54 protein-coding genes (2 of these 54 running past the window's edge) are annotated in these 56,526 nt (G+C 68.0%); 38 read left to right on the forward strand and 16 right to left on the reverse strand.

The window, feature by feature from the left end; genetic code table 11:
- Positions 1–2,801: the 5' portion of a glycoside hydrolase family 9 protein gene (locus N1031_RS06440; protein ID WP_259478782.1), read on the reverse strand. Its footprint begins 55 nt before the window's first position; the window shows 2,801 of its 2,856 coding nt (coding positions 1–2,801); it begins with the start codon at positions 2,799–2,801; the stop codon falls past the left edge of the window.
- A gap of 194 nt (positions 2,802–2,995) precedes the next feature.
- Between N1031_RS06440 and N1031_RS06445 the strand changes: the two genes are divergently transcribed.
- Both N1031_RS06445 and N1031_RS06450 read left to right on the forward strand, forming a co-directional pair.
- Positions 2,996–4,060: a substrate-binding domain-containing protein gene (locus N1031_RS06445; RefSeq protein ID WP_259478783.1), complete on the forward strand. Its 1,065-nt coding sequence runs from the start codon at positions 2,996–2,998 to the stop codon at positions 4,058–4,060.
- Positions 4,057–4,704, forward strand: a complete 648-nt coding sequence (locus tag N1031_RS06450; protein WP_259478784.1) for a ThuA domain-containing protein — start codon at positions 4,057–4,059, stop codon at positions 4,702–4,704. The genes N1031_RS06445 and N1031_RS06450 overlap by 4 nt, the downstream gene beginning before the upstream one ends.
- A 31-nt stretch (positions 4,705–4,735) precedes the next feature.
- Here the strand turns inward: N1031_RS06450 and N1031_RS06455 are convergent, their stop codons facing one another.
- From N1031_RS06455 to N1031_RS06465, 3 genes are read right to left on the reverse strand one after another with little or no spacing between them, the layout of a single operon-like run.
- Positions 4,736–5,179: a nucleoside deaminase gene (locus tag N1031_RS06455; protein ID WP_259478785.1), complete on the reverse strand. Its 444-nt coding sequence runs from the start codon at positions 5,177–5,179 to the stop codon at positions 4,736–4,738.
- Positions 5,176–6,105, reverse strand: coding sequence for an isopenicillin N synthase family dioxygenase (locus tag N1031_RS06460; RefSeq protein WP_259478786.1), 930 nt, complete (start codon positions 6,103–6,105; stop codon positions 5,176–5,178). Before N1031_RS06460 ends, N1031_RS06455 begins: the two co-directional genes overlap by 4 nt.
- 44 nt (positions 6,106–6,149) lie before the next feature.
- Positions 6,150–7,325, reverse strand: a complete 1,176-nt coding sequence (locus N1031_RS06465; protein WP_259478787.1) for an ABC transporter substrate-binding protein — start codon at positions 7,323–7,325, stop codon at positions 6,150–6,152.
- 165 nt (positions 7,326–7,490) lie between these two features.
- Between N1031_RS06465 and N1031_RS06470 the strand changes: the two genes are divergently transcribed.
- Positions 7,491–8,078: a helix-turn-helix transcriptional regulator gene (locus tag N1031_RS06470; protein WP_259478788.1), complete on the forward strand. Its 588-nt coding sequence runs from the start codon at positions 7,491–7,493 to the stop codon at positions 8,076–8,078.
- A gap of 228 nt (positions 8,079–8,306) precedes the next feature.
- Here N1031_RS06470 and N1031_RS06475 read toward each other — a convergent pair whose 3' ends face one another.
- The 6 genes from N1031_RS06475 to mobF all read right to left on the reverse strand — a co-directional run bounded on the left by N1031_RS06475 (position 8,307) and on the right by mobF (position 18,489).
- On the reverse strand, positions 8,307–11,612 hold the full coding sequence (locus tag N1031_RS06475) for a DEAD/DEAH box helicase (RefSeq protein ID WP_259478789.1): 3,306 nt from the start codon (positions 11,610–11,612) through the stop codon (positions 8,307–8,309).
- A complete protein-coding gene (locus tag N1031_RS06480) occupies positions 11,609–12,388 on the reverse strand; it encodes a hypothetical protein (RefSeq protein WP_259478790.1) in 780 nt (259 codons plus the stop codon). The genes N1031_RS06475 and N1031_RS06480 overlap by 4 nt, the downstream gene beginning before the upstream one ends.
- A gap of 360 nt (positions 12,389–12,748) precedes the next feature.
- Complete coding sequence (locus N1031_RS06485; protein ID WP_259478791.1) at positions 12,749–13,594, reverse strand: DUF4062 domain-containing protein; 846 nt, start codon at positions 13,592–13,594, stop codon at positions 12,749–12,751.
- A 130-nt stretch (positions 13,595–13,724) separates the two neighbouring features.
- Positions 13,725–14,099: a sulfate permease gene (locus N1031_RS06490; protein ID WP_259478792.1), complete on the reverse strand. Its 375-nt coding sequence runs from the start codon at positions 14,097–14,099 to the stop codon at positions 13,725–13,727.
- Positions 14,100–14,289: 190 nt separating this feature from the next.
- Positions 14,290–14,901 carry a hypothetical protein gene (locus N1031_RS06495; RefSeq protein WP_259478793.1) on the reverse strand — a complete coding sequence of 204 codons (612 nt, stop codon included), beginning with the start codon at positions 14,899–14,901 and terminating at the stop codon, positions 14,290–14,292.
- Positions 14,902–14,931: 30 nt separating this feature from the next.
- Positions 14,932–18,489 (reverse strand): MobF family relaxase, encoded by a 3,558-nt coding sequence (gene mobF, locus N1031_RS06500; protein WP_259478794.1) that lies wholly within the window; start codon positions 18,487–18,489, stop codon positions 14,932–14,934.
- A gap of 89 nt (positions 18,490–18,578) precedes the next feature.
- Between mobF and N1031_RS06505 the strand changes: the two genes are divergently transcribed.
- Positions 18,579–19,445, forward strand: a complete 867-nt coding sequence (locus N1031_RS06505; protein WP_259478795.1) for a DUF8453 domain-containing protein — start codon at positions 18,579–18,581, stop codon at positions 19,443–19,445.
- A 195-nt stretch (positions 19,446–19,640) separates the two neighbouring features.
- On the opposite strand, the gene N1031_RS06510 is transcribed toward N1031_RS06505, so the two are convergent.
- Positions 19,641–20,489: a hypothetical protein gene (locus N1031_RS06510; protein ID WP_259478796.1), complete on the reverse strand. Its 849-nt coding sequence runs from the start codon at positions 20,487–20,489 to the stop codon at positions 19,641–19,643.
- Between the two features lie 226 nt (positions 20,490–20,715).
- On the opposite strand from N1031_RS06510, the gene N1031_RS06515 reads away from it, so the two are divergent.
- The 8 genes from N1031_RS06515 to N1031_RS06550 all read left to right on the forward strand — a co-directional run bounded on the left by N1031_RS06515 (position 20,716) and on the right by N1031_RS06550 (position 29,742).
- On the forward strand, positions 20,716–21,807 hold the full coding sequence (locus N1031_RS06515; protein WP_259478797.1) for a DNA cytosine methyltransferase: 1,092 nt from the start codon (positions 20,716–20,718) through the stop codon (positions 21,805–21,807).
- Positions 21,808–22,181: 374 nt separating this feature from the next.
- Positions 22,182–22,940, forward strand: coding sequence for an alpha/beta hydrolase (locus tag N1031_RS06520; RefSeq protein ID WP_259478798.1), 759 nt, complete (start codon positions 22,182–22,184; stop codon positions 22,938–22,940).
- Between the two features lie 126 nt (positions 22,941–23,066).
- Positions 23,067–23,453, forward strand: coding sequence for a YciI family protein (locus N1031_RS06525; protein ID WP_259478799.1), 387 nt, complete (start codon positions 23,067–23,069; stop codon positions 23,451–23,453).
- Positions 23,454–23,473: 20 nt separating this feature from the next.
- Positions 23,474–24,724 carry an RNA polymerase sigma factor gene (locus N1031_RS06530; protein ID WP_344444129.1) on the forward strand — a complete coding sequence of 417 codons (1,251 nt, stop codon included), beginning with the start codon at positions 23,474–23,476 and terminating at the stop codon, positions 24,722–24,724.
- Between the two features lie 9 nt (positions 24,725–24,733).
- Complete coding sequence (locus tag N1031_RS06535; RefSeq protein WP_259478801.1) at positions 24,734–25,498, forward strand: response regulator transcription factor; 765 nt, start codon at positions 24,734–24,736, stop codon at positions 25,496–25,498.
- Between the two features lie 23 nt (positions 25,499–25,521).
- Positions 25,522–26,874 carry a sensor histidine kinase gene (locus tag N1031_RS06540; protein WP_259478802.1) on the forward strand — a complete coding sequence of 451 codons (1,353 nt, stop codon included), beginning with the start codon at positions 25,522–25,524 and terminating at the stop codon, positions 26,872–26,874.
- Positions 26,875–26,943: 69 nt separating this feature from the next.
- A complete protein-coding gene (locus N1031_RS06545) occupies positions 26,944–27,603 on the forward strand; it encodes a hypothetical protein (RefSeq protein ID WP_259478803.1) in 660 nt (219 codons plus the stop codon).
- A gap of 3 nt (positions 27,604–27,606) precedes the next feature.
- A complete protein-coding gene (locus tag N1031_RS06550) occupies positions 27,607–29,742 on the forward strand; it encodes an MMPL family transporter (RefSeq protein WP_259478804.1) in 2,136 nt (711 codons plus the stop codon).
- A 1-nt stretch (position 29,743) separates the two neighbouring features.
- On the opposite strand, the gene N1031_RS06555 is transcribed toward N1031_RS06550, so the two are convergent.
- Positions 29,744–30,346 (reverse strand): winged helix-turn-helix transcriptional regulator, encoded by a 603-nt coding sequence (locus N1031_RS06555; RefSeq protein ID WP_259478805.1) that lies wholly within the window; start codon positions 30,344–30,346, stop codon positions 29,744–29,746.
- Between the two features lie 62 nt (positions 30,347–30,408).
- On the opposite strand from N1031_RS06555, the gene N1031_RS06560 reads away from it, so the two are divergent.
- The 20 genes from N1031_RS06560 (at position 30,409) to N1031_RS06655 (ending at position 48,949) form a co-directional block, all read left to right on the forward strand.
- Positions 30,409–31,326, forward strand: a complete 918-nt coding sequence (locus N1031_RS06560) for an alpha/beta fold hydrolase (protein WP_259478806.1) — start codon at positions 30,409–30,411, stop codon at positions 31,324–31,326.
- Complete coding sequence (locus N1031_RS06565; RefSeq protein ID WP_259478808.1) at positions 31,310–32,305, forward strand: helix-turn-helix transcriptional regulator; 996 nt, start codon at positions 31,310–31,312, stop codon at positions 32,303–32,305. Before N1031_RS06560 ends, N1031_RS06565 begins: the two co-directional genes overlap by 17 nt.
- Before the next feature lie 313 nt (positions 32,306–32,618).
- Positions 32,619–33,368, forward strand: a complete 750-nt coding sequence (locus N1031_RS06570; RefSeq protein WP_259478809.1) for a CPBP family intramembrane glutamic endopeptidase — start codon at positions 32,619–32,621, stop codon at positions 33,366–33,368.
- A gap of 199 nt (positions 33,369–33,567) precedes the next feature.
- Positions 33,568–33,897 carry a hypothetical protein gene (locus N1031_RS06575; RefSeq protein WP_259478941.1) on the forward strand — a complete coding sequence of 110 codons (330 nt, stop codon included), beginning with the start codon at positions 33,568–33,570 and terminating at the stop codon, positions 33,895–33,897.
- Positions 33,779–34,624, forward strand: coding sequence for a TMEM175 family protein (locus N1031_RS06580; RefSeq protein WP_259478810.1), 846 nt, complete (start codon positions 33,779–33,781; stop codon positions 34,622–34,624). The genes N1031_RS06575 and N1031_RS06580 overlap by 119 nt, the downstream gene beginning before the upstream one ends.
- Positions 34,625–34,858: 234 nt before the next feature.
- Entirely contained in the window at positions 34,859–35,833 is a 975-nt protein-coding gene (locus N1031_RS06585) for an AraC family transcriptional regulator (RefSeq protein ID WP_259478811.1), read from the forward strand.
- Between the two features lie 208 nt (positions 35,834–36,041).
- Positions 36,042–37,106, forward strand: coding sequence for an ArdC-like ssDNA-binding domain-containing protein (locus N1031_RS06590; protein WP_259478812.1), 1,065 nt, complete (start codon positions 36,042–36,044; stop codon positions 37,104–37,106).
- Complete coding sequence (locus tag N1031_RS06595; RefSeq protein WP_259478813.1) at positions 37,106–38,011, forward strand: bifunctional DNA primase/polymerase; 906 nt, start codon at positions 37,106–37,108, stop codon at positions 38,009–38,011. Before N1031_RS06590 ends, N1031_RS06595 begins: the two co-directional genes overlap by 1 nt.
- Positions 38,011–38,685, forward strand: coding sequence for a DUF2637 domain-containing protein (locus N1031_RS06600; protein WP_259478933.1), 675 nt, complete (start codon positions 38,011–38,013; stop codon positions 38,683–38,685). Before N1031_RS06595 ends, N1031_RS06600 begins: the two co-directional genes overlap by 1 nt.
- Complete coding sequence (locus tag N1031_RS06605) at positions 38,682–39,107, forward strand: hypothetical protein (protein ID WP_259478814.1); 426 nt, start codon at positions 38,682–38,684, stop codon at positions 39,105–39,107. Before N1031_RS06600 ends, N1031_RS06605 begins: the two co-directional genes overlap by 4 nt.
- A gap of 82 nt (positions 39,108–39,189) precedes the next feature.
- Complete coding sequence (locus tag N1031_RS06610; RefSeq protein ID WP_259478815.1) at positions 39,190–40,053, forward strand: hypothetical protein; 864 nt, start codon at positions 39,190–39,192, stop codon at positions 40,051–40,053.
- On the forward strand, positions 40,050–41,123 hold the full coding sequence (locus N1031_RS06615) for a ParB/RepB/Spo0J family partition protein (RefSeq protein WP_259478816.1): 1,074 nt from the start codon (positions 40,050–40,052) through the stop codon (positions 41,121–41,123). The genes N1031_RS06610 and N1031_RS06615 overlap by 4 nt, the downstream gene beginning before the upstream one ends.
- Positions 41,124–41,194: 71 nt before the next feature.
- Entirely contained in the window at positions 41,195–41,881 is a 687-nt protein-coding gene (locus tag N1031_RS06620) for a hypothetical protein (protein ID WP_259478817.1), read from the forward strand.
- Positions 41,882–41,898: 17 nt separating this feature from the next.
- A complete protein-coding gene (locus N1031_RS06625) occupies positions 41,899–43,071 on the forward strand; it encodes a M23 family metallopeptidase (RefSeq protein ID WP_259478934.1) in 1,173 nt (390 codons plus the stop codon).
- Positions 43,071–43,337 carry a DUF6112 family protein gene (locus tag N1031_RS06630; RefSeq protein ID WP_259478818.1) on the forward strand — a complete coding sequence of 89 codons (267 nt, stop codon included), beginning with the start codon at positions 43,071–43,073 and terminating at the stop codon, positions 43,335–43,337. Before N1031_RS06625 ends, N1031_RS06630 begins: the two co-directional genes overlap by 1 nt.
- Before the next feature lie 79 nt (positions 43,338–43,416).
- The gene (locus N1031_RS06635; RefSeq protein WP_022883069.1) at positions 43,417–43,686 is read left to right on the forward strand and encodes a DUF6112 family protein; all 270 of its coding nucleotides are present in this window, start codon (positions 43,417–43,419) and stop codon (positions 43,684–43,686) included.
- A 40-nt stretch (positions 43,687–43,726) separates the two neighbouring features.
- Positions 43,727–45,154, forward strand: coding sequence for a TrbL/VirB6 family protein (locus N1031_RS06640; RefSeq protein ID WP_259478819.1), 1,428 nt, complete (start codon positions 43,727–43,729; stop codon positions 45,152–45,154).
- 3 nt (positions 45,155–45,157) lie between these two features.
- A complete protein-coding gene (locus N1031_RS06645; protein ID WP_259478820.1) occupies positions 45,158–46,618 on the forward strand; it encodes an SCO6880 family protein in 1,461 nt (486 codons plus the stop codon).
- Positions 46,619–46,670: 52 nt separating this feature from the next.
- Positions 46,671–47,459 carry a hypothetical protein gene (locus N1031_RS06650; protein ID WP_259478821.1) on the forward strand — a complete coding sequence of 263 codons (789 nt, stop codon included), beginning with the start codon at positions 46,671–46,673 and terminating at the stop codon, positions 47,457–47,459.
- Positions 47,456–48,949 carry a putative type IV secretion/conjugal transfer ATPase gene (locus N1031_RS06655; RefSeq protein ID WP_259478822.1) on the forward strand — a complete coding sequence of 498 codons (1,494 nt, stop codon included), beginning with the start codon at positions 47,456–47,458 and terminating at the stop codon, positions 48,947–48,949. Before N1031_RS06650 ends, N1031_RS06655 begins: the two co-directional genes overlap by 4 nt.
- Positions 48,950–49,003: 54 nt before the next feature.
- Here the strand turns inward: N1031_RS06655 and N1031_RS06660 are convergent, their stop codons facing one another.
- On the reverse strand, positions 49,004–50,005 hold the full coding sequence (locus N1031_RS06660) for an arsenic resistance protein (RefSeq protein WP_259478935.1): 1,002 nt from the start codon (positions 50,003–50,005) through the stop codon (positions 49,004–49,006).
- Positions 50,006–50,059: 54 nt separating this feature from the next.
- Between N1031_RS06660 and cmtR the strand changes: the two genes are divergently transcribed.
- The 3 genes from cmtR to N1031_RS06675 are packed head-to-tail and all read left to right on the forward strand — an operon-like array spanning position 50,060 to position 51,395.
- Complete coding sequence (cmtR, locus tag N1031_RS06665; RefSeq protein ID WP_259478823.1) at positions 50,060–50,422, forward strand: Cd(II)/Pb(II)-sensing metalloregulatory transcriptional regulator CmtR; 363 nt, start codon at positions 50,060–50,062, stop codon at positions 50,420–50,422.
- Positions 50,419–51,087 (forward strand): cation diffusion facilitator family transporter, encoded by a 669-nt coding sequence (locus tag N1031_RS06670; protein WP_259478824.1) that lies wholly within the window; start codon positions 50,419–50,421, stop codon positions 51,085–51,087. The genes cmtR and N1031_RS06670 overlap by 4 nt, the downstream gene beginning before the upstream one ends.
- Complete coding sequence (locus tag N1031_RS06675) at positions 51,084–51,395, forward strand: hypothetical protein (RefSeq protein WP_259478825.1); 312 nt, start codon at positions 51,084–51,086, stop codon at positions 51,393–51,395. The genes N1031_RS06670 and N1031_RS06675 overlap by 4 nt, the downstream gene beginning before the upstream one ends.
- Here N1031_RS06675 and N1031_RS06680 read toward each other — a convergent pair.
- Positions 51,392–52,774, reverse strand: coding sequence for an FAD-dependent oxidoreductase (locus N1031_RS06680; protein ID WP_259478826.1), 1,383 nt, complete (start codon positions 52,772–52,774; stop codon positions 51,392–51,394). The two genes, N1031_RS06675 and N1031_RS06680, sit on opposite strands and share 4 nt — an antisense overlap.
- Positions 52,771–53,463 carry an aquaporin gene (locus tag N1031_RS06685; protein ID WP_259478827.1) on the reverse strand — a complete coding sequence of 231 codons (693 nt, stop codon included), beginning with the start codon at positions 53,461–53,463 and terminating at the stop codon, positions 52,771–52,773. The genes N1031_RS06680 and N1031_RS06685 overlap by 4 nt, the downstream gene beginning before the upstream one ends.
- Positions 53,464–53,511: 48 nt before the next feature.
- Here N1031_RS06685 and N1031_RS06690 point away from each other — a divergent pair, with 48 nt between their 5' ends.
- Positions 53,512–54,189, forward strand: coding sequence for an arsenate reductase/protein-tyrosine-phosphatase family protein (locus N1031_RS06690; protein WP_259478936.1), 678 nt, complete (start codon positions 53,512–53,514; stop codon positions 54,187–54,189).
- Between the two features lie 5 nt (positions 54,190–54,194).
- Positions 54,195–54,851 carry an arsenate reductase ArsC gene (locus tag N1031_RS06695; protein ID WP_259478828.1) on the forward strand — a complete coding sequence of 219 codons (657 nt, stop codon included), beginning with the start codon at positions 54,195–54,197 and terminating at the stop codon, positions 54,849–54,851.
- On the opposite strand, the gene N1031_RS06700 is transcribed toward N1031_RS06695, so the two are convergent.
- A complete protein-coding gene (locus tag N1031_RS06700; RefSeq protein ID WP_259478829.1) occupies positions 54,848–56,176 on the reverse strand; it encodes an NAD(P)-binding domain-containing protein in 1,329 nt (442 codons plus the stop codon). The genes N1031_RS06695 and N1031_RS06700 overlap by 4 nt on opposite strands.
- Before the next feature lie 75 nt (positions 56,177–56,251).
- On the opposite strand from N1031_RS06700, the gene N1031_RS06705 reads away from it, so the two are divergent.
- A protein-coding gene (locus N1031_RS06705) for an ArsR/SmtB family transcription factor (RefSeq protein WP_259478830.1) crosses the window boundary here: on the forward strand, positions 56,252–56,526 show its 5' portion. The gene runs 85 nt beyond the window's last position; 275 of the gene's 360 nt are visible here — the first part of the coding sequence; it begins with the start codon at positions 56,252–56,254; its stop codon lies beyond the right edge, outside the window.

Genomic DNA, 56,526 nt, shown 5'->3' on the forward strand with positions numbered 1-56,526 from the left:
TCGGTGGTGCGCACGTAGTAGCTGTGCACCCCCTTCACGAGGGAGACCGTGCCGGCGTACCGGGCCCCGTCGGTGTAGTCGGTGTCACCGGGGTCGACCGGCGACATGGCGTGGATAACGCCGTCGATCACGAGTTCGACGGCGTGCGGAGCCGTTCCGTCGGCGTCGGTGTACTCGGCCTCGACCGTCACCGGCGTCGACGGCGTGAGGGTTCCCGCCGTGTGGCTCACGTCGGAGAGTACGGGAGCGGTGCCGCCGGCATCGTTGGTGAACTGGACCGAGTCGACGAACAGCTCGCCGTCGGTGTCGGCGGTCTGCTGCAGCCAGAACACGAGCTTGGCCTGCGAGCGATCGAGCCCCGGGAACGCCGCGAGATCGAAGTCGTACGTCGTCCAGGTGTTGGCGATCGCGATGGGCGCGGTCCCCGTCACGCGATGGTTCGAATCGGCGTCCGACACCTCGATGCGCAGGCGGAGGTTGGGTGAGGGGCTCCGCATCGTGACCGAGAGGTAGCGGTAGCCGTCGGCGTCCACCGAGTGGTGCCAGGGCTGGAACTTCGCCTGCGACATGGCGGTGGCGGGATTCTGGAAGAACCGCCCCACGGTTCGGTCGTCGACGGTCGTGTTGGTGACCTGCCCCACGCCGGCGTGGTTGTTGTACCAGTTCACCCAGGTGTACCCCTGCACCCCGAACAGGCCGTCGCGACCGAATCCGTCGTAGAGCAGCGGCGTCTCGGGCGTGGGCAGCGGAGGCGCGACCGTGTAGTGGGCGGAGCTGTAGCTGTAGGCCCCGCTCGCCTGGGTGCCCCGCACGTCGATGCGCGCGTTGGTGTAGGGCGCCTGGCCACTCACGTCGACGTGCCCGGTCGACACGCCGCCGGATGCGGTCATCGGCGTCCAGTCCGGGCCGAGCGCGTGTCCCGTGAGCGACGTGCCGCTCTGGGCGAAGACCGTCACGTCGCCGGTCACGTAGTCGCCGATGCGCGGGGATCCGACGGTGAGCGCGGTCGGTGGCGTCCCCGTCGACCAGGGAGCGTCGCCGGCGGCGGTGAGGCCGAAGAGGGCCGAGAAGAGACCGGCTTGGATGCTCACGCTGTACTCGTTGTAGCGCCACTGCTGACCGACGTCCTGCGCGCCCGGGCGGTCTTGGTACCAAGGGCTCGCGCTGGTCATGTCGAGCGGGTCTTTCACGTTCGGACCCGACACGAGCGCCCCGGGCAGGACGATGCCCGTGCCACCGGCGGTCTGGCCCTGCTCGTCGAGCCTCGTGTGCAGGAAGGTCGTGAACGTCTCCCCCACGCCCGAGACCCAGCTCGTGCCCCACGGGTTGTTGCCGAACACCCAGTACAGCCCCTTCTGCACCGCGCGGAGGGCGCGCTGGTCGCCGAACAGCTCCCAGTAGCGCAGCGCATCCGCCATGTACGACACGTGCGGCTCGTTCACCCCGAAGTTCTTGAACTGGTCGATCACGCCGTACGGGGTGTCGTCGGTGGAGGAGAGCACGTAGTCCAGCTGCTTCTTGAGGTAGCGCTGGATGTCGAGCTTGCCCGCCGCGGTGGCCACGGGGTAGAGCTCGGCCATCGACAGCGGCCCCATGTCCCAGTAGTTCGTGCTCGACAGGATCGTGAACGGCGTCGCCGCGATCGTCGCCTCGGCCGAGGTGCGATACGCCGCGTCCCCCGTCAGCAGGTGCAGCTGCACCTCGGCGAACAGCAGCGAGTTCGCGATGCCGCCCCGCGTGGTCGAGTAGCCGCCGAGGGGATCGCCGCGGTGCGAGTCGGCGTAGTCGTAGAACTCGACCGCTCCCTCCTCGGCCTCGACGGCCAGGGCCTCCCACGCGGCGGCGTCGGCCACGGCGATGTCGCCGCTGTCGATGGCGGCGCGGATCGCCCGGGCGGTGGCGGCGAGCGACCCCGACGCCTTCGCGGAGCCGCCCACGCCCATCCCCGAGATGCGGCGGTCGTCGGCCGTGCCGACCACGCCGTCGGTGTGGAACTCCGGGTGCTGGAACCCGCCGCTGCCCTTCACGTCCCAGAACGGACCGCCGAAGGCGTCGAGCATCCGGAGCAGGTACTCGCTGCCGAACCAGGCCTCGTCGACGAGGTCGGGCACGCCGTTCGCGTCGTTGTCGAAGGCGACCTCCGGGGTGTCGCCGTAGCGCAGGTACGAGATGGCGATGTTGCCCGCGACCCACTGGTTGCCGCCGTAGATGCCGTAGTCGCCGGCGTCGTACCAGCCGCCCGTGAGGTCGTAGTGCACGGTGCCGTCCTCCGAGGCGGCGTCGTCGAGGTGCCCGGCGGCGTGGTAGACCTTCTCCGACGGGGCGATGCTGCTGTAGCCGTCGGGGTAGGCGTCCTCGGTCGCGACGCCGGAGCGCTGCAGCCGGTAGAACGCGGTCATCTCGTCCAGGTAGCCCGCCCACATGTTCTCGTCGATGGCGAAGCGCGGTGACCGTACGCCTCCGATCTCGAGCGCGTAGTCGTCGCCGACGGTCGTGAAGGCGCTGAAGTCGACCTGGTAGACGCGGTCGCCCCAGGTCGTGCCGCGGTCCAGCAGTGTGCACGAGGGCAGCACGACGGTCTCGCCCTGGAGCACGCGGCAGCTCGTGGCGCCCGGCAGCGCTCCGTCGGCCACGGCGAAGCCCACCTTGTAGCCGGCGGCGCTGTAGCCGCCCTGGCTCACGGTGACCCGGTCGATGGTGGCGGCGGATGCGGGTGGGGCCGTGATCATCGACCCTCCCAGCGCGACGGCCGTCGCGAGCGCCGCGCCTCCCCACATCGCATGAATTCGTCGTCGTGACATGGACCTCTCCTTCGAAGTACGTGTCGGCGGCCTCGCCGGCGCCTCAGTATCGACACATTTCGAAACTTAAAGCAAGGTTTGTAAACTTAATGAGCGATTCCGGCGAGTGACCCTCCAGTCATGTTCGAAACCGTTCATTGCGTTATGATGGGCGCACGTCAGCCTCACGAGTCAGCCTCACGAAGGGGGGAGACATGCTCGCAGCCGAGCGGCGCGCCCTGATCCTCGACCGCGCCCAGCACGACGGTGCCGTGCGGATCGCCTCTCTCGTCGACGACATCGGCGTCTCGCACGTCACGATCCGGCGCGACCTCGACGCCCTGGTGGCGGAGCGCATCCTCGACAAGGTGCGCGGCGGAGCGGTGCTGCGCGGCGATCACACGCCGCACCAGTCCCCGGAGACGTTCACCGGCACGATCGGCGTCGTCGTCCCCACCTCCTACTACTACCGCTACGTCGTCGAGGGCATCGACGACGCGCTGGCCCCCGGCGGCGAGATGAAGCTCGTCATCTCGGAGTACGACCTCGAGGAGGAGTACCGCCTCATCGACGAACTCGTGCGCGAGGGCGTCGACGGTCTGCTCTGGGTGCCGACGGTCTCCGAGCACGCCGCTCCCGCCGGGTTCCGCGAGGCGGTCGAGCGCCTTCAGGTTCCGGTGGTGTTCGTCGAGCGCGAGATGCCGGGGGGCGGCCTGGGTTCGGTCTCGTCGGTGCGTTCGGCGCACGAGCGGGGCGCCCACAGCGCCCTGAAGCACCTCTCCGATCTCGGCCATCGCCGGCTCGTCATGGTGAGCCGGGGCAGCTCGCAGAGCTCGGAGTTCGTGCGCATCGGGTCGAGGGATGCGATCGGCCGGCTCGGGATGGACGAGCAGAGCGTCATCCTCGGCCCGGGAGAACTCGGTTCCGGCCCCCGCTGGGAGCGTGGCAGTGCCGACGTCGTGCTCGACACCGTCGAGCGCATCGGGGCCACCGCCGTGTTCTGCCACGGTGACGAGAACTCGCTCTTCGGCCTCCTGCAGAACGCCCGGGCGCGCGGACTCTCCGTTCCCGACCGGCTCTCGATCGTGGCCTACGACGACGATGTCTCGGCGCGCGCCGATCCGCCCATCTCCGCCGTGGCCCCCGATCGTCGCCGTGTGGGCGCTCTGGCGACGCGACTGCTCATCGACCTCATCCGGGAGCCGAGCGCCGAGCCGCCGCTCCAGATCCAGGTCGAGCCCCGCCTCGTGCTGCGCGCCTCCACCGCTCCCGCGCCGTGAGCCGCATCCTGCTGTTCTCGGGGGGCGGCGACTACGCCGATCCCTGGCACCCGTTCGCCGAGACCAGCGCCCTCGTGGCCGGGACCCTCCGGGCCTCCCACCACGACGTGACAGTCGTCGACACCCTCGACGCGCTGCAGGAATCGCTCGACGACGGCGACCTGCTCGTCGTCAACGCCGGCGGCGGCCCCACCGCGCATCCGCTCGACGATCGACTCGCGACGATCGTATCCGGTCACCGAGGGCCTCTCCTCGCCCTGCACGTCGCGGCGACCCTGCTGCCCGGTCACGACGAGTGGGAGGAGTCGCTCGGCGGCCGGTGGGTGCGCGGGGTCTCGATGCACCCCGAGCGGGGTGCTCTCCGACTGCGGGCGGTCTCCGACTCCGCGGTGGTGAGCGGGCTGGAGCCCCTCGACACGATCGACGAGGCCTACTCCTGGCTGCGGGTCTCCCCCGCCGCCGAGGTGCTGCTCGTGCACGACTACGACGACACCGAGCATCCCGCGGCCTGGACCCTCGACCGCGACGGCCGCCGAGCGGCCTACACGTCCCTGGGTCACGACCCCGCCGCCTACGAGTCTCCCCTCGCCGGCGCCCTCCTGCGCCGCCTGACGGCATGGCTCACGGCCGACGTCCCGGCCTGACCGCGCAGGGCGGCCGCTCGCGCGATGGTCGTCAGCGAACCAGCGAAAGCGCCCCCGGCACCGGCACGAGGGTGCGGGCGAGGGGCAGTCGCTCCCAGTCGAGGCTTCCGGCCGGGAAGAGGTCCGCGATCGGAAACAGCGTGACCGCCTCGATGGGTGCGGCGTAGACGACCGAGTCGATGCCGGCCCAGACGGCCGCGGCCGCACACATCAGGCAGGGCTCGCACGAACTGTAGAGCACCGCACCGGCGAGCGAGGTGCGGCCCAGCGACCGGCAGGCCTCGCGGATGGCGCACACCTCCGCATGCGCCGTGGGGTCGCCGGAGCTCACGACCGCATTGGACTCGAGGCTCACCACCACCCCGTCGAGCACCACCACCGCACCGAACGGGGCGTCACCACGCGCCCGCGCCCCCTCCGCTGCGCTCACGGCGCTCTGCAGTGCGGCGACTCCCGCCGGCGTGATCGGGGTCACGCCGTGACCTTCATGGCCTCGATCTTCGCGACGAAGTGCTGGCCGGAGGTGATGGTCTCGTACTTCGGGGCCGAGCTTTCGTCGAGCGAGGCGATGACGGCGTCCTTGTTGGGCTGGTGGAAGAACGCGAACGAAAGTCGGTCACTGTCCCAGGCGCCGTCGGCGGGATTCGTCACCCGGTGAAGGGTGGAGTTCCACACGTCGTTGGTCCAGCGCTGCATGAGGTCGCCGAGGTTGATCACGAATGTTCCGGCGATCACCGGCACGGGCTGCCACTCCTCCCCGTCCCACACCTCGAGGCCCTCCACGGAGGGAGCGGCGTAGAGCACGGTCACGCCACCGAAGTCGGTGTGCGCGCCGCCGCGCAGCTGCCCGGGCAGCGGCTGCTCCTGCATCGGCGGGTAGTGGAACACACCGAGGTTGCTGTCGTGGCGGAAGGTGAACTGCTCGAAGTAGTCGCGCTCCCGTCCGAGGGCGACCGCGAAGATCTCCATCAGCGTGTCGGCGACAGCGTTCATGGCGAAGTAGTAGTCGGTGAGCGCCAATCGGAGCCCCCGGGTGGACTCCTCATCTCCCCACACCGGGGAGGACGGGTCGAGGATGTCGTGCCGCTTCGCCGCGAAGCCCTCACGAAGGTCGGCCGGGGCCTCGGCGCCCAGCGACTGCCCGAGCGACATGTTCGCGAACTCGCTGTAGCCGCCGTGGTAGCCGTCGCGGTAGTGCTGAAGCTTCGTGTCGACCGGCGCGGCGAAGAAGCGGCTCATGGCCTCGACCCCGCGGTCGAGGATGGGCTGCGGCACGCCGTGTCCGGTGATCACGAGGAAGCCGAGATCGCGGCAGGCCCGATCGATCTCGGCGACCACGGCCTCCGGTGCGGTGCCGTCGGTGAAGGGGCTGATGTCGATGACGGGGACGGTGAGGGTCATGGGTCCTGGCCTTTCTCGAGAGGGATGACGGAACGGATGCCGGCTCAGTCGGCCGGCAGACCGATCGACGGGTCGATGTAGTCGTTCGTGTAGAGCTGCTCGGCGGTGAGGCCTTCGGCAGGTGCGGAACCGGCTGCGAGGGCGATGGGGCCGACGATGTCGAGCATCCGCTGCACCCGTTCCGGGTCGAAGTCGCCGATGGCGCCGTCGTCGCCGTTGGAGACGAGTCCGTCGGCCAGGGCGCTCGAGACACCGAACTCCGCCGCGCCGCGGGTGTAGACGATTCCGGTGTCGTAGGCCTCCACCGCCTCGAGGATGAGGTCGATCACGGGCTCCGGATCGGCATAGAAGTCCACCTCGGCCTGCTGCATCACCGGCACGAGCTTCGCGAGACATCCGTCGAGTTCGTCGAGGGCGTCGGCGCGCACGGACATGGTGGCGGTGTAGTTCGGGTAGCCCGCGTCGGCCACGAGCTGGTAGGCCACCGGCTTGTCCCACGCCTCGATCTCGTTCTCGTAGAGGTAGGGCTCGCTGCTCGCGAAGCCCTGCTGCGCATCCTTGCCGCCGCTCGCGATGAACGCGGCCGGGGTGCCGTCGTAGCCTCCGTCGGCGTTCTCTGCAGCGATGAGGCCCGACTGGATGAGGTACTCCATGTACGGCGCGCCGCCGTAGTAGCGCACCACCGCATCCGTCTTGCCGATGTCGGCGATGGTGGTGGCGTCGGGGTAGGTTGCCGGGTCCCACATGATGATCTGCGGGCTGACCTCCAAGGGGGCCATCACCGACACCGTGGGCTGCTCAGCCGACGCGATGATCTGACCGTCCGTCTGCACGTAGCCGAGAGTGATCGAGGGGTCGGCGTACATCTGGCTCGACACCGTCTGGAACCCGATCGCCGGGCCCCCTGCCCGAATCTCGAGCTGGACGCCGGTGTATTCGCCTCCCGAGTAGAGCGGCCCCGAGACCGATTTGCCGGAGGAGTCGATGACGGGGTCGGGTCCGAGCAGCTCGTAGAGGTGGCCGTGCTCGGAGCTGGGGTTCCAGTCGGTCTGCACCACGACCGTGGCGGGGCAGTCGGCCGAGAGATCGACGGCGCCGATGGCGGCGGAGGAGGACGAGGCGCCCGGTGACGCCGGAGCGGCGGACGAGCAGCCGGAGGCCGCCAGGGCGAGGCCGGCCGCGGCGGCGGTACCGAGAAGGAGACGAGGTGCTGTTCGCATGGTGATCCTTATCCGCAAGGGTGCGCGAGAATAGTCGAGAAGAATATGATGAAGAACGAAAGCAGCCTTCCGGCAGCTCTAGTGGAGCGAAATATAACCTGTGGGAATATCTAACGCCCTCGCGATTTCCGCTCCGTTTCCGCCGTATTACCGGGACGTGTCGAAATGAACGACCCGGCGGGCAGCGAGACCGCGCCCGAGTCGGCTCTCAGCCGTCAGGTGGGCGAGCGCATCCGCGGCGCCCGCAAGAAGGCATCGCTCTCCATGGTGGAGCTCGCCGCCGAGGCGGACATCAGCCAGCCCTTCCTGAGCAAGGTGGAGCGCGGCGAGGCCACCCCCTCGCTGCACACGCTCTACAAACTGGGCAACGCGCTCGGTCTGCATCCCTCCGACCTCATGCCCGCCCCCGACCCCGCCAACGTCACGGTCATCCGCGCGTCCGAGGGCTCTCTGGTGTCCGCTGCCAATGACGACCAGTCACCGCTCGGGCGTCTCCTCCGGGCCGGAGAGGGAAGCCGCATCGAGATCTTCGACTACTCCGTCGACGAGGCACGCAACGTCGGCGACTGGTTCGAACACGACGGCGAGTCCGCCCTGGTGCTCCTCAGCGGGCTACTGCGGGTGGATGTGCGTGGCCAGGGCGAATGGGAGCTCGCCGGCCACGACGTCATGTTCTTCCGGGGGCCCGTCAGCACCCGCTGGACCGCCCGCGGGCCGGAACCGGCGGCACTCTTGCTGTTCACCGTGAAGTGACCTGCGGGTGATACGAAAAGCGGGAGCCTCAGCCACGTGGCCGAGACTCCCGTTCATCCTCTTCTGTCGGGCTGACAGGATTTGAACCTGCGACCCCTTGACCCCCAGGCGTCCAGACACATCTATCGCGGCCGAAATCCGCGTGCTTCCGGGCCTCAGATCATGCAGAGCACGTCACGAGATGCATGGTTTGCATGATTCTGGTCCCCTTCTGGTCCCCCTCATCAATCACGACGCCCCTGAACGAGGTTGCTCCGCGGCACCAACCGCAGACCGAGCGCCGGGATCGCCAGTGTTGCCTGAAAGCACCTGCCACAAGTCCCTCAAGTCAGAACCCGCGAGGTCTGACCCCCGCGGTACGTGACGAGCCCAATCAACGTCAGACAGCTGTGAAAGGAACTCACGCGCCTCTGACGGACGGAGAGACCCTGGTTCGTGACCCTGCGCGAACTCCGCACCGAGCGACTTGGCTGCCGTTCTCGGAACTGAACTCATTCGCATCACCACGCCTGCCTCGGTGTCGACCCCGTGATAGAGCATCGCACCGAGCAAGTTGACGCTTCGCAGGTCGCTCTCGCTGACGTTCTCAAAATCGATACCGCTTGTGGGCAACTTGGAGAGGGCTGTAATCCCCCACGTACCCGCCGTCGCAAGGTTTCGGTAGATGGCCTTTGTTGCCTCCGTAAGCGCGGCAGTCGGGGTTGCCGCATCGCCGAAGTATCGCTCGGCGATGGACTTGATGGAGACGCCAGCAACCCAGTCAGCAGCAATCTTCGCTGCCCTGTCGCCGATCCCAGCGCCGACGCCACTCAGCTCGTCGATGCTGTCTCTGATCTGCGGTAGTTGAAGCATGACCCGCATGAGGTCAGGCAGAGCGCTCGACGTGACATCACCAAACAAGCTGCCCGGTTGCCAATCACTCACATCGAGAGACTTGTCCATCCGACGCATCTCGCCCATCGCAGAACGGATGCCCTCGGGAGTGAATCCAGTGCTATCGGCGAGCGTCGCCGTCTCAACGCTCTGTGCAAGCTCAGCAGCATAAGCCCGCGTCGCCTCCAAGAGCCTAAGACCCTTCTGCCGTTCAGCGGGACTCGCCTCGGCTAGCGACGAGTATCCGAACGTGTTGCGTAGCAGCAGCTCGGTTTCAGACAGAACAGCGTCAAGGTTCTTCTTCTGAGCGAATAGGTGCGCGACGTAACTACGGAAGTCCGCCCATTGATCGTTGTATAGCGATCGCTCCAGGTTGAGCAGTCGGCCAGCATCTTCAAGTTCATCCAGGAGGACGACAAGCCTAGAAACAAGCGCTCCCGCTTGTTCTGACAAGAACTGGGCCAGCGACTCACGATCGCCCTCTTTGCTGGAGATCCCGACGACGCCGATGCTGTCCTGATCCACACGGCCTGCTCTGCCCGCGAGGTTCCAGAACTCGCGGGGCGTCATAGGACGGTTGAACTTTCCGCTGGGCAGATTCCGACTTGCGAGGAAGATGGACGAGACCGGGAAGTTCAGGCCTTGAGAGAGTCCCGTCGTGGCGACCAGAATCCGCAACTTTCCCTGCTCGGCGAGCCATTCCATCAGTGCGCGCGTTTCGTCGGAGAGTCCTGCGTGATGTACCCCGATCCGACGAGCGAGCATGCCAATGAGCGCGTAATCTTCGCTGATTTCTGCTGCCAGATAGCGTTGCACCAAGGCAATGTCGGGATCATCCACTTCCGGAAGTTCTCCTGACAACTCCTCGGCAATTGTCCAAACGGTCGGGATAGTGGGGCAGATCACGATCGCAGTCCCCCGCTCAGACAGCGTCAGCGCCGATGCGCCAGCGATCTTGCTGAGACTGTTCTTGATACTGGAAAACGTGCGATCAAGTTGAGGTGCGTCACCAATCTGGTAGAGGCCCGAGACATTCATTGATGAGCCGCTTGTCAGCATGGGCTCGAAAGACAGTCGCCAGTCCCTACCCCGCCCGGAGGGCGGAGCTACTGCCGACACAAGACCGATCAGCCGATCGTTGGGCTGCCAAGGGGTCGTTGCAAGACTGATGCTCTTTCCAGTTCTCGGAGCCAGCCATCGGGCGAGGTCATCGCCGTTCGGCACATAAGGCATGAGCAACAAGAAGTTCGCCTGGGTGCAGTCTCGTTTGACGGTAGCCAGCAATAGTTCGATGCGGATACCGCGGTCGGAATCTTCAATGTTGTGCGCCTCATCGAGCACCAACAACGCGAGCGGGCGAGCGATTGCCGCATTGCGGATTGCCAGGTGGAGCTTCTCCGGAGTGGCCACCAGCACGTCAAAGGGAGACTCGTTGAGCATGCCAGCTTCGATGTCATCTATCTCCACAGCGGAGGTAAGTTCCTCAACTCGAATGCCGCTCGGCCCGAGGTCACGCCTTAGCCGTCGAGTGATCTGCGAGACGAGCGCCCGTGTTGGCGCCACATACGCGACCCAGCCTTTGTCCTGCTTGAACTGGCTAATAGCTTGAACGATCTTGAACTCGGCGAGGATGGTCTTCCCAGCGCTCGTCGGCAGGTCGACAACGACTGCCGCGCTCGCCGGGTCCAAGAGCCCCTGTTCCTGAATCGCGATGCGCTGCGGAGGCAGCATCTCAAACATGGAACGGTGTCGGGTCGCAGTTTCGACGATGCTCCGAATCTCAGGACCGATTCGTGTGACAGACCACAGGGCACCCGCCACCATGCGCTGGGCCATCGCGCGCTGCCATTGGAGAACCACTACGAACGCTGGATCAGCAGACTGCTGTGCCGCGGAGATCGCTCGGTCGAAGTGGAAGTCGAGTTGCGTCGCGATGTCGGCTGGCTCCCCTTGCATGAGGTAGGTAGCGACCATTTCCGAGAGTCTGGCCCAGTGGTACAGGGCTACGAGGCGCCACCCAGCGACCTGCAGGTCTTCGGGCCGTGATTGCGCGTTGAAGAGAAGCTCCTCGTTCTCTTTCTGTTCGGCTCGCAGCCGCGCCACAGTCTCTGCGACGCCTTCCAGGTCTTGCCATCCGTCTTTGCGAAGAAGCCGAGTCCAAATCTGACCTAGGTCACTGAGAACACGTGTGTCCCATGAGCCGTTGGATCGGAAGAGCTCGGGGTTGACTTCCCGCTCGCGCATCCAGGCCCGATACTCCGCCCAGCGGTCCGAACAGTATGCGAGTGCACCGAGCTGAAGGACTTGATGTACCAGCGCCTCCAACGAGTCGAGCTCCAACGGAAGCGCCCGAAGAAGAGCGAACGCCTCGTGGGCCGCGGCCTCCGCCACCGCGGCGTCTGATGCGCCCGAGTGCAGCGATACCTGCGCGAGGGCCTCGATCCCTTCGCTGGCGACGATCTCGTATGCGAAGGCGACGTCTTGGATGAGAGCCTCGGTCGCGGCGTCGTGAGGGCCTTCGCGGTGAAGCTGGCGACCAAGGTTCGAGTCGACGTACATGGAGGCAGCCGCGTCGTGGGCCGCCTTCACCCGGTCGGCGCCGAGGGCTTCGATTGCCCAGTGTGATCTGAGGCGACTGATTGCTTCGCGGGAGATGGTCATGCCGCGGTCTCCAATACGACCGAAGCGTCTGCGACCTGCGCCAGTAATTCGGCGGTTAGGTAGATCGCGACGAGCGCCATGCTGGTTGGTTCTTTCACGGATTGGGCAAGACTGGAGGCTCTGGCCCGAAGGTCTGCCTGGTTCGGTTCGGTCGCGTGGATGAGAACGCCGTAAATGATGACATCCAGGCTGTCTGCTAGGTAGGTCGCAAGCGCCTGACGGAAACTATCCAGCCATGATTTACCTACCGAGTTCATCGTGAGGTATCGAATCGCCCATCTGCTACGGTCGTCGCCCGCGTTGAGCCCGGATAACTGACTATGAAGCCCGTGACTTCGGCTCGTCAGCAAGCCGGGGGGCCATGCCTGCTGGTGGCTGGTCTTCACCTCGGCAAAGACGAACCGAACTCGATCGCTCGCGTGGAATCCAATAAGGTCCACGCCCCCTCCGCTGCTGTTGGGGTTTCGCGTCGAGCGACTATCCGGCCAGGGGAACTCGCATCCAACTTCCGTGATCAGATGATGTTCGGCGAGCGCCTCCCCTACTCGCCACTCATCGAACGAGTCAGGGGCGGTGAGGATGCTCTCCAAACGCTCGTTCTCGAAGTCGGTCTTTGCCAGGTCGGCGAGGGCCTCGCGCGCCTCCTGGACGCCAGTGTCATCTCGCAGAATCGCTTGCACATCAGACGCGATGTGGGCGACATCCGACTCTTCGAGGAGGTGACCGGTCGCGGAGACTGCGCCGTGGTCGACGGTGTAAGCGAGCGATCCGACCACTACACCACCTCTCCCGTGCTCCCGACGCGGAAGGGGCAGACTCCGCTGGCATCAGCCTACTTGGCACCCTCCGACAGCCCGTCTTGCCGCCACCCGCGAGTCCTCGATCTGATCAGTAGGAGCCGGTGGAAGATTGCGGGCCTTTCTTCCTCGTCATAGCGCGACGGTGTTCCGTCATCGAAGCGGCCATGAACCGACTGCGCGCAGAGGAGCTCTGCGCGCATCGTCGGCTCCGTGATTCCGCATAGGCGGAGATTGCTCGTCCTGAGATCGCGGAGCGCTCGTCGGCTTACAGGTGCGGACGGCTGGACCGACGTGTAGATCCGGGCAGGCGAATCGCGGATCGCTGGTCCGTTCGCGTCAGATGTCGAATACTCGCTCGTGCAGCTCGCCGTCTTCTGCCCATTTCACTTCGACGCTCGTCGGGATGCCGTCAGCGAATGAGAGATCGTAGCGAAAACGCTGGAGTTGGCCAGCATGCACGGTACGGGGCCGATCGCCTTCGTACAGGATGTTCGCAGGCCGATCCCCGGCTCGTGCGGTGAGCTCGTCAGCATCGACGTCGCCTTCGTTTCTCACGTCAATGAACCGACGCACGCGGTTCCTCAGACGACCGCGGCTGTCCTGCTCGGAGATGTTATCGCTGCCGCTCTGCACGACCAGCTTCACTCCGCTGCGGGTCGGTACCGGCTCAGGAGTACCGAGTCCGAGCGCGGCGATGTCGCCTTCGATGGCCGCCCAGACCTTGGCGATCAGCTCATCGGCGTTCGCGTAGGTGCCGTAGAGGCTCCTCTGGGCCAGGTCGTCCCTGAACTTGCGCAGCGCCGCAAGCTGCTCGACATCGACGTCGTTGGGATGGGGCGCCGTCGAGAACCAAAGGTGCACGCGCTTGCCGTCTGCGATGGCGTGGTCAATCTCCTCGACCGTTCCGGAGATGGCTGTCGGCGTGGCCGTGCCAATCCTGCTGCCGAAGATGCCAACGAGGGCGTCCGCGTTTTCGAGCAAGGCGGCGTTGATGATCGCTTGCGGGTGGTCCCCCGCCTGCGGCACGACCGACTCCCAGCGCAGCGGCACCACTACGACGCCGCGGGTTCGAGTGTTCGACTCGTTCCAGCTCGAGATCGCGTGCAACGCGGCCTGACGGCCGTCGTTCACGTCACCCGGGGACGCGATCATCATGAAGAGCACCGTGGCGGCAGATGTCATACCCCGAGCATACGAAGCGGCGGCGCAGCCTTGTCGACAGGTCCGACGCACCGCGAGCTCGACCCGTGAACTGACCATGCCCGCGCGCGAAAACTCACCACGGCAGGTGTCGTGCAGACAGGCGCTTCTGTCAGTTCGTGCTGACCCTGGCTCCGCCGGCGATCTGATCCGCTTCCGCTGCGAGGCGCACGCGCCGGCGCGCGACCGTCTCTTGGATACGGGCGCGCATCAACATGACGACGCTCACCGGACCGATAAGTAGGAACTTCAGGGTATTCCAGACCAACAGCGGCACGAGCAGGTTGAGCCAGCCCGGACCGCCGTCTGTGATCAGGTTGACGCAGATGCTCGCCGCGAGCAGGTACGGCGCGGCGAGGAGCATCGCGGGGATGCCCCACTTGAGTCCGCGACGGGTGCGGATCAGGTCGAGCAGGATGTTGGTGGGCATGTAGCGCCGCACGAAGTAGCGGGTGCGGACGCTCACTGCCCAGAGCAGTCGAAGCATGGTCAGGCCTCTCATCAGACGTGTCTCTCCGTCGAGGAGGCAGATCATGATGAGTGGCCCCGAAGGGACTGTCCCGAAGGACCTGCGCGATGAGGAACGCTGCCTCGGGTTCAGGGTACGCCGCGCCAGCGACATCCGTAAGGGCCGCACTCTCCCGGGATTCGGTGCGCGCAGGCCAAGATCGCGGCGCTCAGGCCTTCTTGGCGAGTTCGAGGAGCTTGCGAATGGCGGTGTTGCTGTGGCGTCCGATCATGTATCCGGCGAGGTCGTTCGGGTCGAGCTCGCCGATCTCGCGGAGTCTGCGGAGGTCGCGGAGCGCGTCGCGCTTGCCGTAGTCGTCATGCCAGCCGTTGTTGCCGTTCCAGTCAATCCGTTCGTAGAGCGTGATCGCGTCGTCCGAGAGCGCGGAGGCGAGTTCTTCCTTGGTGTCGAAGTGGACGGCGTGGTTATGCCGGGCCCACCCGCTGAGGTCGTCCGAGCCCCATTCAAGGACGAACGCGTGCAAGGCGCGTTTCGGGCTCATGGAGGCGAGGTCGTCGATCGACGGCCAGAAGTGGACTTCGACCGCAGGAGCAGGAACGGCGTTGGCTGAGGACTTGCGAGTTCGGTACGGGAGCTTTCTCCAGTCGTCCGGCAGCTGGTCCTTGGTGCTCGCGATGCCGATGATCGGGCGCTTGGTCTGCGCCGCGAGGGCACGGGCCAGCCTCACCGCCTGGTCTGCGCGGATCGCGTGCGGCTCGGTGTCCGACCAGGGAATGTAGATGAAACGCGGAAAGGTGCTGCTGCTGTCAGGATCGGCCACACAGCCAAGGCTATGCGCGACCTCCGACACTCACAGTGGCGGGATGGCCCGGGAAGGAGCCGAAGGACGGGATGGCTCGTGCCGGTCATCTTCGCTACGAGCCAGGCTCCGGGCCCGGTCGAGTGCGACGCGGGCTCGGGCGGCGTCGATCTTCTGTGCCTCGTCGTCGGGCGGCGTGCCGAGCGGGCCGGGTTCGGTGATGCCGTAGCGGTCCCGGTAGGCCGCGACGACGACAGCGAGCCGCCGCCAGGCTGCCGCCCGCTTCGCGTCCTTGGGCTCTGCCCCGAGCGCGGTCGTCCACGGCTGACGGTCGTTGAGTGCGGTATCGAACAGGGTGGTGGCGCGGGCTTCGATGAGGTCGCGGCGTTCGGTGAGCGCCTGCCGCATCTCGGGCGGCATGGTGCCGGTGGCTTCGGGGATGAGGCCGGCGATGAGCCGCGGGGCCTTGCGGGTGCGGCCGGCCCCTGCGGGTCTCGTGGTGGCGCGGGCGACGCGGTAGTGCAGGACGGCGGCGATGTCGTCGGCATCCCCGAACCCGCGTGCCTTGATGAGGCGCGGCAGCAGGGTCTCGACGTCGTGCTGGTTGGCCTCAGCCCGGCGCAGCTCGGCGGTGAGTGCTCCGAGCGCGGGTGAGGCGAGTGCGTCGTCTGCTTCGTCGTCGGTGAGGCCGGAGGCTCGGATGAGCGCCGTCCAGCGGTCGTGCTGGGCTGCCGCGGCCAGCGTCTCGTATTCGGCGGCGAGCTGGGCGATCGAGCCCCAGGCGTCCTGCTCGGCGGTGATCGTCTCGTGGGCGGAGAGCTCGGCGCCGACGTGCTGCAGAACCCCGAACAGCACCGACCTGGCGGTGGCCTCGGTGTTGTCGCCGGGGTGGGGGCGGTCGTGGGCGGGGTCGGGCTTGTCGATGGCGACGTAGGCGATGTTCTGCTCGCTGCCGCGGGTCATGGCGACGTAGAACGTCTCCCTGGTCATCGAGGCGTCGGCCAGGACGTGCGAGGAGTCGACCGTGACGCCCTGGGCCCGGTAGGACGTCACCGCGTAGCCGAGGTCGACGTGCTCGGCCGCGTACTCGGCCGGGAGCACTACCGAGGTGCCTCGCTTGCGGCCTGCGCGGCGGATGGTGAGGGAGCCGTCGTCGCGGACCTCGGTGACCGTCCACCTGTCGCCGTTGCGGACCCAAGCACGGCCGGCGCGCAGGCGGCGGTCGTTGTGGCGGGTGATGACGGTATCGCCTGCCGCGGCTCTCGTGCCGTCGTGCAGCTCGACCTCGCGGCGGGCGTTCACCGTGCCGTCGAGGATCAGGTCGGCCCGCGCCCGCTGGTTCAGGGCGAGGACGGATTCGTTGGAGTCGGTGACCAGGATGCTCGCGCGTCCGGCGAGGGTGTCGACGCGCCAGGCGGTGTAGGCGGCGTCGATCATCTCCTCGGTCTCGCCGCCGCGGATGCGGTCGTGCTCGGCGTAGGTGTCGATGGCCTCGGTGCGGCCGTGCCGCAGACCGAGGGAGGCGGTCCTCTCCCAGGCCTGGGTGAAGCGGTGCAGGGTCACCAGCTTGGGCGCGTCGTCGCGGTCGTTGACGAGGAGTGCGAACGCGCCGCCGGCGGTGACTGATTGGAGCTGGGCGTGATCCCCGACGAGCAGCACCTTCGCCCCGGCCTCGGCCGCAAGTGCGGTGATGCGGTCGAGGGAGAGCGTGCCTGCCAGGGACGCCTCGTCGACGATGACGAGCTGCCCTTCACGGAACGTGGCTCCGGTGCGCTCGTGGGTGTCCAGCCATTTCGCCGTGTTTTCGGTCTGGATGCCGAGGTCGTCGGCGAGGACCTGCGCCGCGACCGCGGATGGGGCGAGCCCGACGGCGGACCCGGCGCCGTGCTCGTGCTCCCACGCCCGCCGCAGCGCTGACATGGCGGTGGTCTTGCCTGCCCCGGCCGGCCCCACGAGCACGTCGACCAACCGGCCGGAGAGCGCGATCTTGGTCAGCGCGCCGGCCTGGTCGGGACCGAGCATCCGGCCTTTGCGATCGGGCCTGCTCGTGATCCGCTCGACCGTGGCGAGCGGGACGGTTGGGGCGGTCGTGGTGCGGGCGCGCTCGAGGAGGCGGTCTTCGGCTGCCAGCAGCATCTCGGAGGAGAGCAGTGCCGAGTGCTTCGGGCGGAACACCGAGGTGCCGTCCGGGCGGCGGAACGCGGCTGGGCTGGAGGCGAGCTCGGGCGGGGTCAGGCGCAGGGAGGCGGCTTCGGCCGCGTCGACCACGAGCCCGACGATCGCCTCGCGGTCTTCGACGGTGGCGAACCTGTAGCCCATCGTCTGCCTTGCGGCCTCGGCGGTGAGGTTCCAGCGGTGCCAGGTGGAGCGCTTCTCACCGACTGTTGTCACGACGTCCTGCCCGAGGGAGGCGATCACGTCCAGCGGCACGTCGTCCGCTCGCAGCAGCAGCGGCTCCTCGTTCGCCGTCACGCTCCGCGCCCACCCGGTCGCGTCCGCGCCGAGCACCTGCCCGGCGCGGTGCCGCCAGGAGGCGGTCAGGTCGGCGAGCGAGTGGACCTCCTTCTCCGAGCGGGTGGAGAGTGTCGCCTGGGCGCGGAGCTTCATGATCGTCGCCGGCGACGGCCGCCGCCCATGCTCGGAGACGTAGCTGTCGATGAGGCGATCGGTCTCGGCGTCGATGTGGCGGGCGCGGGTCGAGAACTCCTTGACCAGCCCCTCCGGCACGGCGGCGATCGCCCACGCGGGGTTGCGGTCACGGCCCATGTCGCGGGCCTCCCACTCGACGCCGAACGTGCGGGTCAGGTGGTCGGCGAACACGGCCTCGTGCAGTTCGGAGAGGGCGACGACCGCGGCGTGCATCGGCCGCCCGTCCAGCGACCGCCACTTGCCGTCGAGGACGGTCTGCACCTTGTTGCTGATGACGACGTGCGTGTGCAGGTGCGGGTCGCCCGCCCGGGAGTCGTAGTGGTCGAACGCGGTAGCGATCAGGCCGCGGACGTCGACCTGTGCGACCGCGCCGTCGCGGCCGGTTGCGCCCGTGCGCGTGGCTGCAACCTCCCGCTCCATGAACGCAACCACCTCCGCAACCGCCGCATGATGGGCGTCCGCGATGAGCGCCTGCGTGCCCGCGTCCGCAACCGCCCACAGCACGCTCGCGGACTTCGGGATCGAGAACGTGAAATCGAACCCAGCGACCGCCCGCCGCGACCCCCGCTCGTTCTCCTCCACCTCGATCAAGGCGACCGCCTCCGCACGCGAGGCAGGCCCGAGACCCGGATCGAGCGCGGCGCTACGAGCCTCGATCCGCTCCGCCACCGTGAGGTACTCCGGGTAGGCGCGGCCGAGCGGTACCCCGATGATCGGGTCACGGCCCATACCGACGAGGAGCTGGAGCTGGGCCTCGGAGACCTGATCGCCCACCGCGAGCTGCCCGCCGCCAAGCCCGGCGACACCTGCCCCGAGCCACCGGCCCGGCGGGGTGCCCTCGGCGGCGTAGTACCTCGTCAACGGGGTCGAGAGAGACCTATCGCCATCACCGGCCGCGACCGTGCGCAGCAGGTACTTGTAGCCATCACCGGCCGACATCACGCGCATTGATACGGTCATGTTCCTAGGTGTCCTCGGGGTGGCTCTCGCTGGTGTCGCCGTGGACGACAGAGCGTCGCCAATACGATCGGAATGTGAAAACTCCGGCCGTGCGCATCGTCCCGACAGTTCTCGCTGTCGTGGCCGTCGCCTTCGGACTGTTCTCGGCCAGCGTCGCGATCTGGGGCTCGTGGTGGCGGTTCTCCGGCATGCCGACCGCCGAAGAATGGTCGGCTTTCTTCGGGGCATCCGCTCTCATTGCACTCGGGTTCGCGTGGTACCAGATTCGTCAGGTAGACCAGTCGAACAAGGCGCTAATCGCGTCGAACGAGTTGGCTCGCCGGGTCAACATCGAAGCAGTTAGGCCCAGGGTTCAGGTTTCGCTGGAGCCCACGCGATTCGTCCAAAAGAACCGCGGTGCACCAGTAGAGGGCACCCTTCACATCGCGGTACGAAACATCGGGGTGAGCCCGGCGCATGAGGTACGTCTGAGTGTGAGCCCACCGTTCACATCGCTGGCGACGTTCTTCAAACCCGGCATGATGCGGGCGCACTTCGCGGAAGTCAATGAGGCCTTCGACGGAAAGGTGCGCTTTCGGACACTCAATCCGGGCAACACATACATCTGGTTTCTCGGGCGAGTCCCGGAATTATTCGCCGACGAGTCAGGAGTCCCTCGTCGTTGGGAAGTCGAAGCCGAGTACATGGGGACGGCATCCTCCGAGCCGTTCCGCGAAACGTTCATCCTTGACCTGGATGTCGAGAAGCGCATCGAACTGCCGGTCGACCCACTCGTGCGGATCGGCAAGGACATTGAAGTCGTCGGAAGCAAGCTCGAAGCCATCAAGCGCGTTGTGCCGCAGAAACTTACACTTGACGATGGTTCTGCACCGGAATCTCGTCAGCGCAACCTCGGATCACGACCGTCAGTAGTCCGCACTCGGCGAGCGCCTACGTGGTTGCGAAGACGGCGTTGACCCCGGAATAGGCCAATGCGCGCGAATCCACCAGCGGCCTGCTCGGGTTGCAGATGTCCCGCGTTCCCGCTTGCACCGACATGACCTTCGATTGCGGCTGCAACCCCGCAGACCTGCTGGCGCACCAAGCCGCAAGTCTCATAGGCCGAAACGAAACGCACTCCTGCCCCTTCCGCGGCCGGATGACAATGACATTCAGCTACGAATGTGCGACACACTCCGAAGGTCATACAGCCGGAATGCTTCGCTCAGAGTCATGGTTGCCGCTGCGATCGCAGGGCCGACATCGTTGTCGAGGTCACCGCGTAGACGCACGATCGAGCCGCCCGGCTCTTCGCGCACGACCTCGTTACGGTCAAGTCGCATGACTCCAAAGTGATACTGCGCATGAGCAGCTGCGCTGCCTGATCGCCAAATCGCTTGCGTTGCACCGATCAATAGGTCGTCATCGACGCCGTGCATCTGCTGCGCCACCCAGTCGATCGCTCCGGTCTGATGGAACCGCATCTTCTTCACGTCCTCTTGCACGCCGAGGGCAGCTGCAACCTTCTGCAAGCTAGCTTGCCGCTCCTGCAATTGCTCCAGGAGGCCGGTGCGAGCCTCCTCTGGCTTACCCTCCGGGACCAGCATGTCCCGGAAAGATGTCACCTGAACACGAAGATCGTCGGCCCGGAGCCTGAGCGCGCGCTCGCGGCGTTCTTGGCGCGCAGGGGGCGCGAGAACCCACACCGCGTTCACTGCCGCGACGAAAGCGGTCCGCGCAACGGTCATATAGGCGGTCGGGTACATCGTGCTTGTTGCCCGCATGGCGTCGATCGCGAAGTCGAGGTGCTCGGACGAGATGCACATCGAGTACCAGACGGGGTTCTCGACACTCAATCCCTCGATTGAGTCGGCTGCGAGCGAACTTCCAGGCTCGGGCGACGTCGGATTCTCCGCACGCTTGCGCCAGGCATCGACCACTTCCGAGATACGGTCCAGCCGCCTCAACCACCCGTTGTCCCCGGCCGCTTGAGGCTGGCGTGTGGCTCGCCGCTTCGTCATAGCCGCACCTTATCCCCGTTCGCAGGCCGGCCCTCGCCACGCACCCGCACGACCTTTACCTCGATCTGCAAGAGGCGTGGTGGCTCTGGGGCGAGGTCGTGGACGACAGCCAAAGCGGTCCGCACGAGGCCGTGTGCAGGAGGCGGCGCGAGCACCTGACAGGTGGCCAGCCCGGTCAGCAGTCAGCGCGACGGCGACCGGGAGTCACTGATCCGCCGGAGTCCTCATGCCGAAAACCAACGACCATAAAAGCGACCACCGCCTACGGGTTGGCTCGCTGTTCTCCGGGTATGGCGGACTCGACCTCGCAGTCGAGGAAGTCTTCGACGCCCGCACGATCTGGTTCTCCGAGATCAACGAGCCCGTCGCCCGCGTCTTCTCGCACCACTGGCCCGACGCCCCCAACCTCGGAGACATCACCACCATCGACTGGAACACCGTCGAGCCCGTCGATGTGCTCTGCGGCGGATTCCCCTGCCAGGACGTCTCGACCGTTGGGAAGATGGCCGGCCTCGCCCCCGGCACCCGCTCCGGCCTCTGGGCACACATGGCGACGGCAATCGAGAAGATGCAACCCCAATGGGTGGTCATCGAAAACGTCCGCGGATTGCTCTCCGCACCCGCGATCCGCCCGGCACCCGAAGGAGACGAAGATGAGCGACGCAACCCCGAACCCGCAACCCCCGGCGATGCAACCCTTCGCGGCGTGGAACCCGACCCGTGGGATCTGGGAGACCAGCCAGCCCGACCTCTACGGGCACTTGGCGCCGTACTCGGAGATCTGGCCGACCTCCGGTACGACGCGCAATGGATCGGCCTTCCGGCTTCCGCCGTCGGCGCACCACATCCCCGATTCCGCATCTTGATCCTCGCCAACCGCACTCTTCCGAACCCCCCTCGCCTCGGACGCCGCGCGCGGTGGGGAGAGCTTGGATCAAGTCAAAGCGCGGCGCGGGACAATCGCCTTGAGTCACCAGATCATCGACCTCGTGACGGAGCAGAGGAGGCGGCATACGCCCGAGGAGACCTTCTCGCTGATCGCGAACTTCTTCAACGCTGGGGACGCCACGCTCCTGCTATCGCCCAATGGGAGCGCACAACCGGACGACTCGCCCCCGCGCCGGCAATCGTGAACGAGGGGAACAGCCCCCAGCCAGCGCCGGCCTTCGTGGAATGGCTCATGGGGTTGGAACCCGGATGGGTCACGAGCCCGAGCCTCGGACTTACGCACGCGCAACAACTCACCGCTCTCGGCAACGGCGTGCTCCCAGCACACGCCGTCGCCGGCGTTCGCGCGCTGAGGTTGAGTGATGCGTGAAGCTCATGCTGCTACCCAACGCAGACTGGGATATGGACATGTCGGGCCGCCATCTGGACGCGAAGCTGCTCTTCTCCTCCCAACCAATCGTCAACCCTGTGTAGTGAAAGGATGGTACGCACTCCGCTCACATGGCCCCGGGGCCTTTCGCGCGATCGGGTCGCGAACGCAACCGGCGCGGAGCCGACTCGGGAATGTGAACGGCTCCGGAACTATCGGAGCTTCGAATTCGCACGAGCGGTGCATTTGGATCGTTGCTGCCGATCGCGAGCGGCCGCGACGCGCCTTCAAGCCGCACGCTTGCCTGGCTTCTCGCGGGCATGTGTTTCACGACGCAGTGCCTTTGCCTCCCCTCGCCAGCTTGGGATAGTCGCGTGATCTTGTTCCGTCGTGGCTTCGTGGTCTTGTGCCTCATGGTGGCCTTTGGGTTGGCGGCATGCTCGGCGGGATCAGATGAACGCAGCGTTCCGTCGAGCAACCCCGAAGTCTCCGGCAGTGGCACAGTGCCGGACTTCGTCCTCGACACTGATCCCAGCGCCGTCTCGGGTTGCGTCGAGGCAGGCGACATCACGCTCGTGCTCGACTCCCCCGGAGTGCCCGCGGAAGCGCTGACGTTCGGGGAAGGTGATCGCGCGGTGATTCTCGGCCACCAAGCCGAGCAGGGGCCGTGCGCCTGGGCCGCGTTCGGACGCGAGCTGGCAGCTCAAGGCTGGAGGGTGTTCATTCCGGAGCTGAACCATGAGCCGCTCCCCCTGCTCCAGGCATCCGTCGACTGGCTCACCGGCAACGGGGTCACGAGCTTCGCGCTCGTCGGGGCATCCATGGGTGGCGCGTTCGCGCTGAGCGCAGCGCCCGATCTCGCACCGGAGCCGTCCGAGGTGGTCGCGATCTCGTCTCCCGCAAGCTACGGCCCGGCCGATGCCCTCGGCAACATCGGCCGGATCGGGGTTCCCGTGACGCTCATTGCGGCCGAGGACGACGACGACTTCGCCGAGCAGGCCCAGCTTATGAACGATCAGAACGCGGATGCCGAGCTGGTGATCGTTCCCGGGTCTGCTCACGGCACCGACCTGTTGGATGCGAACACCGATGTGCGCGGTGCAGTCCTGGCTTCGCTGGAGGCGGTCAGATGAAATCCGAAACATTCTTGTCGAACGGTGTCGATCCGGAGAGGCGACTGCGTCATCCCAGTGAGAGGCACCGACAGGGCGCCGCTCACATCCGCTGACAAGACTCCCGACAAGAAGAGGAATCACACTATGCAGTATCTGCTCACGATCATCGTCGACGAGACGATCCCCACCCCGCACCCCGGCCAGCCCGGCTTCGCTGAGATGGTCGAAGGGTGGGCGGCCTACAACCATGCCTTGCACGCTGCCGGCGTGCTCGTCGATGCGAGCCAGCTCGCGCCCAGCCTTGCCGCCACCACGGTGCGGCTCGCAGTCGGTACGCCCGCCGCCGTGACCGACGGCCCCTTCACCGAGGCGAAGGAGCAGCTCGCAGGGTATTACCGCATCCGCGCCGCGAACCTCGATGATGCTCTGGAGTGGGCGAAGCGCATGCCGATGCCGTTCGGCTCGGTCGAGGTGCGTCCGATCGTGGTCGCGCCCGGCCCCGACGGCACACCGACCCCGGTGACCGACTGAATGAGCAGGTCGCGGCCGCGATCACGCGGCTTTCTCGCGAGGAGGGCGGGCGTGTGCTCGCTCTCCTCGCGGCGCGCTTCGGTGCCGTCGACCTCGCAGATGATGCCGTCCAGGATGCGCTGCTGCAGGCGGTGAGCACCTGGGCGGAGCAGGGCGTTCCCGACAACCCCGCCGGATGGCTGCACACGGTCGCTCGGAACAAGATCGTCGACGCCCTTCGCCGCCGGGAGGCGGCAGAGCGACGGCTTCGCGCCGCCACTGTCCACCTCGGCCAGGATCAGGTGGCCGGCCCGGACCTGGAATCCGACCCAGAACCGGAACTGATCCGCGAGGATCGGCTCATCGGGGACGAGCAGCTTCGACTCATGCTGCTGTGCTGCCATCCCTCGCTCGACCAGGACACCCAGGTGGCCCTGACACTCCGCTTGGTCGGCGGGCTCTCGACAGCCGAGATCGCCGCCGCGTTCCTCCTGCCGGAGGCGACACTCGCTCAACGGATCGTGCGCGCGAAGCGGAAGATTCGCGCCGCTCGTATCCCGCTCTCGGTGCCCGCGGATCTGCGCGTGCGCGTAGATGCGCTGCTCTCGGCGCTGTATCTCGTCTTCAATGAGGGCTACCTCTCGCAGAGCATGGTCGCGGACGGGCTGTGTCGCGTCGACCTCTCCGAGGAGGCGATCCGCCTCACCGCACTCGCGAGCCGGCTCCTGCCCCAGGATGGCGAGATTCTCGGCCTGCTCGCGTTGCAGCGATTCCAGCACGCTCGCCTCGCCGCCCGAGTCGATGCCGCGGGCGACCTGGTGACCCTCGCCGATCAGGACCGACGTCTGTGGGATGCCGAAGGCATCTCCGCGGGCCGGGCCGCGCTCCAGGAGGCGGTCGGGTGCGAAGGGCTCGGTTCCTATCGCCTTCAGGCGCTCATCGCCGCCATCCATACGTCTGCTCCATCGTCCGCCGAGACCGACTGGCGCTCGATCGTCGTGCTCTACAGGATCCTCGAACGTGTCAGCCCCGGGCCGGTGGTCACGCTCAACCGCGCGATCGCGGTGGCCGAAGTGGACGGCGCGTCCTCGGTCATCGCCGAAGTCGAGGCGATCGAGGGCCTCGGCGACTACTACCTCTGGCACGCCGCGCGCGGCGAGTTGCACCTGCGGTTGGGAGATCGCGTCGCCGCCCACGCCGCGTTCGCCACCGCCCGATCCCTGGCGAAGAACCCCGCAGAGCGGCGACACCTTGACCGTCGAGTCACGTACACGGCCGGTAAGCATGTCTAGGCCGTCGTCGTGGCCGAGCACACGACACGGACACGGTCAGAGTTGAGCGGCATACTCTTGTCGAGTATGGAGGAGCGTCGAGGGGCGACACGGCCGAGCCGGGTGCTGATCGTCGATGACGACGACGGGATCTGCCTCCTCCTTGAGTCAGTGCTCGCACTCCCCGTCTACGAGACGACGAGTGTCGGCACCGCCGCGGATGCGTTGAGCATCGCTCGTTCGAAGGAGTTCGATGCGGTCCTGCTCGACCGCTTCCTGCCCGAGACCGACGCCGTGCAGATCGTCGCTGCGCTACGTTCGGCACTTCCCTCGGCAGCGATCGTGATGCTCAGCGCCGTGGACGACGTCAAAGGACGCGTGGACGGTCTACGCGCGGGCGCCGACGACTTCTTGACGAAACCGTTCCATGTCTCGGAAGTGATTGCGCGCATCGAAGCGGTGCACCGCAGAGCACTCCTCTCGACGATCGATGCTGATCTCCTGAGCTACGCCGATATCGAGATGGATGTCGCCGGCCGTCGTGTGTGGCGTAACGGCACTGCGTTATCCCTGACGCCCACGGAGTTTCGACTGCTGGAGTTTCTCGTCGAGAATGCGGAGCGAGTGCTCTCGCGCGGGCAGCTCCTCGAACGGGTGTGGGGGTACGACTTCGGCGGAGGAGAGGTCGTGGAGAAGGCTGTCTCCCTCTTGAGGAAGAAGGTGGATGCCGGTCGTGAGCCGCTGATCCAGACGGTTCGAGGATTCGGGTACTGTCTCCGATCGGAGAGCACGTGAGCGTGCCAACGACCCCCAGGTCCATGGTGCGGGCGCTGCGCCACCGGCTGCTGCTGGTCGTAGCTGTGGCCGTGGTCCTGGTGGGTGTCGCGAGTGTGTGGGGCTTGCGGATCGTGACCGACCGCAACGCAGAACGGCAGGTGCAGATCGCTGCGCAGTCGGTCACCACCTGGGGCGCCGACAGCGACGGTATACGCGTCATCGACAGCGGGCACTTCTCCAGCGTCGACGCCGCGTCCACGGTTGTGGCCTTGCTGACCGAAGACGACCGAGTGGTCGTGGCGACCTCTGACCTGCCGGTGACCGTCGCCGAGCTGGAGTCGATCGCAGGAGGGTTGGAGGACGGCGGGACAGTCCGTTCGGATGCGGGATCGCAAACGATCCTGTTCGCTGAAGTCCCCCTGGCCGGGAACGTGGTGTTCGATGGCTCTCCCACGCCCGTCGACCGGGCTCTCGTCGGCATCGGTGTCGAAGGAGCGGACCGATTGGTGACCGCTCTGGCGCTCGCAGCGCTGGTACTGCTCGCTGTCGTCCTGACAGCGGTCGCTTTCGTCGTGACGGCCGTGGTCTCGAGGACGACGCATTCGTTGACCGATCTCGCCAGTCGGGTCGAGCGCGCCGATCTCGATGGTCTGGCCGAGTCCCCGGCTGCGGAGTTCGCGGAGACCGGCGCGATAGCGGGCGCGATCGTTCGGCTGGATCGGCGACGAGATGCGACCGAGCGTCAGTTGCGGGACTTCGTCGCGGACGCGTCCCACGAACTGCGTACACCGCTCACGAAGATCCAGGGCTGGGCCGAGCTGCACTTCCAACACCCGACCGACGCTGCGACGACCGATCGCGCCTTCCAGAGCGTCGTCGACGAGTCCGAGCGAATGCGTCTGCTCGTCGACAAGCTCGCCCAACTCGCTCGCGCCGAGAGCGGGGCGCCGGTGCGTGAGCGTTTCGATCTCGCGGCGATCTGCCACGAAGCCGTCGGGGACGCCGCCCTCATCGAGTCGGAAGCGACGGTCGAACTGGTCACCCGCTCAGTGGTGATGCTCCTCGGCGACTCCGCGGCGTTGACGCAGGTAGTGCGCAATCTCGTCGGCAACGCGCTCATCCACGGCGGACCGAAAGTGACCGTGGCCATCGGTGTCACGGAGATAGCAGGGCAGGTCGAGCTGACCGTTTCCGACAACGGCCAGGGCATGCCGCCCGCGATTCGCGATCGAGCCTTCGAGAGATTCGTGACCAGGGATCGCCGGACGGGTACAGGACTCGGCCTGTCCATCGTCCAGGCGATCGTCCGGTCCCACAGCGGGACGGTGGAGCTCGAATCCGAGCCGGGCGAGGGTACCAGGGTGACCGTGCGACTGCCGGGAGCTGCGGACTGAACCCGCATCGTCAGGATTTCGTCAGCTCGATGTCCAGTTTTCGGCAGGACGAGACGCTGAAGTGGCTCCATGGCTACTCGACGCAGGCGAACGTGGATCATTGCGGGCACGATCGCGCTCGCAGCCGTCGTGGCGATCGCGGTCGGTGGCGAGCTGATCGCTCGCAACCAGATCGAGAATCGAATCGCTGACGTCGGGGACGCCCTGCCGGGAGTGACGAGCACGCTCTCCGGTGGCCCCGCGCTGATGCAGCTTGCCAGCGGACGAATCGACGTCCAGCTGACCGTCTCAGACGAAGCCCTCAGCGCCTACGCGAACTGTCGAACGGACCAAGAACTCACCGTCCGCACCGCGGACGGTGGTCTGATCGTCGCGACGGAACGGACGGTGCGCGGCATGACCTTGCCCGTGGAGGTGTTCCTCGTCCCGAGGAAGGACGGCGATAGCTGGTCGCTCATCGCGGATTCGGTGAGCGCGGGGGGCATTTCTCTTCCCGCAGAACGGGCGCTGAAGATCCTCGCCGGAAAGGACGGCACTGGATCACGACTCGCCACGCGCCTGCTCGACGGCATCCCGCTGCCCAGTGACGAGCGACTCGACATCACCTCGGTGAGCTTCACCGACGGCGCGGCCCTCGTCACGGCACTCACCCCCCTGAACCGCACAGGCACCACAGAAGGAGGCGGGCTCGCGAGCCTGCGCTCATGCCTGGAAACCCCGGAAGGCTGACCGATGAAACGCATCGTCTCCACCATCGCCCGCGCCTGCGCCCGTCGACGCTGGCTCACGCTCGCAGTCTGGGTCGTGCTGGTCGGCGGTGTCTTTGGCACCGCGTTCGTGATCGGCCCGAACCTCCAGGACGACGTCGAGGTCGCAGGGAGCGACAGCCAGTCCGCCGCAGCGTTGCTCAGTGCCCGAACCGACACGGAGAGCGAGGAGACCACGCCATCGAGTCGAATCGTGATCGCGGGCAATGACATCACCACGGAAACCTCCGTCATCTCCGATGTCGTCGATGCGTTGACCGCAGCAACGGGAGAGACTGTCACCAACCCGCTCGACGATCCGGGAGCTTCCGCTCGCTCCGGAGCGATCGCCCCCGACGGTGACGCCCTGACCATCACCGTCACCGGCGATCCGAAAGAGGAGGGCAAGTCTTGGCAACGTGAGATCGACGAGGCCCTCGACCCCGCCAGGGACGCCGGGCTCGACGTCGCCATCGGTGCACCACTGGGCACCCAACTCGACCGCGCGGGCACGATCAACAGCGAGATCGTCGGAGTCGTGGCTGCCTTGATCGTCCTGCTCATCGCGCTCGGCTCCGCACTAGCCGCTATGGTCCCGATCGCAACGGGCATCATCGCCGTCGCGGGCGGGGTCGGCTCAGTGTGGCTGCTCAGCCACGGGTTCTCGATCCCGGAGAGCGCGGTGACCCTCGCGATCATGGTCGGACTTGGAGTCGGGATCGACTACGCACTCTTCCTGCTCTCCCGGTTCCGCCAGGCGCTCCGTGACGGCGCGGAGGTCGTGGACGCCGTCGCCGACACTGGCCACACGGCTGGAGAGGCTGCGATGGTCGCCGGACTGACGGTCGCGGTGTGTGCCACCGGACTCGCGATCTCCGGGGTCGAGTTCGTCGCGTGGCTCGGATTCGCCACCGCCATCGTCGTCGTCTTCGCGGTGGCATCCACTCTCACACTGACTCCCGCGGTGCTCGCCATCATCGGGCGCCGCGCCCTGCCCCGACGCGAACGGCGCACCCCACTGGCATCGACCGACACCGCGACCGCCCAACCCGCACAACGCCGCGGCCCCTGGGAGAGAATCGCCCCACGACTGACGCGCCACCCGGTGATCGCCGGAGTCGTCTCATTGATCATCCTGACCGCCGTCTCGCTGCCGGCGCTCGCCCTCCAGCTGGGACAATCCAGCGCCGGAAACGCACTGCCAGGCTCGAACCAGAGGGCCTCCTTCGACCTGATCGCCGACCATTGGGGCCCCGGACAGAACGCGCCCCTGATCCTCGTGGGAGAAGGCGACGACGCCTCGACCTGGACACATCTGAACGACGACTTGGCGAACCTCGACGACGTCGCCGCCGTCTCCCCCGCAGTCTCCAACGACGGCATCATCACCATGCAGGTGATCCCCGAGAGCGGCCCCAGCGACCCCGCGACCGCCGACCTCGTGCACACGATGCGCACTGACACCATCCCGTCGAGCAACATCGACGCGCACGTCGGCGGCGCGGTCGCGACGCGCATCGACCTGAGCGACCGCATCGCCGAGCGTCTGCCATGGCTCATCGGCATCGTCATCGTCGCCTCCATGATCCTCGTCGCCTTTACCTTCCGCTCGATCCTGCTGCCGCTGAAGGCCGCCCTGTGCAACGCGCTCTCGATCACCGCCGCGTTCGGCGTCCTCGTCTGGGTGTTCCAGGAAGGGCACGGTGTAGAGCTGTTCGGCCTCGATGGGCCAATGCCCCTCGACCCATACGTTCCGATGATGCTCTTTGCCGTGCTATTCGGACTCTCGATGGACTACGAGGTCTTCCTCCTGTCCGCCGTGCGCCAGTCGTGGGCACGGGGCGCGACCCCGAAGGACGCAGTCACTCGGGGCCTCGCCGAGACCGGGGGCGTCATCTCGGCCGCAGCCATCATCATGATCGCCGTCTTCCTCAGCTTCACGTTCAGCCCCAACCCCGTCATCAAAGTATTCGGAGTCGGACTCGCCGTCGCCGTCTTCATCGATGCCACCGTGATCCGGCTGCTGCTCGTGCCTGCGATCATGACACTGCTGGGCAAAGCTGCATGGTGGTGGCCTGCGGGACGTCGCCGGCGTCGGACCGGCATGCCAGCTCTTGACTGAGCTACTTCGCCGCCGGAAGGAGCGAGCGAAGCGCCCCGTCGCGGTCTTCGATGTCGACGCCGAACGCATGGACACGCTCGATCGGGATCGCTGCGGCGAGCGTGCCGAGAACCGCCGCAGGTGCGCCCGTGATCTGAACGACAGCTGCGTCGACGTCATCGGCGCGGATGGTCAACGCAACACGCCCCTCCTGGTCCAGCTTGGGCTCTACAGCGTCAACGGTCGCGTTCGGCAGGAGCGCTTCAGCCGCCAGCTGGATCCACTCCCCCCGCACAAGATCTCCCTGGCTTGGGCCAGCAGCCATGAACTGTGCTCCCCAGCGCACGAGCGCGTGCACCGGCTCGCGCAACCCCGCTCCCGTCGGGGTCAGCGAATACTCGACTGCCTTGCGACTCGGATCATGCGATCTGGCGAGCAGACCGCGATCCTCCAGCGTGCGCAGGCGTTCGGTGAGGAGATTGCTGGCCGCGCCGGGAAGCGCGGCCCGCAACTGCGAGAACCGGCGCGGGGCGATCAGCAGTTCACGGATGATGAGCAGGTTCCAGCGGTCGCCGACAACATCCAGAGCAACCGCGAGCCCGCAGAACTGCCTGTAACCGCTCATCGATGTCCCCTTTCATTCACTTATGGTTTATATTATAAACCATAGTTCGCAAGGAGGTTCCGATGACCGACGTTCATCCGCACGACCCGCTCTGGCTGGACCGTGAGCAGTACCCGTTCGACGACCACTATCTGGATCTCGACGGCCACCGCATCCACTTCGTCGACACCGGCGCTGGCCAAACCCTGCTGTTCCTGCACGGGAACCCGACCTGGTCGTTCGTCTACCGCAAGGTGATCGCCGCGCTCGCGCCGCACTCACGCTGTGTCGCGCCGGATCTTCCCGGCTTCGGTCTCTCGACTGCGGCTGTCGGCTACTCAGGCACGTACCTGGAGCACGCCGACGTGATCCAACGATTCGTCGAGGCGCTCGATCTCCGCGACATTGTCCTCGTCGTCCAGGATTGGGGCGGACCGATCGGACTACGCCTCGTCGAACGCCAACCCGAGAGGTTCCGTGCTGTCGTGATCTGCAACTCATGGGCATGGCCTGTCGCCGACAACCCCCACTTCGCCCGATTCGCCGGGCTCATGGGCGGGCGCGTCGGCAGCTTCCTCATTCGGCATGCGAACCTGTTCGTAAACGCGATGGTCCCGATGGGGCACCGGCGCCGGCGGCTGAGCCGAGCAGAGATGCGGCACTACCGAGCCCCGCTCGCGACACCCGCACGACGCGAACTCAGCGCGGTGCTGCCCCGCGAGATCATCGACGCAACAAGCCCTCTCGCAGAACTGGCTGAAGGCCTCGGGGTTCTCCGTGATCTTCCGGTGCTGATCGTGTGGGGTGACAGCGACATGGCCTTCCGCGAGCCCGAATTGCTGCGCTGGCGCGCTGAGGTGCCGGAGGCCACCGTTCAGGTCATCGAGGGCGCCGGTCACTTCGTGCAGTCAGATGCACCTGGCGAAGTCGGGGCCGCCATCGCCTCCTGGCTTGAACGCCTCGAGCCAGGCCTATCGTTACGTCATGACCGTAACGAGTGAGAGCGACATCTCGCCGCCCATCATCGCTCGCACGGAGAGTTGGCGAGACGCGGTCGCGCCGACCGCACACGACTGCGTCACCGTCATCGTTGTTCGGGCAGGCATCGCAGAGTTGCTCAGCGAGTTCGGAAAGCGTCAGGTGACGCCCGGCGACATCGCCCTCCTAGGCGGGAACACCCTCTATGGAGTCGAACCGGCTGGTGAGGTGACGCTGACGATCCTCCACCTCGATACCGAATACATCATCGACCAGATCTACTGGCAGAACGTCGCAGCCGTTGGCGACCGAGACTTCGCCCAGCACTACGCTGACACCGTCTACACCGACCCCGCGCAGATCATCCGAGTCGGCTTAGCGCGGCTCGATCGACTCGCTCCCTGGCTCGACGAGCTGACGACACTCACGACATCTGGCGCAAGGACGGAGCGCTTTTACCGCATCCAAGCACTGCTGTTCGCCGTGCTGGACGTCATCATTCCCTTCGTGAAGACCAGCCCGCCCCCGGCGGTTCGCGACAGCGGGGATGTGCCGGCGCGAGACCGGTTCCGGGCGCTGCGTGCGGAAGCGGTGGCCACACGAGGGCTCCTCGACGAGCACCCCGAGAGTGCCTGGACGCTCGCGCTCCTCGCGCAGCACGTCCACCTCTCAGAGAAGCAGCTCGCACGAGTCTTCATCGACGCCTACGGCACGACGCCCTTGGCCTATCTGACCATGCTGCGAGTTCGACGCATGGCCGGCCTGTTGACACACGACGAATGTGGCATCGCAGAAGCGGGCCGCCGCGTCGGATGGACGAGCCGAAGCCACGCCACCGAGGCATTCCGAAGAACCCTCGGCGTCACACCAAAGCAGTACCGCGCACGAACCCTCGCCGGGATGCGAACTGAACGGGAACGAGACAGATCCGACGGCCATCTGGACATCGACCGCGGCATCCGTGACTCGCTGGTCGAGAAGGATGCTTGGATCGCCTCGTGAGGCTCGGAGTCTTGCAGGGCGAAGATGTGCTTCGCTCACACGAGTCGACTCGCTGACGCGACGTCATCCGCAGACGCGGACGCGGGCGGTGCGGCACTGGCGGCTCCGGTTCCTCCCGAGGGGATGACCGGCGCGCTAGCGGTTGGCTCGCGCGAACAGGTGGACTGCCATCTACGGACTCCCCGACCAAGGATGGAGCTGGAGTCCGCACATGCACGAACAATCCCACTTGACCAATGGGACTCCGTCGACAGTTCGACGGCCCGGCGGGCTCGCGGTGTTCCTGGTCGTCGCATTCGGAGCGACTTGGGCGATGTGGTTGCCGATCCTCGTCGAAGCACAAACGACCGGGCTCGACGCAATGCCGTGGACGTTCTTCCTCGCCTCCGCCGGGCCTGCGTGCGGTGCGATCACCGCGACCCTCTGGGAAAGCGGGCCGCGCGGATTGGGGGCGTGGGTGAGGCGCACCTTCTCGGTACACCTCTCATGGAAGTGGTGGCTCGCCGGCATCGGTATGCCGGTGGCGTACTTCGCCATCGCCTGGGTGACCACGCTCATCGTGACGGGTTCGTGGCCGGACTCCGCCGCGTTCGGCCTCACCGACAAACTCCCCGGCCTGGCATGGCCGGCTGTCGCGTTCGTCTGGGTGCTCACCTTCGGTCTCGGGGAGGAGGCGGGATGGCGAGGCTGGCTTCTGCCCGCCCTGTCCCAGCGGATGCCGATGTTCTGGTCTGCGCTCATTGTGGCCGGGGTGTGGATCGCCTGGCATGTCCCCGCGTTCTTCTTCAACCCGACCTACATGGCGATGGGCGCCGGAATCATCGGATGGATGCTAGCGCTGGTCTGCGGCTCGTACCTGCTCGCCTGGATGACCGTCGGCGCACGCTGGAGCATCATCCCGGTGCTGCTCTGGCATGCCGGGTTCGACCTGCTGACCGCCGCTGACCAGTCCGCCGGGATCATCGCCTCAACGATCAGCGCCATCGTCATGATCCAGGGCGTGCTCTGCGCCTGGCTCCTGTGGCGCAGGCGGAACCAACCGCGAGCAGCTGAAGCGTCTTGAGCGTTCAACGCGAGCGTCGTTCGCTCACTCATGATTCAGCCATGCCCGCCGCAGTGCGGATGACACACGGTACGACCCTCTCCTCTCGGCCAGCGAGGGCGCACGAGTTGGTTGCCAGTCACTACAGCCGTGTGCGTCGCCCCACCCATCCTCGCGTCGGCGGGCTTTTCGCCGGTGCGCGACGAACAGGAGGAATCTAGTGGCTCAGCTCTCGCTCCCCTCAGCGGTCGGCACATACGTCACCGCCGTGAACGGCCACGATCTTGACGGCATCGTCGGATCGTTCATCCCGACTGGGGTGATCGTGGACGTTGGTCGGCACATCGAGGGCCATGGCGCGATCCGCCGCTGGGCAGAAACCGAAGTGGTCGGCGGTCGCCTTGACGTCCTGGAAGAACACCCCACCGCTCATGGTGCCGATCTCTTGGTCCGCTTCACCCCACCTGGGTCAGCGAGCGGCTTTCGCGCCTGGTACCGCTTCGCCGTCACCGAAGACGGCATCACGCAGGCCGGTCTCACCTACGCATAGACCCAGCTCAACCGACAGACCGCTCAACAACAGCCAGGAGCAACGAATCAAGACAGCAGCGCCCGACGCGAACGACGACTTCGCCGAGACATCAACGATCCTGCCTACCCGGACTGAACTGTTCAGCGATGCGGTGTTCGCCATCGCCATCACCCTGCTCGTCATCGAAATCGAAGTGCCAGAAGGAGGGACCAACCTCCTAGGTCAACTCCTCGATCTCTGGCCAAACTACGTCGGCTACGTCCTCAGCTTCGCGCTCATCGGGCAAGTCTGGCTCAACCATCACGCCATGTTCCAACGCCTGAAAAGCCTCGACCACTGGACCATGATCTGCAACCTCGCGCTGCTCCTGAACGTCGCCTTCCTGCCCTTCCCCACCGCTGTACTCGCACAAGCTCTGCGAACAGGTGAAGGCACCACCGTTGCTGCAGTGTTCTACGGCCTCGTCATGGTCATCGGCGGGATCTTCTTCAACGCCGTCTGGTGGAGCGCGCGACGCGGCGGACACCTCAAAGAAGACACCACGCCCGTCGAAATCGGGGCGATCACCCGACGGTTCGCACTCGGCCCGCTCCTCTATGGAGTCGCTACCGCTCTCGGCCTGATCAACGCGTGGCTCAGCATCGCGACCTACATCATCCTCATCGGATTCTTCATGATGGAGAACCGACCACACCGCACACGAGAAAGGCCTCGGTCCCGACAGAGCAGAGGGAAGATATCGTGATACGCAGTCGCAATGCAGTTCACCGACTTCGTTGGAAACACGATCGGTGACATGGGTGCAGCGACTACGGTTGAGTGCCCGTTCGAGCACCCGTCGGGTCACAGGGGCTTTCGGTCGGAAAGGACGCCGCTTCTTCCGTCGCGCACGGCGCGACGCTTCGGGTGCCGCGGTCGGAGCATCGCAAGAGGTGCGACTTCTCCGCTGCGTACCCGTACCGCAGCATGGTCCGCGAAGGTGATCGGCACCCGCCGTCGTGTCCTGCTGACCGCGGTCGAAAGTGTCCGCACGGAGCCTGTGCGCAGGGCCGTCTTTGCACACGCAAAGCTCGTGCATGTCATGGAGGGACGGATCGAGCTAGAGACCGCCTCCGGCTCTCGTGAACTTTGGGCAGGCAGCGCGTTGCTGCTCGGCGTGGGGCACTGGTGTTCGATTCGGCCGCTCCCATCGGCCCGCCTGTGGACCGTGTACGTCGATGACAGCTTCTTTCGCGCACACATGCGCTGGATACTGTCCGACATCGCCGACGTCGACACGAGTGTCCGGGTAGACACCTGGGACGGGTCTGCCGTCGTCCTTCAGCTCGGCCAGGCCATACTCCGTCGGAACGAGCGGGTTTGGCGCCAGATGAGCGTCGCTTGCCAACAACACCCCACCGGGCTGGCGGCAGCCCGTCTCATCAGCCTGTTCACACAGACAGTCGAAGTGAGCCTGCCGACGCTTCTCGATCACCGGATACATGAATCAGTAGGCACCCGGGCTGAGTTCCCAATACGTGGGGCTCTTGCCCGCCCCCTCTACTCCCCGCCCGTCCGGAAGGCGATCACTCTCCTGCGTTCGACCATGACTGAGCCATGGTCGATACCGCGGCTCTCCGGTGAGATCGCGATGTCGAAGGCCCACTTGACGAGGCAGTTCAACGAGCAGGTCGGCGTTGCCCCCATGCGCTTCCTGACTGAGGTTCGGCTCACTGAGTTTACCCGGCTGATCGAAGAAACTGAACTCAGTGTGTCGGCGGCTGCGGAGGCAGTCGGATGGGATGATGCGCGCGTCGCGACCCGGTGGTTCCGCCGCAGATTTGGCACAAGTCCCTCGCACTTCCGACTGCACCCGCACCCGCAAAGCGAATCCTTACCGTCGGAGATCAACTCGCAGAGCGTCGAGGGATCTCCGGGTCTGGCTCCTTCGTTCGACGCGCAGTCTGACTCATAGATCTCACTTCGCCACTCACAATTTGGCGTTTTCCTCGACCGAACGCCTCACCTCGGGGTAGGCCAGATATCTCGCGTCGGGTTCATCGGGGATCCTGACGGCAGCCTCATTTCGCTCCGCCTGCTCCGATTCCTGATCCTCCCGGCGCACCTCATGGTCGCAGCGGTCACCGGCACACGCCGTTGGCCTCGCCGGGAGGAGGGCAGCCATGGCGACGGATGACGAGGCTCGCGCGGTGCGAGATGCGAAGCTGGACGAGCTTCACGAACGTCTGGCGGACGCGGTTGGGCGTCTCGCATCGGGTGATGACTGGCGGCGTGCGTTGGTGTTCGCGGCGCGGTTTCGGTCGAGGTCGTTTGGGAACACGCTGCTGATCTGGTCGCAGCACCTGGATGCGTTCGAGAAGGGGCGAGTGCCGGATCCAGAGCCGTCGTACGTCGCCGGCTACAAACAGTGGCAGTCGCTCGGCCGTCAGGTCGCGAAGGGTCAGCCAGGGTACATGATCTTCGCCCCGGTGACGGGTCGGTTCGCGTCTTCGACGCCGCAGGGTGCCGAGTCGTGGCGACGGCTCGGGAGGTTCGAGAAGCCCAAGCCTGGTGAGGCGGTGCGCTCCCGGATGATCTCCGCCTGCCCCGCCTATGTCTGGGATGTCTCGCAGACCACCGGCGACCCGATCCCTGAGCGTCCGACGCCGCGGCTGCTGGAGGGCGAGGCACCCGCGGGGCTGTGGGATGGGCTGGCGGCGCTGGTAGAGGCGGACGGGTACCGAGTGCTGCGGGTGGAGCACGAGGGCATAATCGGCGGCGCGAACGGCCTGACCGACTACCGGGCGCGCACGGTCACGGTCAGGACGAACATGGACCCGGCCGCGCAGGTGAAGACGCTGGCGCACGAACTCGGCCATGTCCGCCTGCACGGCCCCGACAACCCGGATTGGCCGGGACATCGCGGGATCGGCGAGGTGGAGGCGGAGTCGGTGGCGTTGATGATCGGCGCCGCGCACGGCATGGACACCGCCTCCTATGCGATCCCGTACGTCTCTGGCTGGGCCGGCACGGTGACGGACAAGGACCCCGCCGAGGTGGTGCAGGCCACCGGCGAACGGGTGCGGAAAGCAGCCGGCGTGATCCTCGACGCTCTCGACACGGTGCAGCTCGGCGGCGGTGATCCGCCCGGCCTGACCCGCGAGACGCCGCCGCGCGTCGACCGGACACCGCCAGCCGCCATCGAACCGATGCGTCCGGTGGCAGGTGTTGCGGCGAGGAGCCTCTGATGAACCCCGCGCGCCTGTTCGCTGCGGTAGCGGGGATGCCGCTGCCGGCTGCCGCGGCGCGGATCGCAGCGGCTGGGGTGCCGGTGTTTCCGTGTGTGCCGGGCGGGAAGCGTCCCCTGGTGGAGCATGGCTTCCACGAGGCGACCACGGATGCCGGTCAGGTCGCGGGGTGGTGGCGGCGGTGGCCTGCCTCGAACATCGGCGTGCCGACGGGAGCCGCGTCGGGTCTGGACGTCGTCGACGTGGACGTCAAGGCTGCCGGCTCGGGGTTCGCCGCGTTCGACCGGGCCCGGCAGGCCGGGCTGGTGACGGGGTGGGTGGCGTTGGTGCACACGCCTTCGGGCGGGATGCACGCCTACTTCCCGGCCGATCCCGAGCGGCAACAGTCGTCGTGGCAGGCCGCGGGTGCGCGGGTGGATTTCCGCGGCACCGGCGGGTACATCATCGTCCCGCCCTCGATCATCGAGGTGCAGGGTGGTTTGCCGGGCCGGTATGAGCTGATCGGCGGATCACAGCCAGCACCCGGGCCGGTGGACGCCGTCGCCCTGCGGGAGTTCCTTGACCCTCGCCCGGCGTCGTCGTTCCGTGCTGGTGGGGTGTCGCGGGAGCAGGATGCGCGGCGGCTGGCCGGGTGGGTCGCCGCTCTCGGGGAGGGCGAACGCAACCGCGGTCTGTTCTGGGCCGCGTGCCGCCTCGCAGAAGCCGGCGCACCGCCGAACGCCGCGTTGGATGTGCTGGGGCCAGCGGCGCAGCATGCGGGGTTGCCGCCGCGGGAGGTGTTCACCACGATCCGCTCCGCGTACCGAGCCGTCGGCGCCGGCGCGGCCCCGACCAGCACCGATTCGAGATCGCACGACGATACGGGGCATCGAGCGGTGGCGTCTCGAACCCGGGTGCTGTCGTGATGCCCGAGGTGGGGTCGCGGGGCGGGCGGCTGGCGGTGGTGACGGCGGTCGCGGGGACGGTGCTGATCGCGGCCGGCGCGTTCTGGCTCTCGTTCACCGCCCTGGCTGATCTCGCCCATCGCTCAGGGGTCGCGGCGGATCAGGCATGGGCGTGGCCGGTGATCGTGGATGGTCTGATCGTCGTCGCGACGGTCGCGGTCGTTGCTCTCGCGGGGCAGCGCGCGGCGTGGTACCCGTGGGTGCTGCTGGCCGGTGGTGCGCTGATCTCGGTCACCGCGAACGCCCTGCACGCGATCGTCGCCGCCGACGCCGACGTGCCCGCCGTCCTCGCCGCATCCGTCGCCGCCGTGCCGCCGCTGGTGCTACTCGCCTCCACGCACCTCACCGTCGTGCTCGTCCGATCACGCACCGCCGAGCCCGCCCCCGCAACCGAGCCTGCTGCGGATGTTCTGTCGGGGCTCGAGCCTCCCCCGCCGCCACCGGCCGATACGTCAGCGTCGGTGCCGGTGCGGGTCGGGCGGCGGTTGGTGGCGGTGCGGTTGCGGGAGGAGGGGTGGTCGAACAAGGCGATCGCCCGGCACCTCCAGGTGGCGCCATCGACGGTGGGCCGCTGGTTCGCGGCAGCGCCGGTCGCACCTGATGTGCAGGAGAGCCCGAAGGAGCTGACCGTATGACCGAGCCGACCATCACCCCGCGTTCCATGCTCCGCACCCCGGACCCCCACCCGCACCGCCCTGCCGCCGCTGTTGAGGCGGCGGAGGTATCGGAGCTGGCCCGGCACCGGGACCCGTCGCTGACCGACGCCGCACGAACGGTGCCGCGCCGAGGGTCCGGCGTGGAGTGGGTACGCCCCAGCGACCTGCTGGTATCGCGCTCTGCCCGCATCGCCGGACGCGGGATCGACTTCCAGGCCGAGCTCGCCCGCCGCACCCGCTCCCTGCCAGTGCACGCGGCGCGGGCGACCGGCCGCAGCGTCCAGCGTCTCGGTGCGGGGGTCAGTGATGGTGCGCGGCGGTTGCCGCCGGTGTCGGCGTTCGGTCAAGGCGCGACGCCATCGGGGTCGCCGGTGTCACGGTCCGGGATCGGGCTGGGGTAACCCCATGTACGCCCCCGGCAGGAGAGCGCGCAGCGCGCCGGCTGGGGAGCGTGTGCGCACCTCCTGGTCAGGAGGTGCCGGAATGCCCACAACAAGGACCCGCCCGGTGCGGGATCGTTTCGAGGACTCGGAAGCGCTGCGCGCCCTGCTGAACCGACTGCACAACGCCGGCCGCGGCGCGTGGCGCACCGACCCGGACGCGGCAGCGCTGATGCGGCACGCGGCGCAGAAGTACGCGGCGCTAGCGAAGAAACACAGCCTCGACCCGTGGGAAGCCGCATCGGCGGCCTTCGAAGCGATGCGAGGCGCCGCCACACGTCGAGCGGATGACCCGTGGGCGGTGGTGACCCGAGCAGTAAAGGTCACCTGCATCGGCGAGGAACGCGGCAACGGGCTGCTCTGCTCCGTGCACCAAGCCCGCCGCCCCCGCTACTCGGTCTTCCACGACGCGGAACGGTTCAGCGACCGCGAGAACCCGCTGACCGACTACCACCCCGCCTTCCATATCGCCCCCTTCACCGACACCGACGTCGACAAGGCAGATGCGGATGGGCCGGGGCAGATGGTGGATGTGGGTTCGGCGGTGGAGGACACGATCGCGTTGCTCGGCCTGCTCCGCTGGCGGCCGGAGACGGCGCGCGCCGCGGTGGAATATGTGACGGCCCGCCTCGCGCTGGCGCCATCGCGGGCGTCGGCGTTCGAGGTGCTGCGCCGGGACCGGCAAGCCCGCGCCCTCCTCGATCTGCCCGCCGCATCCTGGAGGGGGCTGCTGCGGGTCGTTCTCGGTGCCCCCGACCCGCAGCTCGCGCACACGAACGCGGGCCGTGGGGTGCTGCTGCGGCTGCTGATCGGCGAACCGCTGCGGGCGCTCCTAGCAGACGATGATCTCGTGCTGGCTGCGAGCGTCGCGGCCCCTGGGCTCGATCCGGGACCGGAGGGGCGATGAGCGCGCCGTCCGGGCATATCGAGCTGGAGCGCACCGTCGAATCCATCGTCGTCGGGCTCCGGCACCGCCACGACCTCGGGGACCTTTCCCCCCTGGTGGAATCGATCCGCCGCAGCGGGCTCTTGCAGCCGATCACCGTCACCCCAACCGGGCATCTGATCTGCGGCGCCCGACGTCTGGCCGCGCTCCGGATCCTCGGCATCAGGACCGTAAACGTGTGGGTCCGCAGTGGCATCTCGGACCGGCTCGGACAACTCCTGGCGGAGCAGGACGACAACCTCCTCCACAAGCCCCTGACCCAGCTGGAGGCCGCCGGCCTGTACCGGGAGCTCAAGGCTCTGCTGGCAGAAGACGCCGCCCGCCGCCAGGAAGCCACCCGGTTCCGCACCGCCGACGACGCCTGGGAGGACGGTGGTGGCAAGTTGCCACCACCGCAGTCCGCGCACGGCAAGTCCCGCTCGCAGGCGGCGATCATGGTGACCGGCCGGGACTCGCACAAGTCGCTGGAACGTATCGGCAGGATCGAACACCTCGCCGCCGACGAGTCCCAACCGGAGGCGGTGCGCCGCCAGGCGGCCGAGGAGCTCGCACGCCTCCAAGCCGGCGGGAGCGTGCACCCTTCGCACCTGCGCGTGAACACGGAACTGTCCCTCGCCGAGCTTGACCGCCTCGCCACCGACCCGACCCAACCCGAGGAAGTGCGCGGGCAGGCTCGCGCGGAGGCCGCGGCGATCCGGGATGCCGAGCGGGTCGCGAAGGCCGCGGAGCTGGACGCACTGGCGACGGCCGCGCTCGCCCGCGTGAAGGCAGCGAAGACCACCGCCCGTAAAGGCAAGCGACAGGTGTTGACGGCGGTCGAGACGGGTGCACCGGTGCCGTTCCCGCTGAGCGTGTTCACGGCCACCTGGGACGACATGGCCTCCTGGTGGACCCACTACGACCCCACCGTGATCGGCACTGCGCTCACCGATGAGCAATGGACCCGGTTCGAGCAGACCCTCGCCGGCACGATCGCGTTCGCCGACGCCGCCCGCACGGTCAGGCAGACCCGGGGCGAACGAACCGCCTGAACCGACGGCGGTGCGGGCGCACCTTCCCAGCGACACCACACCTGTTGCCGCCCTGGAAGGGAGACCCGCGCATGAACCCTGCTGCCGACCGTCGCCGTCGCCGTCTGCTGATCGCCGCGACCGCCGGAGGTCTTGCCCTGCTGATCCTCGTCGGCGGCGGCATCTACGGACTCCTCCGCGGCCCCGCCACACCCGCCCCCGAGACCCCGGGCCGCACGTCCCCGTCCGCAACCGCGACCCCGGGCCGACCGGACGCTCCTGCACCTGAGGCCGTGTCACCTTTCGGTGGCCCGGTGGCGTTCGCCCGCAACATCGCTGCTGCGCTGTTCGCCTGGGACACCGCCTCCGGGTACGGTCCTGCCGACTACGCCCAAGTGATCGCGGATGTCGCTCACCCCTCGGAGGCGGATGCGCTGGTGACCGACGTGCGCGCCTACCTCCCCGCCACGGAGGCATGGGCGCAGCTGCGGCAGTACCAGACCCGCCAGTGGATGACCATCGACGACGTGTTCGTCCCCGACGCGTGGGAGACCGCGCTGACGCAGGCCGCACCCGGGCAGATCCCTGACGGGGCGACCGCAATCACGGTCACCGGCACGAGGCACCGTGACGGCATCTGGGACACCACACCGGTCGAGGCATCCCGGCCGGTGGCGTTCACGGTGTTCATGATCTGCACACCCCCGATCCCGGGTCGCGGCGGGACAGGGGCATGTGAGCTGCTGCGGCTGTCCGCCCTCGACAACCCCCTCCGCTGAGAACCGGTGTCGCTGTGATGCGGAAGCTGGGCGTCCTGCTCGTCGCGCTGCTGTTCTTCGCCCCCTCGACTGTGCTCATCGGCGTCGCCACGCTCCTGAACCCCGCAGCGACCGCGACCTGCCTGCCCGGGTCGCTGCTGGTCGGCCCGATCCCCGACTCGCTGACCGCCACCACTCGCGACGGGGCCACGGTGACGCTGAACCGCACCCAGCTCAACCATGCCGCCACGATCATCACCACGGGTTCGCAGACCACCGGCGTCGGCCGGCCAGGAGTGGTCATCGCGCTCATGGCCGCGCTCACCGAATCGAGCCTGCGGATGCTCGCCAACACCGGCGCGTATCCCGAGTCGGCGGACTACCCCAACGACGGCAACGGCTCAGATCACGACAGCCTCGGGCTGTTCCAGATGCGACCGCAGTCCGGGTGGGGCACGGTCGCGGAACTCATGGACGCGAGCTACCAGGCCCGCGCGTTCTACGGTGGGCCAACCGGCCCGAACTACCCCTCGCCGCGCGGCCTGCTGGACATCCCCGGCTGGCAGAGCCTCGACCCGGGCGAGGCCGCCCAGGCGGTCGAGGTGAGCGCGTACCCGGACAGGTATCAGAACTACCAGCCGGTCGCTGAGGCGATCGTGACCGCCCTCACCCGGCCCGCGGGCTCAGGAGGTGGCAGCGGCGCAACACCGGTCGTACCCGAGACCACCCGGCTGGTGTTCCCCCTGCCCGAGGGGACCTGGGTGCGCACCAGCGGGTTCGGGTGGCGTGAGGACCCGATGACCGGGGAACGAGCGTTCCACGCGGGCTCCGACTTCGCCGCCGCGGACGGCACCCCGATCCTCGCCGTCGCCGACGGCCTCGTCGTACATGCGGAGTACACGGGCAACTACGGCGGCCTGGTCATCATCGAGCACACCGTGAACGGGGAACGAGTCGCGTCGTACTACGCCCATATGTGGGAGACCGGCATCCATGTCACCGAAGGGCAGACGGTCACTGCCGGGCAGCACATCGGCGATGTCGGCTCCTCCGGGAAGTCCACCGGCCCGCACCTGCACCTGGAGATCCACCCCGGCGGACAAGGGCACGACCCCGTCGACGCGGACGCCTGGCTCACCGACCACGCCGCAGAAGGCGTCACCGCGGGCGACACGACCCTCACCACCTGCACCGCAGGCGGGAGCGCCTGATGGACGTGTTCCCCGACTTCGACGGCGTCGGCGCAACCGGCGAACTGCAGTCCATCGTCGGCGCGCTGCTGATGTTCGTGCTCATCATCGCCGTCCTCATGCTCATCATCTGCGCCATCGTCTGGGCTGTTGCGTCATCGTCCGGCAACCATCAGGCGGCTACCAAGGCCCGCACCGGCCTGTGGGTGTCGGTCGGCGCCGCCGCGCTCGCCGGCGCCGGGGTCGCGTGGATGAACTTCCTCCTCGACCTCGGCACCCAGCTCTGACCGGCCCCGCCGGCCGAGCGGGACAGACGGGGCGCACCTGACCGTCGAGAACTCGTCTCGTCACCGTCAAGGAGCAATCGTGATCGACATCGACCCCAACTCGTCCGGCCTTCCCGGCATCGAGCAACTGCGCATCATCGTCGGGGCCGTCATGACGGTCGGGCTCATCCTCAGCGTCCTGGCGCTGATCATCAGCGCGATCGTGTGGGGCTTCGGCGCCAATAGCTCCAACCCCCACCTCGCCTCACGCGGCAAGGTCGGCGTCCTCGTGTCCTGCGGGGCGGCGATCATCTGCGGTGCCGCGGTCACGCTCATCAACTTCTTCTGGGGCGTCGGGCAAGCGGTATGACACCGAACAGCGCGCACCCGGCCGAGCGGGGGCCGGGCCGATGAGTGTCTGCGATGTCCCGGTCATCTCCTCGGTGTGCGATGCCGTGGGCGAGGGGGCGGCCTCCCTCGTCGCCGCCCCGTTCGACTGGCTCGGGCAGGCGATGGCAGGCGCCGCCGCGTGGCTGTTCGAGGCCGTATGGCAGGTGTTCGACACCACCACCCTGGTCGACGTGACCAGCGCCGAGTACGTCGGCGTCTACAACGTCCTGTTTGGTGTTGCGATCTTCGTGATGCTGATCTTCTTCTGCCTCCAGCTCATCTCTGGCCTCATCCACCGCGACCCCACCGCCCTGTCCCGCGCCGCACTCGGGCTCGCCAAGAGCGTCCTCGGGTCGTTCCTCGTCATCACCCTCACGGCGCTGCTGCTGGAGGTCACCGACCAGCTCGCGGTCGGGATCGTGCAGGCCACCGGGAACTCGATGGAGACGATGGGCACCCAGATCGCTCTCCTCGCCGCAGGCCTCGCGGGCATCAACATCGCCGCTCCGGGCGTCGGGGCGATCCTCACGATCTTCCTCGCGGGCCTTGCCATCAGCGCAGCGGCGATCGTGTGGTTCTCCCTGCTGATCCGCAAAGCCCTGTTGTTGGTCGCGATCGTGTTCGGCCCCATCGCCCTGGCCGGTGCGACCTGGGATGCGACCAAGGGATGGTTCGCCAAATGGGCGGCGTTCGTGATCGCCCTGATCGTCTCCAAGCTCGTCCTGGTCGTGATCTTCCTCGTCGCGATCGGCCAGGTCTCCACTCCCATCGAGGCCGACCTCGCCTCCATCAGCGACCCCATCGCCGGCGTCGTTCTGATGTTCATCGCCGCGTTTGCCCCGTACATCACGTACAAGTTCTTGTCGTTCGTCGGCTTCGATATGTACCACGCGATGAGCAGCGAGCAGGAGGCCAAGTCGGCGCTCAACCGGCCGATCCCGATCCCTTCCGCGCCCTCGGCGGACACGGCCAAGAAAGTGCTCGACGGCGGCTCCTCACCCGGCGGCGGATCGGGCGGGTCCGGTGCAACCCCCGCGTCAGCCTCTGTCGGCGCAGGCTCGAGCGCGGCCACGGCCGGGGGCGAGGTCGCCGCAGGCTCGACCGGAGCCGGAGCCGGAGCCGGGGCGGGCGCGAGCGCGGGAGCCGGAGCCGCGGGTGCGGGTGCGGGCGCGGGACCGGTCGGCGCGGCCGTGGTCGCGGGCGCCGCGATCGTCAAGGGTGCCGCGACCGCCGGGCCGAAGCTCGGCGGCGCGGTCGGCGGGGCCGCCGAGAGCCACGCGGGCGCGGCTGCCGAGCAGGCATCGCCGCCGCCCGTCCCGCCGGCACAGGCCAGCCCGCCGGTGCGGCCCGCGCCGTCATCCGCCCCACCGCAAGCTCCGCCGTCCTCGGCGCCGCGCCGGTCGGACCCGGCGCCTGCGCCGTCGTCCACGCCGTCTGGGAAGGAGTGACCGATGGCGACGAACGCGAACAGCGACTACCCGCTCGCCCCGGTGCAGTTCTCCCGTCTCACCAAGCGCGGGATCATGCTCGGCCTGTCCCTGCCGCAGTTCGTCGTCCTCGGCGTCGCGATCCTCACCGTCGTCGCCTCCCTCTACGCGGGCGGCGGGATGGGACTCGCGTGGACCTCGCCTCTGTGGGGTTCTGCGGCGCTCGTGGCGGTGATCCCCGCCGGCGGACGGAAGATCATCGAGTGGGTGCCGATCCTCGCCCGCTGGGTCGCCCGCACCTCCCTCGGGCAGCTCATCTACCGACGCCGGATCATCAAGCCCCGCCCCGCCGGAACCCTCGCCCTGCCCGGTGATGCGGCGTCGTTGCGGGAGTGGGAGGACCCGGAGACCGGTGCGGCAATGATCCACGACCCGCACGCCCAGACCCTCACCGTCATCCTCGGCGTCTCGCATCCGGCGTTCGTGCTCCTCGACCCGGGCGAACAGCAACGCCGCGTCGGAGGGTGGGGCCGGGTGCTGGCCGCCGCCTGCCGGTCGGGCAGGATCGCCCGGATTCAGGTCTCCGAGCGGACCCTTCCGGATTCCGGCTCGGGCCTTGCCGAGTGGTGGCGCACCCACGGCACCAATGACGGTTCCTGGGCCGCGACCACCTACGCCGAGCTGATCGACCGTGCTGGCCCTGCCGGGGAACGGCACGCGACGACCATCAGCCTCGCCCTGGACATGAAAGCCGCCGCCCGGCAGATCAGAACCTCCGGCGGCGGGATGCGAGGCGCTGCCACGGTGCTGCGTCAGGAGATGACGACCATGACGACCGCGCTGCGTGCGGCGGAGCTGACCTCGACCGGGTGGCTCACGCCCGGCGAGGTCGCGGTTGTTCTCCGTTCCGCCTACGACCCCGCCGCCGCGCCCGCCTTGGAGCGTCACGGTGTGCTCGGCCGGGACCTCGCGACCGCTGGCCCGGTCGCGGTCACCGAGACCTGGGACCGGTTGCGGTCGGACTCCGCGTTCCATGCGGTGCTGTGGATCAGCGAATGGCCCCGCTCGCAGGTCTTCCCCGGCTTCCTCGCCCCGCTCGTGCTGTCCAACGGCATCCTCCGCACCCTGGCCTTGCACTACACACCTGTCCGGGCGGACCAGGCCGCGCGGGATCTGCGGAAGAAGAAGACCGAGCTCATCTCCGATGCGTCCCAACGCAGGAAGATCGGGCAGGTCGAAGACGCTGCCAGCAGCGCGGAACTGGATGATGTGCTCCAGCAGGAGGCCGACCTGACCGCCGGGCACGGCGTCCTGCGCGTGTCCGGCCTCATCTCCGTGTCCGCGCCGACCGCCGACGAGCTCGACGCCGCCGTGGCTGCCGTCGAGCAGGCAGCCATCCAAGCGTCCTGCGAGACGCGGAGGCTCGCGGGTCAGCAGGCGGTCGCGTTCACCGTCGCCGCGCTGCCGCTGTGCCGGTCGGTCTGACCGGGCGCACCTGACGGACAGCCCAACCCCCCGCGACGGTGAGGAGCCGATCATGCCGACCTTCGATGACCCCCGGAAGGATGCGACCGAGGCGTATGAGGCGCTGCGGGGTCTCGCTCACGCCTCGCGCGCCTTCACCGAACCGGCCGACACCTATGCGGTGATCGGCGATCTGCTCGGTGGGGTGCGGTCACTGCGGCAGGTGTTCGAGCAGCTCGCCACGGCTCACATTGCCAACCGCGCCCGCGCCTACGACGACGTGGGAAGCCAGGCTGCCGGCGCGACCGCTGCTCTGGCCGCCGCCGATGAGCTGCACCATGCCGGTGCCCTGCTCGATCAGGTCGAATCCCGGCTGGACGCTGCCTCCCAGCAGTCCGGGCGCATCGCCTGGCATCCGGCCGACCCGGTCCAGGTGCCGGTGCGACGCTGGATCAGCGTCGTGTTCCTCGACGGCGCCGAGGCAGACACGGTGCTCGACCTCATCCACGCCGCAGGCACCGACGCCGCGATCGAGCACCTGGCCGGGTACGACCGCGGCGAGGACACCGTGCGCGACGCGCTCGCCAACGGATACGTCTACGACAACCCGCCGCGCGGAGCACTGGACCGGATGGCGACCAAGAACGTCTACACGCTGACCTACAGCCCGTTCCTCGGCCACGTCTCGCTGCTACGCGAGTACGACGCCGTGCCCGACCCGGCGCTCCTCGGCATCGACACCGCTCAGCCCGTCGCCCGGAGCGCCGAGCGGGCACCGGCCCGCGCCGCCCGTGCGGAGGCGACGGACTGGTTCGCTCGCACCCCGCGCGCGGCATTGCCCGGCCAGGGCCTTTCGCTGTGAGCGGGCCGGAGGAGGGCCGGCTGCACACCAGCGTCCTGGTCGGCCCGCAAGGCGAGCGGCGCCAGCACCGCAAGGCACGCCAGAGGGCCGCCGCCCAGGTCGAGGCCGAAGCCCGGCAGATGCGTAAGGACGATGCGAAGGCCAAGTGGGATGCGGAGCAGGCTGAGCGTCGCGCGACGACCTACCTGCCCGCCAGCGGCGAGCCGGGGCCGGCGGCGCTCCGCACGCCCGGCCGGTTCCGTCTCCCGAAGCACCAGGACACCTCCGCGACCCTCGCCGGGCAGTACCCGTTCCTGGCCGAGGGTGGCCTCGGCTCGGACGGGGTGTTCGTCGGGCAGGACCTCTACTCGGGCGGCAGCTTCGTCTACGACCCGTGGACCCTCTACCAGCGCGGCCATATCACCGCTCCGAACGTTGTGCTCGCCGGGATCGTCGGTTCCGGCAAGTCGAGCCTGGCGAAATCCCTCTACACGAGGTCGCTGCCGTTCGGGCGACGCGTCTACGTCCCCGGCGACCCCAAGGGAGAGCACACGGCAGTCGCGGAAGCCGTCGGCGGGCGGGCGATCATCCTGGGCCACGGGCTCCGCAATCGCCTCAACCCCCTCGATGAAGGACACCGCCCGTCCGCGGTGTCGGACGCAGAATGGGCGATCCAGGTCGCCTCGCGTCGCCGTGACCTGATCGGCGCGCTCGCGGAGACCGTGCTGGACCGGGTGCTGTCGCCCCTGGAGCACACCGCGATCGACCTCGCCCTGCGAGACGCGGTGAGCAGCGCGGAGGTTCCGATCCTGCCGATGGTCGTGGATCGCATCCTTGCTCCGAGCCCGGGCGACGACGAGGATGGGCGGCTCACGGAGGACGGGCGCCTCGTCGGCCACGCCCTGCGGCGTCTCGTGGCCGGGGACTTGCAGGGCCTGTTCGACGGGCCCTCGACAGTGCGGTTCGATCCGTCGCTGCCGATGGTATCCCTGGACCTGTCCCGCGTGGCGGAGAACTCGACACTCATCTCCGTGCTGATGACCTGCTCCTCGGCATGGATGGAATCAGCCCTCTCGGACCCCACCGGCGGGCAGCGATGGGTGATCTACGACGAAGCATGGCGCTTGATGGCCTACCCGTCGCTGCTGCGACGGATGGATGCCCAGTGGAGGCTCGCCCGCCACTTCGGGATCGCCAACCTGCTCATCTTCCACAAGCTCTCCGACCTCGACAACGTCGGCGACCAGGGCTCCGCGATGCGGGCGCTCGCCTCATCCCTGCTGGCGAACGCGGAGACCCGGATCGTCTACCGCCAGGGAGCCGACCAGCTCGGCTCCACCGCGCTCGCGCTCGGGCTGACCGGCACCGAGCAGCGGCTTCTGCCGTCCCTCGGCACCGGGCAAGGGCTCTGGCGCATCAAGGACCGCTCCTTCGTGGTCCAGCACCAGCTCCACCCCGCCGAGCTCGCCGCCTTCGACACCACCGGACGCATGAACGGGAAAACCCCGTAAGTTCACGATTCCTGAAGCCGGTTGAGGCGGGAACTTACGAGTCGATGGGTCGATTCAGGGTATCTCTGGGCGTGAGTTCGCGGCCGGGGCGCCATCTCGGGCTGGGAGGAGCCGCGGGATGAGGCGGACGAAGATGACCATGACGATGAGCTCGACGAGGGTCTGCGTGACGACCACGAGCGGGGCGAGGTCGAAGGCGGCGGGTAGGGCGAGGACGAGCGGGAGCACGACGAGGGAGTTGCGGGTCGCGCCGCTGAACACGATGGCCCTGCGCGCCGGCACGTCGAGCCGGGCGATCTTCCCGGCGACCGCGCCGATGGGGACCATGACCGCGGCGAACAGGACGTAGACGGGGATGGCGAGCAGCAGCGCGCCGAGTTGCTGTCCGACGCCGGCGATCTGCGAGGCGACGACGATCGCGAGGGTGAGCATCATCAGCGGCACCATTGCCCCGAGCACGACCTCCTGGATGACCGCGCCCCAGCGGGTGCGGGCGGCGGCGAGCTGGGTGAGCCCGGCTGCGACGAGCGGGAGGGCGATGAGCAGCAGGAACGCCTCGACGAACGGGGCAAGGTCCACCGCGGCCACGAACTCCGCGCCGACGAACAGCCACAGGTAGAGCGGCAGCAGGAGCATTTGCGCGAGCATCAGCAGCGGCGCGGCGGCCAGCAGCCGCTCCTTCGCGCCGCCGGCGATCCCGGTGAACACGATCACATAGTCCACGCACGGAGTCAGCAGCACGAACAGCACCCCGACCAGCAACACCTGGTCGGGGGCGACGATCCGTGACAGCAGGAACACCACGACGGGTACGAGGACGAAGTTGACGACGAGGATCGTGGTGAGGAAGCGCCAGTCGCGGAATGCTTGCCCGATCTTCGCGAACGGGACCCCGAGGAAGGTGGCGTAGAGCAGCAGTCCGAGCACGGGGTTGATCGCCAGCTCGGCCGGGTGCGCGACCGCAGGGATCAGCAGGCCGACCGCGGCGCCGACGACGAGCGCGGCGAGGTAGAGCGGCACCTGATGCCGCTCCATCCACTCCGCGCCTGTCCGCATGGTTCTCATCCTCCCAGTCTTCCGATTGGTCATTGGTCGCTGTATGGTCAGTGGATGCTGACTCTTGTTTCGCGGGTGGACGTGATGAACCGGCTGGGCCGGGCGATGGCCGACCCGACCCGCTCCCGCATCCTCCTGTCGCTGCTCGATGCGCCGGGGTATCCGGCGAAGCTCGCCCGCAACCTGGACCTGACCCGCACGAACGTCTCCAATCACCTTTCGTGTCTGCGAGGCTGCGGGATCGTGGTCGCCGAGCCGGAGGGCCGGCAGACCCGGTACGAGATCGCCGACCCGCACCTGACGGCCGCGCTCGTTGCCCTGGTGGATGTGACGCTCGCTGTCGACGAGAGCGCGCCATGCCTGGACCCGGCCTGCACCGTCCCCGGCTGCTGCGACACCGAGGCCACGGCCGGATGAGCGTGCCGTCGCTGACCGACGAGCGTCGCGCTCGGCTGCACCGCCGGGTGAGGTTCATTGTCTTCTTCACGATCACCTGGAACGTCATCGAGGCGATCATCGCGCTCTCCGCCGGCGCGGTCGCGTCCTCGGCCGCGCTGATCGGCTTCGGGCTGGACTCGGTGATCGAGGTCGCCTCCGCCGCGGCGATCGCCTGGCAGTTCACCCGCAAAGACCCCGAGCGGTGGGAGAAGGCCACGGTCCGGGTCATCGGGATCGCGTTCTTCGCCCTGGCCGCCTACGTCACCGTCGACGCGATCCTCGCCCTCACCGGCCTGCGAGAGCCCGAGCACAGCCCCGTCGGCATCGGCATCGCCGTGGCGAGTCTGATCGTGATGCCCGCGCTGGCGTGGTTCGAGTTCCGAACCGGCCGCGAGCTGGGCTCCAGGAGCGTGCGGGCCGACGCGAAGCAGCTGCTGCTGTGCATCTACCTCTCCGGCACCGTCCTCATCGGCCTCGTCCTCAACAGCCTGTTCGGCTGGGCCTGGGCCGACTCGATCGCCGCCCTCGTCGTCGCGGTGCTCGCGATCCGGGAGGGCATCGAGGCATGGCACGGCGACATCGAATCCCCGTTCGAGGTCCTCGAAGACCTCGACCACGACAACCATGAGGAGGTCGCCCCATGACCCACATCGGCCCGCTCAACAGCCTGCCGATCGCCTGCACCCTCACCCCCGCGGCGGGTAAGGCACAGCTAGAGAAGTGGCAGGCGTTCGACGAGCACTACGCGCTGGAGACCGAGCGCACGGACAGCCGTCTGACTATCCATTACGCGAAGGTGGATGACTCCACTCGACGGTTGCGGGAGCTGGTCGCGACCGAGAGCACATGCTGCGCCTTCGTGGACTGGAGCATCGACGAGTCACACGCCGACCTTCGGCTCGTCGTCACCGGGACGCCGGAGCAGCTTTCCGCGCTCAACGTCGGCTCCTAGACCAGCACTTTCGCGTTCGCGGCCGACCACGCTTGCGCCGCGACCTGGACGGCGTCCCACGGGGAGCCGAGGGGTGGGGTGTAGGAGAGGTCGAGGTCGTCGAACTGCTCGATGGTGAGTCCGGCGTAGAGGGCGGTGGCGTAGGTGTCCACGCGTTTTGCGACCTCGGTGCCGCGCCTGCCGACCAGTTGTGCGCCGAGCAGTCGCCCGTCGCTGGTGTCGCCGGTGATGCGGAAGTGGATCGGGTGGGCGCCCGGGTAGTACCGCTTGTGGTCATCCGCGGCGGCAGCGACTGTTGCGGGCGTGAAGCCGGCGGTGATCGCCTCGTGGTCGCGCAGGCCGGTGCGGGCGGCGACGAGGTCGAAGACCTTGACGACCTGGGTGCCGACGGAGCCGGCGAAGGCCCGGTCGCTGCCGAGGGCGTTCTCCCCGGCGATGCGGCCCTGCTTGTGGCTCGTGGTGCCCAGCGGCAGGTAGGTGACCCCGAGGAGGCGGTGGTGGGTGACGATGCCGTCGCCGGCGGCCCAGACGTGCGGGAGCCCGGTTCGCATGTGCTCGTCGACCACGACCGCGCGGCCCGCGCCGAGGGACGCGCCGGCCTGCTCGAGCAGCTCGGTGTTCGGGCGCACCCCGACGACGACGAGCACGAGGTCCGCGGTCTGCTCGAACGGCTGCCCGTCGCGGCTGCCGTTGACGGTGAGCCCGGCGGGGGTCTTCTCGATCCCGGTGACGGTCGTGTTCGTGACGACCTCGACGCCGTGGGTGGTGAGTTCGTCGTGGACGAGGGCGCCGAGTTCGGGGTCGAGGGTGGAGAGCACTTCGGGACCGCGCTGAAGCTGGGTGACGGTCATGCCTCGGGTGATGAAGGCTTCGGCCATCTCCAGGCCGACGTAGCCGGCGCCGACGATGATCGCCGACTGCGGCTGCCGGGTGGTGAGGTCGTGGTCGAGGGCGAACGTGTCGCCCATCGAGTGGATGACATGCGCCCCGTCCTCCGGGGACAGGGCTTCGAGGCCGGCGATGCCGGCGTGGGACGGGAGTGCGCCGGTGCCGACGATCAGCTCGTCGTAGGCCAGATCCTCGAAGGCGCCGTCGGGGGTGCGGACGGTGAGCCGGCGACCTGCGACGTCGATGCCGGTGGCGAAGGTGTTCAGCCGCAGTCGCATGCCGGTGGCCTCCAGATCGGCGCTGGTGCGGTGCGCGAGCGACTGCCACGGGGCGACCTCGCCGGTGAAGTAGTACGGGATGCCGCAGATGGAGAAGTTCGGATACTCGTCCGCCACCACCACCGTCACGTCGGTGCTGGGGTCGAGTTCGCGGGCGCGAAGCGCTGCAGAGATGCCGGCGTCGGAGCCGCCGATGGCAATCAGGTGGGTCATGGCTGGGCCTTTCGGTTCGGGAACAGCAAGAGGACCAGCCCGACGCCCACAGCGGCGCCGACGAGTTGAGCGGCGAGGAACCACAGCGCGGACGTCGGGGCGATGCCGGCGAAGGTGTCGGTGAAGATCCGGCCGATGGTCACGGCGAGGTTGGCGAACGATGTGGACGACGTGAACCAATAGGCGGCGCCGATGTAGGCACCGACCGCGGGAGCGACCACGGCGCTGCGGCCGGTGCGGGCCAGGGCGAAGATCAGCACCACCAACCCGGCGGTGGCGACGACCTCGCCGAGCAGATTCCCGGCCGAGAGCCGGTCGGTCGTAGCCAGGACGGTGGGCGTCTGGAACATCAGGTTCGCCAGGACTGCGCCGCCGATCCCGCCGGCGAGCTGCGCGGCGAGGTAGACCACGATCTCTGCCGGAGCGTGGCGGGTGCCGAGGAGGCGGTCGGCGAGGGTGACGACGGGGTTGAGATGCGCGCCGCTGACGGGCTGGAAGATCACGATGAGCACCGTCAGCCCGAGCGCCGTCGCCAGCGAGTTCTCCAGTAGCTGCAACCCGACATCTGCCGGCGAGAGGCGCTGCGCGGCGATGCCGGAGCCGACCACGACGGTCACCAGCAGACCGGCGCCGAGGAACTCCGCGACCGCGCGCCGCCACAACGGGACCGGGACGAATGTCGTGCTCATGTGCGGATCACCTTGACGACGATACATTGCTCAGTCACTATTGAGGTAATGAACATTGAGCGAACTGACCTGGCGGGGCGGGTGGCGCGGTACGCGGCCCTCGCCGATCCGGCGCGGCTGCGGATCATGGACCTGCTCACGCTGGGCGATGTCGCCCCGGTCGAGCTGCAAGCCGAGCTCGGGGTCTCCTCAAGCCTGCTCGCGCACCACCTGAACCAGCTCGAACAGGCAGGGCTGCTGCTGCGCACCCGGTCGGAAGCAGATCGGCGCCGCACCTACCTGCACCTCGCTCCCGATGCCTTCGCGGGGCTGACCCCGTCGCCGGCCCTCGGCGTGCGGCGGGTGGTGTTCGTCTGCACCGGCAACTCCGCACGCTCGCAACTCGCCGCCGCGCTCTGGCACGACGCCAGCGACGTCCCGGTGGCCTCGGCGGGCACGCACCCGGCGGACGCGATCGAGCCCGGCGCGATCGCCGCCGCGAACCGGCACGGCCTCACCCTCCGCGCTCCCCGCCCGCAGGCGCTGGAAGACGTGGTCGAAGCGGACGACTTCGTGGTCACCGTCTGCGACACCGCCCACGAGGAACTCGACGGCGCGGGCCGGGTGCATTGGTCGGTGCCCGACCCGGTGCGTGACGGATCGGATGCCGCGTTCGATGCCGCCTTCGAGGACATCGCCGCCCGTATCCACAACCTCGCCCCGCGGCTGACCACAACGAAGGGATGACTACGATGTCGCACCAGGAACCGCATGCCACGATCACCATCGACCAGGAGGCCGCCCTCGCCTCCGGCGCGGAGCGGCTGACCCGGGAGTTCGACGGCACGTTCGGACGGGAGACGATCGACCGCTTCCTGCACACCTCCTACGCCGACCTCGCCGCCCGAGCGACCGTGCCGAACTATCTGCCGCTGCTGACCGAGAAGTTCGCCAGGCAACGCCTGCACGCCCTCGCCAAGGTCGACGGCCTCCACGTCGACGGGAAGCCGACGGTGCTGTTCCTATGCGTCCACAACGCCGGCCGATCGCAGATGGCCCTCGGGTTCTTTCAGCACCATGCGGGCGAGCACGCGGTCGGCTGGTCGGGCGGCTCCGAACCCGGCCACGAGGTCAGCCCGGTCGCCGTCGAGGTGATGGCCGAGCGCGGCATCGACATCGCCGACGAGTACCCGAAGCCGTGGACCGACGAGGTCGTGCGGGCCGCGGACGTGGTGATCACGATGGGCTGCGGCGACGCCTGCCCGGTGTTCCCCGGCAAACGCTACGAGGAATGGTCCCTCCCCGACCCCGCCGGATGGACCCCCGAAGGCGTCCGGCCGGTGCGCGACGAGATCGAGGCTCGCGTCCTGAACCTGCTCGCCGAGCTCGGCGTCCCCGCGAGAACCTAGACCGCAGTACCCGCGGGGGCGCGGCCGAGCTGGATCACCTGCAGCACTCCTGATGCGCAGCAGGCACCGCCCTTGGCCCCGGTCGGGTCATCGAACAGGCCGGCCCCGCCGCACACGCCCGTGTCCGGCAACGCCAGCTCGACCCGTTGTGCAGCCTCGTGGTCTCCGGCAAGTTCGGCGACCACGCTGCGGACCTGCTCGTAGCCGGTCAGGGCGAGGAAAGTCGGGGCGCGGCCGTAGGACTTCGCCCCCACGATAAACAGGCCCGGCTCCGGCTGGGCCAGGTCGGCGGCTCCAGTGGCGCGCACCGACCCGCAGGAGTGGATGTTGGGGTCGATGTCGGCGGCGATCCGCGCCGGCGCCTGCAGCCGGGCATCCAGCTCCAGCCGCACCTCGGACAGGATCGACAGATTCGGTCGGAACCCGGTGAGCACCACGACCCGATCGGCGGGCTCGAGCGTCCGGCCGTCCTCGGCGACCAGGACCGCTCCCTGCTCCGCGGTGTCGATCCGCTCGATCCGGAACCCGGTCACCATGCTCACAAGACCCTGCTCGACCGCGGCGCGGGCGCGCTGGCCGAGTGCGCCGCGCTCGGGAAGCTCGTCAGCCTCCCCGCCGCCGAACGTGCCGCCAATCGTCCCGCGCCGCAGCACCCAGGCGATCCGAGTGTCGGGATGCTGACGGGCGATCCGGGCCAGCTCGGTGATCGCGGTCGCTGCGGAGTGCCCATTGCCGACCACAACCGTGTGCCGCCCCGCATACAGCTCGGCGTCGGCGAACGACGGAATCCGGTACGTCAGGAGCCCGGCCGCAGCCCCCTCGCCGAGCGCAGGCAACCCGTCGGCGCCAGCCGGGTTCGGTGTGGTCCAGGTGCCCGAGGCATCGATGACCGCCTGCGCCTCGATCCGCGACTGCGTGCCATCCGCCTCCTCGACGTGAACGACGAACGGCTGCTCGGCACGCCCGGCATCCACCAGCAAGTCGCGTCCCTTGCGGCCGACGCCGGTGACCTTCGCGCCGTAACGGACGCGATCTCCAAGAACCTGCGCGAGAGGCGCGAGGTATCCGGTGATCCAGGCGCCGCCGGTCGGATACCCCCGCTCGGGTCGCTGCCACCCGGAGGGCTCCAGTAGCCGAGCCGCGGCGGGGTCGACGAGCTCGGGCCACTCGGAGAACAGCCGCACATGCCCCCACTCCGACACCGCCGCCGCAGGACCCGCCCCCTGCTCCAGCACCAGCGGCGTGAGGCCCCGCTCCAGCAGACGCGCTGCCGCTGCCAGCCCCTGCGGCCCTGCGCCGATCACCACGACAGGAAGACCCACCATCCACTCCTCACATCGACTAACCTCAATACATCGAGAATCCTCGATACATCGACAGATGTCAATGCGACTGGCAGGATGGGAACCGTGACCATCGCACTCCCGCTTCTCGCCCGAGGCGACGCCGCCTGTTGCGGCACGGTCGCCGGCGGCGTGCTCGACTCTGAGCAGGCGGAGCGGATCGCCCGCGTCTTCAAGGCCCTCGGCGACCCCACCCGGGTCAAGCTCCTCTCCCTGATCGGCGGCAGCGAGACCGGCGAGATGTGCATCTGCGACCTCACCGACCCCGTGGGCCTGTCCCAGCCGACCGTCTCGCACCACATGAAGCAGCTCGTCGACGCTGGCCTCGCCAC

This window comes from Herbiconiux moechotypicola (assembly GCF_024979255.1).
Classification (GTDB): domain Bacteria; phylum Actinomycetota; class Actinomycetes; order Actinomycetales; family Microbacteriaceae; genus Herbiconiux; species Herbiconiux moechotypicola.

What these genes read in the sequence shown, in the direction of transcription:
- N1031_RS06445 (WP_259478783.1), top strand. Translation starts at nt 2,996, where the DNA reads ATGCTCGCAGCCGAGCGGCGCGCCCTGATCCTCGACCGCGCCCAGCAC.
- N1031_RS06460 (WP_259478786.1), bottom strand. Translation starts at nt 6,105, where the DNA reads ATGACCCTCACCGTCCCCGTCATCGACATCAGCCCCTTCACCGACGGC.
- N1031_RS06465 (WP_259478787.1), bottom strand. Translation starts at nt 7,325, where the DNA reads ATGCGAACAGCACCTCGTCTCCTTCTCGGTACCGCCGCCGCGGCCGGC.
- N1031_RS06470 (WP_259478788.1), top strand. Translation starts at nt 7,491, where the DNA reads ATGAACGACCCGGCGGGCAGCGAGACCGCGCCCGAGTCGGCTCTCAGC.
- N1031_RS06475 (WP_259478789.1), bottom strand. Translation starts at nt 11,612, where the DNA reads ATGACCATCTCCCGCGAAGCAATCAGTCGCCTCAGATCACACTGGGCA.
- N1031_RS06485 (WP_259478791.1), bottom strand. Translation starts at nt 13,594, where the DNA reads ATGACATCTGCCGCCACGGTGCTCTTCATGATGATCGCGTCCCCGGGT.
- N1031_RS06490 (WP_259478792.1), bottom strand. Translation starts at nt 14,099, where the DNA reads ATGCTTCGACTGCTCTGGGCAGTGAGCGTCCGCACCCGCTACTTCGTG.
- mobF (WP_259478794.1), bottom strand. Translation starts at nt 18,489, where the DNA reads ATGACCGTATCAATGCGCGTGATGTCGGCCGGTGATGGCTACAAGTAC.
- N1031_RS06510 (WP_259478796.1), bottom strand. Translation starts at nt 20,489, where the DNA reads ATGACGAAGCGGCGAGCCACACGCCAGCCTCAAGCGGCCGGGGACAAC.
- N1031_RS06515 (WP_259478797.1), top strand. Translation starts at nt 20,716, where the DNA reads ATGCCGAAAACCAACGACCATAAAAGCGACCACCGCCTACGGGTTGGC.
- N1031_RS06525 (WP_259478799.1), top strand. Translation starts at nt 23,067, where the DNA reads ATGCAGTATCTGCTCACGATCATCGTCGACGAGACGATCCCCACCCCG.
- N1031_RS06540 (WP_259478802.1), top strand. Translation starts at nt 25,522, where the DNA reads ATGGTGCGGGCGCTGCGCCACCGGCTGCTGCTGGTCGTAGCTGTGGCC.
- N1031_RS06545 (WP_259478803.1), top strand. Translation starts at nt 26,944, where the DNA reads ATGGCTACTCGACGCAGGCGAACGTGGATCATTGCGGGCACGATCGCG.
- N1031_RS06550 (WP_259478804.1), top strand. Translation starts at nt 27,607, where the DNA reads ATGAAACGCATCGTCTCCACCATCGCCCGCGCCTGCGCCCGTCGACGC.
- N1031_RS06555 (WP_259478805.1), bottom strand. Translation starts at nt 30,346, where the DNA reads ATGAGCGGTTACAGGCAGTTCTGCGGGCTCGCGGTTGCTCTGGATGTT.
- N1031_RS06560 (WP_259478806.1), top strand. Translation starts at nt 30,409, where the DNA reads ATGACCGACGTTCATCCGCACGACCCGCTCTGGCTGGACCGTGAGCAG.
- N1031_RS06565 (WP_259478808.1), top strand. Translation starts at nt 31,310, where the DNA reads ATGACCGTAACGAGTGAGAGCGACATCTCGCCGCCCATCATCGCTCGC.
- N1031_RS06570 (WP_259478809.1), top strand. Translation starts at nt 32,619, where the DNA reads ATGTGGTTGCCGATCCTCGTCGAAGCACAAACGACCGGGCTCGACGCA.
- N1031_RS06580 (WP_259478810.1), top strand. Translation starts at nt 33,779, where the DNA reads ATGGTGCCGATCTCTTGGTCCGCTTCACCCCACCTGGGTCAGCGAGCG.
- N1031_RS06590 (WP_259478812.1), top strand. Translation starts at nt 36,042, where the DNA reads ATGGCGACGGATGACGAGGCTCGCGCGGTGCGAGATGCGAAGCTGGAC.
- N1031_RS06595 (WP_259478813.1), top strand. Translation starts at nt 37,106, where the DNA reads ATGAACCCCGCGCGCCTGTTCGCTGCGGTAGCGGGGATGCCGCTGCCG.
- N1031_RS06600 (WP_259478933.1), top strand. Translation starts at nt 38,011, where the DNA reads ATGCCCGAGGTGGGGTCGCGGGGCGGGCGGCTGGCGGTGGTGACGGCG.
- N1031_RS06605 (WP_259478814.1), top strand. Translation starts at nt 38,682, where the DNA reads ATGACCGAGCCGACCATCACCCCGCGTTCCATGCTCCGCACCCCGGAC.
- N1031_RS06610 (WP_259478815.1), top strand. Translation starts at nt 39,190, where the DNA reads ATGCCCACAACAAGGACCCGCCCGGTGCGGGATCGTTTCGAGGACTCG.
- N1031_RS06615 (WP_259478816.1), top strand. Translation starts at nt 40,050, where the DNA reads ATGAGCGCGCCGTCCGGGCATATCGAGCTGGAGCGCACCGTCGAATCC.
- N1031_RS06620 (WP_259478817.1), top strand. Translation starts at nt 41,195, where the DNA reads ATGAACCCTGCTGCCGACCGTCGCCGTCGCCGTCTGCTGATCGCCGCG.
- N1031_RS06625 (WP_259478934.1), top strand. Translation starts at nt 41,899, where the DNA reads ATGCGGAAGCTGGGCGTCCTGCTCGTCGCGCTGCTGTTCTTCGCCCCC.
- N1031_RS06630 (WP_259478818.1), top strand. Translation starts at nt 43,071, where the DNA reads ATGGACGTGTTCCCCGACTTCGACGGCGTCGGCGCAACCGGCGAACTG.
- N1031_RS06640 (WP_259478819.1), top strand. Translation starts at nt 43,727, where the DNA reads ATGAGTGTCTGCGATGTCCCGGTCATCTCCTCGGTGTGCGATGCCGTG.
- N1031_RS06645 (WP_259478820.1), top strand. Translation starts at nt 45,158, where the DNA reads ATGGCGACGAACGCGAACAGCGACTACCCGCTCGCCCCGGTGCAGTTC.
- N1031_RS06650 (WP_259478821.1), top strand. Translation starts at nt 46,671, where the DNA reads ATGCCGACCTTCGATGACCCCCGGAAGGATGCGACCGAGGCGTATGAG.
- N1031_RS06660 (WP_259478935.1), bottom strand. Translation starts at nt 50,005, where the DNA reads ATGCGGACAGGCGCGGAGTGGATGGAGCGGCATCAGGTGCCGCTCTAC.
- cmtR (WP_259478823.1), top strand. Translation starts at nt 50,060, where the DNA reads ATGCTGACTCTTGTTTCGCGGGTGGACGTGATGAACCGGCTGGGCCGG.
- N1031_RS06670 (WP_259478824.1), top strand. Translation starts at nt 50,419, where the DNA reads ATGAGCGTGCCGTCGCTGACCGACGAGCGTCGCGCTCGGCTGCACCGC.
- N1031_RS06675 (WP_259478825.1), top strand. Translation starts at nt 51,084, where the DNA reads ATGACCCACATCGGCCCGCTCAACAGCCTGCCGATCGCCTGCACCCTC.
- N1031_RS06680 (WP_259478826.1), bottom strand. Translation starts at nt 52,774, where the DNA reads ATGACCCACCTGATTGCCATCGGCGGCTCCGACGCCGGCATCTCTGCA.
- N1031_RS06685 (WP_259478827.1), bottom strand. Translation starts at nt 53,463, where the DNA reads ATGAGCACGACATTCGTCCCGGTCCCGTTGTGGCGGCGCGCGGTCGCG.
- N1031_RS06690 (WP_259478936.1), top strand. Translation starts at nt 53,512, where the DNA reads ATGAACATTGAGCGAACTGACCTGGCGGGGCGGGTGGCGCGGTACGCG.
- N1031_RS06695 (WP_259478828.1), top strand. Translation starts at nt 54,195, where the DNA reads ATGTCGCACCAGGAACCGCATGCCACGATCACCATCGACCAGGAGGCC.
- N1031_RS06700 (WP_259478829.1), bottom strand. Translation starts at nt 56,176, where the DNA reads ATGGTGGGTCTTCCTGTCGTGGTGATCGGCGCAGGGCCGCAGGGGCTG.